53 protein-coding genes (2 of these 53 cut by a window edge) are annotated in these 57,671 nt (G+C 47.2%); 14 read left to right on the top strand and 39 right to left on the bottom strand.

What is annotated here, in order from left to right; genetic code table 11:
- The 4 genes from NE619_RS11605 to NE619_RS11590 all read left to right on the top strand — a co-directional run.
- On the top strand, positions 1-567 hold the 3' portion of the coding sequence (locus tag NE619_RS11605; RefSeq protein ID WP_256132585.1) for a hypothetical protein. It extends 825 nt beyond the left edge of the window; only the last 567 of its 1,392 coding nucleotides appear in the window; its start codon lies beyond the left edge, outside the window; it ends in the stop codon at positions 565-567.
- Positions 568-846: 279 nt separating this feature from the next.
- The gene (locus NE619_RS11600; RefSeq protein WP_256132584.1) at positions 847-1,575 is read left to right on the top strand and encodes a LytR/AlgR family response regulator transcription factor; all 729 of its coding nucleotides are present in this window, start codon (positions 847-849) and stop codon (positions 1,573-1,575) included.
- A 43-nt stretch (positions 1,576-1,618) separates the two neighbouring features.
- Positions 1,619-2,947, top strand: a complete 1,329-nt coding sequence (locus NE619_RS19025) for a GHKL domain-containing protein (protein WP_256132583.1) — start codon at positions 1,619-1,621, stop codon at positions 2,945-2,947.
- Positions 2,944-3,825, top strand: coding sequence for a hypothetical protein (locus NE619_RS11590; RefSeq protein WP_256132582.1), 882 nt, complete (start codon positions 2,944-2,946; stop codon positions 3,823-3,825). Before NE619_RS19025 ends, NE619_RS11590 begins: the two co-directional genes overlap by 4 nt.
- A gap of 1 nt (position 3,826) precedes the next feature.
- Here the strand turns inward: NE619_RS11590 and NE619_RS11585 are convergent, their stop codons facing one another.
- On the bottom strand, positions 3,827-5,248 hold the full coding sequence (locus NE619_RS11585; protein ID WP_256132581.1) for an MATE family efflux transporter: 1,422 nt from the start codon (positions 5,246-5,248) through the stop codon (positions 3,827-3,829).
- 183 nt (positions 5,249-5,431) lie between these two features.
- On the opposite strand from NE619_RS11585, the gene NE619_RS11580 reads away from it, so the two are divergent.
- On the top strand, positions 5,432-5,977 hold the full coding sequence (locus NE619_RS11580; protein WP_256132580.1) for a flavodoxin family protein: 546 nt from the start codon (positions 5,432-5,434) through the stop codon (positions 5,975-5,977).
- A 76-nt stretch (positions 5,978-6,053) separates the two neighbouring features.
- On the opposite strand, the gene NE619_RS11575 is transcribed toward NE619_RS11580, so the two are convergent.
- The 11 genes from NE619_RS11575 to NE619_RS11525 all read right to left on the bottom strand — a co-directional run bounded on the left by NE619_RS11575 (position 6,054) and on the right by NE619_RS11525 (position 17,549).
- On the bottom strand, positions 6,054-6,953 hold the full coding sequence (locus tag NE619_RS11575) for a DUF4340 domain-containing protein (RefSeq protein WP_256132579.1): 900 nt from the start codon (positions 6,951-6,953) through the stop codon (positions 6,054-6,056).
- A 13-nt stretch (positions 6,954-6,966) separates the two neighbouring features.
- Positions 6,967-8,427, bottom strand: coding sequence for a GldG family protein (locus tag NE619_RS11570; protein ID WP_256132578.1), 1,461 nt, complete (start codon positions 8,425-8,427; stop codon positions 6,967-6,969).
- An 11-nt stretch (positions 8,428-8,438) separates the two neighbouring features.
- Entirely contained in the window at positions 8,439-9,305 is an 867-nt protein-coding gene (locus NE619_RS11565; RefSeq protein ID WP_256132577.1) for an ABC transporter permease, read from the bottom strand.
- The gene (locus NE619_RS11560) at positions 9,277-10,245 is read right to left on the bottom strand and encodes an ABC transporter ATP-binding protein (protein WP_256132576.1); all 969 of its coding nucleotides are present in this window, start codon (positions 10,243-10,245) and stop codon (positions 9,277-9,279) included. Before NE619_RS11560 ends, NE619_RS11565 begins: the two co-directional genes overlap by 29 nt.
- 157 nt (positions 10,246-10,402) lie before the next feature.
- Positions 10,403-11,617, bottom strand: coding sequence for an MFS transporter (locus NE619_RS11555; RefSeq protein WP_256132575.1), 1,215 nt, complete (start codon positions 11,615-11,617; stop codon positions 10,403-10,405).
- Between the two features lie 315 nt (positions 11,618-11,932).
- Complete coding sequence (locus NE619_RS11550; RefSeq protein WP_256132574.1) at positions 11,933-12,925, bottom strand: DUF4003 family protein; 993 nt, start codon at positions 12,923-12,925, stop codon at positions 11,933-11,935.
- Between the two features lie 36 nt (positions 12,926-12,961).
- Positions 12,962-13,540, bottom strand: coding sequence for a methyltransferase family protein (locus tag NE619_RS11545; protein ID WP_256132573.1), 579 nt, complete (start codon positions 13,538-13,540; stop codon positions 12,962-12,964).
- Between the two features lie 31 nt (positions 13,541-13,571).
- Positions 13,572-14,486 carry a DMT family transporter gene (locus tag NE619_RS11540; protein ID WP_256132572.1) on the bottom strand — a complete coding sequence of 305 codons (915 nt, stop codon included), beginning with the start codon at positions 14,484-14,486 and terminating at the stop codon, positions 13,572-13,574.
- Positions 14,486-15,328 (bottom strand): AraC family ligand binding domain-containing protein, encoded by an 843-nt coding sequence (locus NE619_RS11535; RefSeq protein ID WP_256132571.1) that lies wholly within the window; start codon positions 15,326-15,328, stop codon positions 14,486-14,488. Before NE619_RS11535 ends, NE619_RS11540 begins: the two co-directional genes overlap by 1 nt.
- Before the next feature lie 740 nt (positions 15,329-16,068).
- Positions 16,069-16,965, bottom strand: a complete 897-nt coding sequence (locus NE619_RS11530; RefSeq protein ID WP_256132570.1) for a nucleotidyl transferase AbiEii/AbiGii toxin family protein — start codon at positions 16,963-16,965, stop codon at positions 16,069-16,071.
- Entirely contained in the window at positions 16,962-17,549 is a 588-nt protein-coding gene (locus NE619_RS11525) for a type IV toxin-antitoxin system AbiEi family antitoxin domain-containing protein (RefSeq protein WP_256132569.1), read from the bottom strand. Before NE619_RS11525 ends, NE619_RS11530 begins: the two co-directional genes overlap by 4 nt.
- A gap of 136 nt (positions 17,550-17,685) precedes the next feature.
- On the opposite strand from NE619_RS11525, the gene NE619_RS19020 reads away from it, so the two are divergent.
- Positions 17,686-18,012 (top strand): flavodoxin family protein, encoded by a 327-nt coding sequence (locus NE619_RS19020; RefSeq protein ID WP_330640728.1) that lies wholly within the window; start codon positions 17,686-17,688, stop codon positions 18,010-18,012.
- 9 nt (positions 18,013-18,021) lie between these two features.
- Positions 18,022-18,312: a flavodoxin family protein gene (locus NE619_RS11515; protein ID WP_256132568.1), complete on the top strand. Its 291-nt coding sequence runs from the start codon at positions 18,022-18,024 to the stop codon at positions 18,310-18,312.
- Positions 18,313-18,403: 91 nt separating this feature from the next.
- Here the strand turns inward: NE619_RS11515 and NE619_RS11510 are convergent, their stop codons facing one another.
- From NE619_RS11510 to tgt, 9 genes are all read right to left on the bottom strand, one after another.
- Positions 18,404-18,880, bottom strand: coding sequence for a GNAT family N-acetyltransferase (locus NE619_RS11510; RefSeq protein ID WP_256132567.1), 477 nt, complete (start codon positions 18,878-18,880; stop codon positions 18,404-18,406).
- A gap of 92 nt (positions 18,881-18,972) precedes the next feature.
- The gene (locus NE619_RS11505) at positions 18,973-19,290 is read right to left on the bottom strand and encodes a type II toxin-antitoxin system RelE/ParE family toxin (protein WP_256132566.1); all 318 of its coding nucleotides are present in this window, start codon (positions 19,288-19,290) and stop codon (positions 18,973-18,975) included.
- Positions 19,291-19,293: 3 nt separating this feature from the next.
- A complete protein-coding gene (locus tag NE619_RS11500; RefSeq protein ID WP_256132565.1) occupies positions 19,294-19,560 on the bottom strand; it encodes a type II toxin-antitoxin system Phd/YefM family antitoxin in 267 nt (88 codons plus the stop codon).
- A gap of 226 nt (positions 19,561-19,786) precedes the next feature.
- Complete coding sequence (gene mutM, locus NE619_RS11495; RefSeq protein ID WP_256132564.1) at positions 19,787-20,641, bottom strand: bifunctional DNA-formamidopyrimidine glycosylase/DNA-(apurinic or apyrimidinic site) lyase; 855 nt, start codon at positions 20,639-20,641, stop codon at positions 19,787-19,789.
- A gap of 98 nt (positions 20,642-20,739) precedes the next feature.
- Complete coding sequence (locus tag NE619_RS11490) at positions 20,740-21,687, bottom strand: DUF1848 domain-containing protein (RefSeq protein ID WP_256132563.1); 948 nt, start codon at positions 21,685-21,687, stop codon at positions 20,740-20,742.
- A 99-nt stretch (positions 21,688-21,786) separates the two neighbouring features.
- Complete coding sequence (locus tag NE619_RS11485) at positions 21,787-22,902, bottom strand: hypothetical protein (protein ID WP_256132562.1); 1,116 nt, start codon at positions 22,900-22,902, stop codon at positions 21,787-21,789.
- Positions 22,902-24,365, bottom strand: a complete 1,464-nt coding sequence (locus NE619_RS11480; protein WP_256132561.1) for a hypothetical protein — start codon at positions 24,363-24,365, stop codon at positions 22,902-22,904. The genes NE619_RS11485 and NE619_RS11480 overlap by 1 nt, the downstream gene beginning before the upstream one ends.
- Positions 24,366-24,976: 611 nt before the next feature.
- Positions 24,977-26,134, bottom strand: a complete 1,158-nt coding sequence (rlmD, locus tag NE619_RS11475; protein WP_256132560.1) for a 23S rRNA (uracil(1939)-C(5))-methyltransferase RlmD — start codon at positions 26,132-26,134, stop codon at positions 24,977-24,979.
- A gap of 17 nt (positions 26,135-26,151) precedes the next feature.
- Positions 26,152-27,270, bottom strand: coding sequence for a tRNA guanosine(34) transglycosylase Tgt (gene tgt, locus NE619_RS11470; protein WP_256132559.1), 1,119 nt, complete (start codon positions 27,268-27,270; stop codon positions 26,152-26,154).
- Between the two features lie 137 nt (positions 27,271-27,407).
- Here tgt and NE619_RS11465 point away from each other — a divergent pair, with 137 nt between their 5' ends.
- Positions 27,408-28,235 (top strand): alpha/beta fold hydrolase, encoded by an 828-nt coding sequence (locus NE619_RS11465; protein WP_256132558.1) that lies wholly within the window; start codon positions 27,408-27,410, stop codon positions 28,233-28,235.
- Positions 28,236-28,380: 145 nt separating this feature from the next.
- Here NE619_RS11465 and NE619_RS11460 read toward each other — a convergent pair whose 3' ends face one another.
- The 7 genes from NE619_RS11460 to ruvC all read right to left on the bottom strand — a co-directional run bounded on the left by NE619_RS11460 (position 28,381) and on the right by ruvC (position 37,366).
- Entirely contained in the window at positions 28,381-29,349 is a 969-nt protein-coding gene (locus NE619_RS11460; protein ID WP_256132557.1) for a YARHG domain-containing protein, read from the bottom strand.
- Between the two features lie 139 nt (positions 29,350-29,488).
- Positions 29,489-32,812 carry a response regulator gene (locus tag NE619_RS11455; protein ID WP_256132556.1) on the bottom strand — a complete coding sequence of 1,108 codons (3,324 nt, stop codon included), beginning with the start codon at positions 32,810-32,812 and terminating at the stop codon, positions 29,489-29,491.
- Positions 32,809-34,074, bottom strand: a complete 1,266-nt coding sequence (locus tag NE619_RS11450; protein WP_256132555.1) for an ABC transporter substrate-binding protein — start codon at positions 34,072-34,074, stop codon at positions 32,809-32,811. The genes NE619_RS11455 and NE619_RS11450 overlap by 4 nt, the downstream gene beginning before the upstream one ends.
- An 80-nt stretch (positions 34,075-34,154) precedes the next feature.
- Positions 34,155-35,192 carry a tRNA preQ1(34) S-adenosylmethionine ribosyltransferase-isomerase QueA gene (gene queA, locus NE619_RS11445; protein WP_256132554.1) on the bottom strand — a complete coding sequence of 346 codons (1,038 nt, stop codon included), beginning with the start codon at positions 35,190-35,192 and terminating at the stop codon, positions 34,155-34,157.
- Positions 35,189-36,229 carry a Holliday junction branch migration DNA helicase RuvB gene (gene ruvB, locus NE619_RS11440; RefSeq protein ID WP_256132553.1) on the bottom strand — a complete coding sequence of 347 codons (1,041 nt, stop codon included), beginning with the start codon at positions 36,227-36,229 and terminating at the stop codon, positions 35,189-35,191. Before ruvB ends, queA begins: the two co-directional genes overlap by 4 nt.
- A 14-nt stretch (positions 36,230-36,243) precedes the next feature.
- The gene (gene ruvA, locus NE619_RS11435) at positions 36,244-36,849 is read right to left on the bottom strand and encodes a Holliday junction branch migration protein RuvA (protein ID WP_256132552.1); all 606 of its coding nucleotides are present in this window, start codon (positions 36,847-36,849) and stop codon (positions 36,244-36,246) included.
- A gap of 19 nt (positions 36,850-36,868) precedes the next feature.
- Positions 36,869-37,366 carry a crossover junction endodeoxyribonuclease RuvC gene (gene ruvC, locus NE619_RS11430; protein WP_256132551.1) on the bottom strand — a complete coding sequence of 166 codons (498 nt, stop codon included), beginning with the start codon at positions 37,364-37,366 and terminating at the stop codon, positions 36,869-36,871.
- Between the two features lie 174 nt (positions 37,367-37,540).
- On the opposite strand from ruvC, the gene NE619_RS11425 reads away from it, so the two are divergent.
- Together NE619_RS11425 and recN are read left to right on the top strand one after the other, a co-directional pair.
- Positions 37,541-37,990 carry an arginine repressor gene (locus tag NE619_RS11425; RefSeq protein ID WP_256132550.1) on the top strand — a complete coding sequence of 150 codons (450 nt, stop codon included), beginning with the start codon at positions 37,541-37,543 and terminating at the stop codon, positions 37,988-37,990.
- Between the two features lie 11 nt (positions 37,991-38,001).
- Positions 38,002-39,621: a DNA repair protein RecN gene (recN, locus tag NE619_RS11420; RefSeq protein WP_256132549.1), complete on the top strand. Its 1,620-nt coding sequence runs from the start codon at positions 38,002-38,004 to the stop codon at positions 39,619-39,621.
- Positions 39,622-39,691: 70 nt separating this feature from the next.
- On the opposite strand, the gene NE619_RS11415 is transcribed toward recN, so the two are convergent.
- From NE619_RS11415 to NE619_RS11380, 8 genes are all read right to left on the bottom strand, one after another.
- Positions 39,692-40,183 (bottom strand): shikimate kinase, encoded by a 492-nt coding sequence (locus NE619_RS11415; RefSeq protein ID WP_256132548.1) that lies wholly within the window; start codon positions 40,181-40,183, stop codon positions 39,692-39,694.
- A gap of 82 nt (positions 40,184-40,265) precedes the next feature.
- Positions 40,266-42,272: a bifunctional 4-hydroxy-3-methylbut-2-enyl diphosphate reductase/30S ribosomal protein S1 gene (locus NE619_RS11410; RefSeq protein WP_256132547.1), complete on the bottom strand. Its 2,007-nt coding sequence runs from the start codon at positions 42,270-42,272 to the stop codon at positions 40,266-40,268.
- Entirely contained in the window at positions 42,250-43,542 is a 1,293-nt protein-coding gene (locus NE619_RS11405; RefSeq protein ID WP_256132546.1) for a replication-associated recombination protein A, read from the bottom strand. Before NE619_RS11405 ends, NE619_RS11410 begins: the two co-directional genes overlap by 23 nt.
- Before the next feature lie 29 nt (positions 43,543-43,571).
- Entirely contained in the window at positions 43,572-44,123 is a 552-nt protein-coding gene (locus NE619_RS11400; protein WP_256132545.1) for an SPOR domain-containing protein, read from the bottom strand.
- A gap of 153 nt (positions 44,124-44,276) precedes the next feature.
- The gene (locus tag NE619_RS11395; protein WP_256132544.1) at positions 44,277-44,807 is read right to left on the bottom strand and encodes a DUF308 domain-containing protein; all 531 of its coding nucleotides are present in this window, start codon (positions 44,805-44,807) and stop codon (positions 44,277-44,279) included.
- A gap of 549 nt (positions 44,808-45,356) precedes the next feature.
- Positions 45,357-47,066 (bottom strand): APC family permease, encoded by a 1,710-nt coding sequence (locus NE619_RS11390; RefSeq protein WP_256132543.1) that lies wholly within the window; start codon positions 47,064-47,066, stop codon positions 45,357-45,359.
- 180 nt (positions 47,067-47,246) lie between these two features.
- A complete protein-coding gene (locus tag NE619_RS11385; protein WP_256132542.1) occupies positions 47,247-49,049 on the bottom strand; it encodes an ABC-F family ATP-binding cassette domain-containing protein in 1,803 nt (600 codons plus the stop codon).
- Positions 49,050-49,057: 8 nt separating this feature from the next.
- The gene (locus NE619_RS11380; protein ID WP_256132541.1) at positions 49,058-50,701 is read right to left on the bottom strand and encodes an AMP-binding protein; all 1,644 of its coding nucleotides are present in this window, start codon (positions 50,699-50,701) and stop codon (positions 49,058-49,060) included.
- Between the two features lie 107 nt (positions 50,702-50,808).
- Here NE619_RS11380 and NE619_RS11375 point away from each other — a divergent pair, with 107 nt between their 5' ends.
- Positions 50,809-51,756, top strand: a complete 948-nt coding sequence (locus NE619_RS11375) for a S66 peptidase family protein (RefSeq protein WP_256132540.1) — start codon at positions 50,809-50,811, stop codon at positions 51,754-51,756.
- Between the two features lie 68 nt (positions 51,757-51,824).
- On the opposite strand, the gene NE619_RS11370 is transcribed toward NE619_RS11375, so the two are convergent.
- The gene (locus tag NE619_RS11370) at positions 51,825-53,534 is read right to left on the bottom strand and encodes an AMP-dependent synthetase/ligase (protein ID WP_256132539.1); all 1,710 of its coding nucleotides are present in this window, start codon (positions 53,532-53,534) and stop codon (positions 51,825-51,827) included.
- Positions 53,535-53,768: 234 nt separating this feature from the next.
- Between NE619_RS11370 and brnQ the strand changes: the two genes are divergently transcribed.
- Entirely contained in the window at positions 53,769-55,049 is a 1,281-nt protein-coding gene (gene brnQ / locus NE619_RS11365; RefSeq protein ID WP_256132538.1) for a branched-chain amino acid transport system II carrier protein, read from the top strand.
- Positions 55,050-55,126: 77 nt separating this feature from the next.
- Here brnQ and NE619_RS11360 read toward each other — a convergent pair whose 3' ends face one another.
- On the bottom strand, positions 55,127-55,288 hold the full coding sequence (locus tag NE619_RS11360) for a hypothetical protein (protein WP_256132537.1): 162 nt from the start codon (positions 55,286-55,288) through the stop codon (positions 55,127-55,129).
- A gap of 621 nt (positions 55,289-55,909) precedes the next feature.
- Between NE619_RS11360 and deoD the strand changes: the two genes are divergently transcribed.
- The gene (deoD, locus tag NE619_RS11355) at positions 55,910-56,614 is read left to right on the top strand and encodes a purine-nucleoside phosphorylase (RefSeq protein WP_256132536.1); all 705 of its coding nucleotides are present in this window, start codon (positions 55,910-55,912) and stop codon (positions 56,612-56,614) included.
- A 71-nt stretch (positions 56,615-56,685) separates the two neighbouring features.
- The gene (locus NE619_RS11350) at positions 56,686-57,054 is read left to right on the top strand and encodes a metal-dependent transcriptional regulator (RefSeq protein WP_256132535.1); all 369 of its coding nucleotides are present in this window, start codon (positions 56,686-56,688) and stop codon (positions 57,052-57,054) included.
- A 96-nt stretch (positions 57,055-57,150) separates the two neighbouring features.
- On the opposite strand, the gene NE619_RS11345 is transcribed toward NE619_RS11350, so the two are convergent.
- Positions 57,151-57,671: the 3' portion of a DUF4367 domain-containing protein gene (locus tag NE619_RS11345; protein ID WP_256132534.1), read on the bottom strand. 226 nt of this gene lie beyond the right edge of the window; the window shows 521 of its 747 coding nt (coding positions 227-747); the start codon falls outside the window, past its right edge; its stop codon occupies positions 57,151-57,153.

The following is a 57,671-nucleotide window of genomic DNA, read 5'->3' as shown; positions in this document are numbered from 1 at the left end:
TTTGAAAGCTCCTTTGAAAAGATTGAAGAATACTACGAGGATCTGGAAGAGCCCTTCACCTATACGATGACGGAAACAAAAATACCCGACAAGGTGCTCTCTACCCAGGACACGGACAATATTGTCAGTCTCATGTATACCATCACAGACGGCACTTATCTCAAGTCCGATGATGGCGACGTGATCGCAGCCTCCAATATCGGCCGCGTCACCACGAAAAAAGGCCAGTTCAAGCTGCAGATCAATGCCAGAAGCCTGGAAAACAACGTTCTGGATGATATGCGCACCATATTCAAAACGACCTGCGGTCTTTGCGATATCAAGTATAAAGAGGCCAGCTCCACTGAACTGTGGTACGCCTCCGACAAATCGCCCCTTATCAGCGCCCTCGCCAAAGCTCCGAAGGTAACGCCGGCCGGTACGCTGGAGAATGCCGACGGTTCCGCGTTCCTGGCAAAAAAATCCGATCTGAACATGGTGCTTTGGTCCATGAATGACAAAAGCGCTGAAAAACAGCTGCAAACATTGATTGAATACATGGAGACCTTCGGTACTCCGGAAAAATAAAACAAAAAGGGCCTGTTGCATCAGTAAAAAACGGATGCGGCAAGCCTCTTTTTATGATAGTTGGCTGCCATCAGGCCGGTTTCCAATATAAATCGCGAAATTTTTTAATTTTCTTTGTTTTTCCCCTTAATACGACAGCCCATTTTTGTTTCTCATTTTTCAGATTTTACTATTTCAATTCTCTTTTTACCATAATTGGCAAACTCAGTTTCTTTGCACCTACCTGCTTGTATGATAAAATAGATATAACATATTTTGCTTTTGACAGGAGGTTATTTTTTGAATATTGCTATTGTAGATGATTTAGAATCAGAAGCTCAGAAGCTGTCAGGTTTTATCACAAAATATTGCGATGAACATTTTCTTCGCGCCGATATCCGCGCCTATGAAAGCGGCAGCAAGTTGCTGGATGACCTACAGCCTCCGTTTTTCGACGTGCTATTTTTGGATATTTTCATGAAGGATATGAATGGCCTGGATCTGGCCCGCAGCCTGCGAGACCGCGGCTATGACAACCTGATTGTATTCTCCACCATCAGCACCGATTACGCAGTCAACGGCTATTCGGTTCAGGCTTTTGATTATCTGGTAAAGCCTTATGATTACGACCGTTTTCATGAGACAATGGATCGCTGTATGGAAGAGCTATCCAATAAAAGCCGTTATATTGTAGTCAAGGAAAGCCGTACTTATGTGAAGATTCGTCTGGATAATATTATTTATACGGATTATCACAATCATTACATACAAATCCATACGCCTGTGCGCGTGGTAAAAAGCTACATGAGCTTTTCCGATTTTTCCAAACTGCTGGAACCATATCCCCAGTTTCTCAATTGCTACCGCAACTGTATCGTCAACATGGACCATGTGGCCGCGCTCAAGGGTTATGAGTTTATCCTCAAGAACGGCGACATCATGCCCATCACCCGCAATCGTAAAACGGATATCCGGCAGAAATACGCGGATTATGAATTTTATCGTCTGGAAAAAGAGTCAAAGCCCTGAAAGTAGGGAATATTGTTTTTAAATTGGAAAAGGAGAGCTGCGCGTGTCCCTACTATCAATCATAATTCATATAATGGAAGAGGATGTGCCCTGGCTTCTTCTTTTTTTATTGACCTTCAACAGCCAGCTGTGCTTTTCCATCTTCAAAACCATATGCATCTGCGCCGGATATCTGGTAATGCTGTCGCTTTTGATCTTTGTGGGCATCAATTTCATACATTATCCGGAATTTCAGCTGCTTTATTCCCATTTCCGTTTCCTGTTCTCAATTCTCCATCTGGCCATAACTGCCTGTGTCTGCCTGCTGCTCTCCAAAAGCCGCAGGAGCGTATGCGTTTTTTTCATTCTGGTCATAAAAAATTACCTGGATACGATCCAGCTCAGTTCACAGCTGCTCGGTGCTGCCAGCGGTCTTTCCTGCGATCTTTTAGAAACCGCCCACCTCATATTGACTGCGCCGCTGATCTATCTTTTCCTCAACCGTCTGCTGCGGCCCATTGCCCAGCAGACCTTTTCCATGGATTTTTGGAAAAACCTGTGGCTTGTGCCCCTCTCCTTCTATTTTATTTTTCGTCTGGGCATCATGCCGGGCTATTCGGAACAGCTGATTCCGTCTGCTGCAGCGACCGCGGTGCCTCCTTATATCTGGTTTTTCATAACCTTCGTCACCTATTATCTGATTCTGTACATGCTCAGCGAAACGTTAAAATATACCAGTCTCAAAGAAGAAATGCGCATCACGCAGATACAGTCGGATATTCGCAGCGCCCTTTATCTCCAGGATATTGATCGGGCGGAAGAAATCAGAAAGGAAATCCTCACGCCGCTGACCCATCTACAGCAGCTGGCCGAAGCCGGAGACGCAGAGGAAATCCGCTCCTGCATTGAAGGGTACCTGGAGCAGATGACACAGACGACGGGGACGCCGGTCTGCGATAACTATACGGTGGACACCATCCTCCGTCACTATCTGAGCCAGTACAAGGAACAGCAGCTGGGCACAGTGCTTCAGGCCAATGTCACCGAAGATATTTTTATGTCCGACATCGAAATAACCATCCTGCTTGGGAATTTGCTGGAAAACGCCCTGCAGGCCTGCCTGCGCCGGACCGAAGGCGATGCCTTCATAGAAATCCGTTTGGAACTGTCAGAGCTAAAGCTGCTGCTGTCCGTTAAAAACAGTTTCAGCGGAACAATATTGGAAAATGAGGATGGTTTCCTCTCTTCCCGCCACAGCGGAAATGGGCTGGGAACCGTTTCCGTGCGAAACATTGTTGAAAAACATGATGGCTTTGTGCGTTTTTCCTATGATAAGCAGATTTTTACCGCGGAAGTTATGATTTATGATATGAAACGGGAGGAAAAGCAATGAGTTTTATTTATATTGTGTTGTGCGATCTTCAGGAAATGCTGCCGATTCTGATTCTTTTTCTTCTGCCTTTAAGAGACAGGCTCCGTTTCTCCAATCGCATCAATATACCCTGTACGCTGTTCTATTTTGCCATTGTTTTTTTTACCAGCAGTCCTTTCCTGTCCAAAGGAGTTTTGAAGGCTTCGCTGTCCATCTCCATTGTTCCTTACATGGGGCTGGCTGCGCTCATCTGCTGTTTTTTCTGTAAAAAAAGAAAAATCGTAAACTTATTCATCCTGTTCATCCTCAAAAGCTATACGGACATCATACATCTGGTGGTAAAATCTACGAATTTGTTTACTTTTCTGAAAGACACGCATACTTCCCTTGAAGCCACAATATTGGGGAAATGCTGTCTGACTCTGGTCACCTTCCCGCTCATCTGCCTCTTTGTAGTCCGCCTGCTAAAGCCACTTATCGATAAGACGGAAGAGTTTGATTTCTGGAAATATCTGTGGTTTATTCCCGGCCTGTTCTTTCTCTGCTTTCATTTGATGCTTACCTTCGTGTACGGAGGGTTCTCCGATTCGGTTCGCGTTTCCGCACCTATGTTCCCCTTTATTTGGATCTTTGCCACCTTTCTGACCTACTACCTGATTCTGCGAATGCTAAGCGAGACCGTCGATATGGCAGAAATAAAGGAAAAGCTCCGTATGGCGGAAATCCAGACGGAGCATCAGAAAAAACAATATGAAGATCTTTTGCAGCAGATCGAAAAGGGCCGTACCGCCCGCCACGATCTGCGTCACATTCTGCTGGTTTTGGACAGCTATGCGGAAAAAGACGATCTGCCCGCCTTCCGCTCTTACCTCTCCCAGGTTCTGAAGGACAAGAAATAGGCTATTCTTTTTCCTCTTCCGGATCTTGTTTCGTAAGCTTTTTAAAGTAGCGGTAAAACATGGTCCCTGTGGTGCAGACCGCACAGAAATCAGCGATGGGCTCTGCCAGAAATACGGCCATCACCCGATCGTCCAAAAACTGCGGCAATATGAAGATCAACGGGATCAGCAGAATGATCTTTCGCAGCACAGCCAGAAAAATGGACGTCTTGGCGTTCCCCAGGGCAATGAACGTCTGCTGGCAGGCGATCTGTATGCCGAACAGCAGCGCCGAAGCCATATAGATGCGTATGGCCCAGATACTAATGGCCACCAGATGAGCATCATTGGTAAACATATGTATGAACAACTGCGGCAGGAACATGCATACGGCCCACAGCACAGTGGAGTAAGTAAGGCAGGAAATGAGCAACAGCCGGAAAGCCCGTCTCACGCGCTTGTAGTCCAGGGCTCCATAATTGTAGCTGATAATGGGCTGGGCGCCCTGAGTCAGCCCCTGCATGGGCAGCATGGCGAACTGCATGACCGTTATGAGGATGGTCATGGCGCCTACGGCCAGATCCCCGCCGTATTTCAGCAGCGACGTATTGAAACATACGGCAATGACACTCTCCGTAAACTGCATGATAAAAGGCGATAGGCCTAATGCCAGACAGGGCAGAACCACTCTGGCGCTCACCTTCATGTAGCGAAGCCGCAGCCTGAGATAAGGCTTTTTTGAGGTCAGAAAGTGGAGTACCCAGATCGCTGAGACTGCCTGGGAAATGATCGTAGCCAGCGCCGCCCCTTTTACGCCCATGTCCAGGGCAAAGATGAAGATCGGGTCCAGAATCAAATTGAGAAAGGCTCCGATCAGTACGGTAAACATGCTGGTGGTCGCATATCCCTGAGTTGTAATAAAAGCATTGAGCCCCAGAGCCAGCTGTACGAAGATGGTCCCAATGGCGTAGATATTCAGATATTCCATGGCATATCCGATGGTATTCTCGCTGGCCCCGAACAGCAGCAGGATGTCTCTGCCGAAAAGAAGAATCACTGCCGTCAAAATCACTGCGATTCCGATCAGCATAACGAAGCAGTTTCCCAGAATCGTTTCTGCCTCCTCTTTCTTTTTTCTCCCCATCATGATCGACGCTCTCGGAGCGCCTCCCATGCTCACCAGCGCTGCGAAAGCCGAAACAGCCATAATTACCGGCATGGTGACGCCCACTCCGGTCAGGGCCTTTGCCCCCACTTCTGCGATATGGCCGATAAACATCCGGTCCACCATATTGTACAGCACATTGATGATCTGAGCCGTGATGGCCGGAAGCGCCAGTTTAAAAAGCAGCCGTCCTACCGGCTGCGTTCCCAGGGCTGTTTCTTCCGTTACCTTTATATCCTGTGTGAGTTCCTCATTTTTGTCCGTATCTTTTCGTTTCATGTCTGTCACTCCTTATATTCTTTAACGATATAGTCTATCATAAAAAGCGGGTCGGAGCAACCATATTGGCCGGTCTCAATATGCGGTTTTTAAAAAACAGCTTCGCGAAAATCCGCCGCAGCCCCTTCCTGCTTTAGCGCCGATGTTGTATAATAACAGAAAAGCATTATGGAGGTAAACGTTATGAGCAAGAATATATTGGTACTTACCGGAAGTCCCCGCCAGGGCGGAAACAGTGACCTGATGGCGGACGCATTTATCCGCGGAGCCGAAAGCGCGGGCCACAAAGTCACAAAGGTAGCCGCAGCGCAGCTGAAGGTCGGCGGCTGCACAGCCTGCGAGGCCTGCTACAGCAATGGACAGGCCTGTGTGCAGGAGGATGATTTTAATCAGGTGGCCAAACTGATGGAAAAAGCCGATGCCATCGTTTTTTCCACGCCCATTTACTGGTTTACCTTCCCTACCTATCTAAAGGCGATTATTGACAAGTTCTATTCCTTTCTCATAGGAGAAAAACAGCTGCCGATCCGGGAATCCATGCTGCTGGTCTGCGGCGAAATGGAAGAAAGCTCAATCTTCGATGGTATCATCAACTCCTATTCCCAATCCGTTTCTTATATGGACTGGGACGACCGCGGATGTTTTTATGTTACCGGGGTCTGCGGAAAAGGCGATATCCTTTCTACCGGGAGTCTTCCGCAGATTGAAGAGATCGGCCGGAATTTCTAAACCATAAAGGAGTGGGGTCATTAAAAGATCGCCCACTCCTTTTCTATGTGCCCGTACATCTGCGCCTCGAGTCTTCTTAATTCAAAATTTTTTCCACATCGGATACAAATACCTTGTATACCATTTCAGAACCCTCCAGCTGCATGTACGCATAGTCGGTATCTTCTTCCGTAAAGACGGTTCCCATATAGAAGGTTTGCGTCTTTTCTTTGTCCGAGTCCTCATATACGGCTGTCATTTCTTTGCGCGTCTTTTGATCGAGCCCGTATTGCTCCAGTTCCTGGGAACCCGCCTTATAATTGACGCAGGTGTCCAGAGAAATCCCGGACAGCTCGCTTCCGTAAGAGGAAAGATCCTCATCGTCGCCGGAGCAGCTGACTAAAGTCTTCCCATTCTGTTTTACAGTAAAGGAGTTCAGGGTTGGGCTATCGATATCCGGGAAGGTTTCGTTCTGTATCATCGAATCCGTATCAAAGATCAGAGAATCCAGTATGGTGCTGCTGACTGTATATATCGTAGCTCCTCCATCGGCGGTAAGATAATAATCGCTGCCTGTACTGTTTCCGATATCCACCTCTGTCTCCTTCCCCTTTGCATCCGTCAGCACAACCGTATAGCTCGGTTCCGAAAGCCCGTAATCGTCCGCCGAATCCCCATGGGAAAGCTTTCGGCTCCCGGTTACGCCGCAAAAGCTGCTGACCGCTTCTTCGGCACAGCTTTGCTTAAGCGGCAGCGCTTCATCCGCCGTATAGTACCAGACCCCGTTTTTCTTTTCAAAGGCCACGGTGTCGCTTCCGTCCGTATAGCGGATCGTTCGGATGTTATCCGTATTCAAATCCGTAACGGTCAAGTTTTCGGATGTTTTCTCCGCCTCCTTTTTATAGCTCCAGTCGTTATAAGCCTTCAGCCCCAGATAGGCCGCCAGCAGCACGGCCAGCACCAGAAGGAGCAGCGTTATCTGCTTTTTCTTTGTCATAATGCCTCCTTCCTTACGCTTTCCGGCGCCTCATCCAGCATACGAAACCGACAATCAATACGATGATGGGGATAATAAAGATCAGAACAACGCTGATATAGCCCCCGTACTGCACGGTATTGTATTGAACCTGCATGCTTTTTGCGTCTATGGACAAATTGTCCATATCTCCGATGGCTGAAACCACCGAATTCATGAAGAGGTTTTTATTGTCCAGACTGGCGAAGGCTTCAGTTATGCTTTCGTCAATGATGGAATTGGAGCCGTAGACCGTCAGACTGCCGTTTACCACCTGGCCGTCGTTTTCCGCCTGTGCCGTATAGACCGCTTTAGCCGCGATTCCGTAGGTTCCCTGCTTTTCGCTGTCCGTTGACACGGCGTATCCGTTTTCTGATGTTTCCAGGAAAGAGGAAAGGGCGATTTCTTCACTGTCCTCACCCAGCGTAAAGCCTCTGCTGTTAGCCGCAAGCACCATTCCTGAGCTGAGATTCTGCGCCATATCGCCGCTGGCAGCCACGTTGGGGAAGATATAATAGTAATTTCCCTGATAGCACCTCTGCATGTCCGCAATGTAGCCTTTTTCCATAGTGATCTTATAACTCTCCAGCAGGTTGATCAGATTTCCCGTCTCCGGTCCCTGCTCGGACATGAGAAGCATCACACTTCCGCCCTTCTTTATATACTGATCCAGCTGCGTGCTTTCTGCTTCGCTCAGGTCCGATGTCGGCCCGTTTATCAGCAGCATATCGCAATCCTCCGGAATGGAACCACTCATCAGTAGATTGAGAGCTTCCACGGTGATCCCGGATTTCTTCATCATATTGGTGATGGAGGAAGACAGCTCTGCTTCGCCGTGACCCTCAGACGCATAAAGCTTTTTGGTCTCCCGTCCGGTAACCTGATTGATGGCCCCGGTCAGCTGTCCGTCGCCGTCAAAGGACGCGAGGGAACTGCTGCTTTCGGTATAATAATACGAGGTATCCGCTACCAAAATGTCGGAAAAGCTGATGACGGAAGAAAGACCGGTGTCCTCACACTCCACAACAATCGTCTCTGCCTGCGTATCATAATCCGTCAAAATCGAAGGATGCAGCACCGGATCGACCGTAGTCATCTTAATGCGATCTGAAAGGGAAGCATATTTTTCCAGGAACGTTTTCAGCCTGTCATCAATGGAAGCGTCTTCTGCGATAACCGTTATTTTTACATCGTGATCGAGCTTTTTGAGAAACGCCCTGCTGGTATCGGAAATCTCGTAAACCTTGTTGCTGCTGATATCCAGATTGCGAATATTCGAAGGCAGCTGCCCTGCGAGAAGATTGACTACGACTGCGATAACCAGCACCAGAACAATTGCTGCTATGCTGTAGGCTCCATGCCTGGATGTTCTCGCCGCAAAGGCGGCCCTGACCGTTTGCCCGCTCAAATCCGGTTTGTGAAGCTTATGTTCTTTTATTTTCTCTATGATCTTCATTTCCGCACCCCCTAACTCCAGCGTCTTTTTTCAATGCTCTGCACGGTCAGAAACTCAAATACGGCGATGACCGTCAGCTGCAGGATTACGGCAGATACATCGAAAACATTGTTAAAAGCAGCATTGTTAAAGCCCTTTGCCAGATCCAGGCTGCCCAGTACATTTTTCAAGAGTCCTTCGAATAGAGAGGATTTAACAATACAGACTGTAACAGCGGAAGCGGCAGTAATGAATTCAAAGGCGGCACAGAGAAAACGATTTTTCGTTACGTGAAAGATCAGAGCCGCCAAAATCGTACATATAACCAGCACAATGAGCAGGTTGGCCACCGCTCCATCGGGCAGGTAGTCAGTCAGGTATTCCCATATATAGAGAATCAGCGTCGCCGCGAAGGTACTCACAGCGGCAATGATCGGGCTTTCCGTCAGGCTGGAGAAGAACATGCCAATGGAAATAAAGGCGCAGCCCATCAGGAAAAACTGAAAAATCGAACTGTAATCGCTCAGGAAATACGCGCTTCCCTGAGATTTAATGACCAGCGGAAACAGACAGAATATCAAATTGGGAATCAGATATACGGTACACATTGCCAGATATTTTCCTGCTACCACCTGACGGATCTTAACCGGCGAGGTGAACAGCAGCTGGTCCGTTCTGCTCCTCCGCTCTTCCGCAAAAGACCGCATCGTCAGTACCGGGACCAGTACCAGCAGCACCAGCATGACTGCGGACAGGGTGTAGGAAAAAAACGGATATCCCTGATTGAGATTATAGATCATAAAGTAGACTCCGGTAAAAGTGATCAGAAAGGCGATCAGCGCATATCCGGTCATGGAACGGAAAAAGGAACTAAGCTCTTTTTTGTAAATGGCTTTCAAGTGCTCCGCCCCCTTCCTGTGTCAGCTTGAGATAAACATCCTCCAGGGTTCCCTTCTCTTCGTATAGGGAAAGAAGCGGCAGCTGTGCTCCGGCAAAAGCCAGGAACAAAGCCTCCCTGATATCGGCCCCTTTTCCCGGCGTGACGGTGACGAGAAACAGCTGCTCCTCTTTTTTAGACAAGCGGTAATCTTTCATTTTTTTCATCCGCAAAAGGACTTCTTTGATCTGTTCCGCTGCTCCCCGGACTTCCAGTTTTATGGTTCCCGTGTCGCACAGCAGGCGCTCCAGATGCTCCGGCGTATCCTGCGCCACCAGTTTTCCCTTGGATATGATGAGGATATAATCGCACAGTTCCCTGACCTCCGCGAGGATGTGGGAGCTGAGAATAACCGTATGGTTTTTTGCCAGACTGCGGATCAGCTGCCGGATCTCAATGATCTGCTGCGGGTCCAGGCCTACCATGGGTTCATCTAAGATAATCGTTTCCGGGAATCCCAGTATGGCCTGGGCCAGCCCCACCCGCTGCCGGTAGCCTTTGGACAGATTGCCGATCAGCCGATCCGCTACCTGCGTCAGCTTGATCCTGCCCATAATCACTTCGATCTGCACCTTGCGTTCGCCCTTGGGTATGCCTTTCAATTCGGCGGCAAAAGCCAGGTATTCTCTTACGGTCATGTCCGTATATACCGGCGGCATTTCCGGCAGGTAGCCGACGGACTTTTTAAACTTCTCCGGTTCTTTGAGTATGTCGAACCCGTTTACCGTCACCTCCCCTTCCGTTGCGGCCAGATAGCCGGTGATGATGTTCATAGTGGTGCTTTTGCCTGCTCCATTGGGACCTAAAAAGCCGTAGATCCTTCCCTTATCAATCGAAAAGTTCAGGTTATCTACGGCAGTGTGGCTTCCATACTTTTTTACCAGGTTCTTCACTTCTATCACTTGATTATATCCTCCTTTGATAAATTTCTCATGTCTGAGGATACCGCTTCCGTGTAAAAACCCTATAAAGGGAAACCGATTATTTATTGTTATTTGTATGTGGATTCAGTCCGCTTGTTTGTCAATTTTGTGAAAGCATCCGAACTGGCGAGCCTTCTCAGCCGGCCTTTTTATCGTACAGGGCCATGCCCGCGGTCACCAGAACCATCGCAATACCCGACGCCAGAAACCAAAAGGCGACGCCCAGTTTTTCGGCACAGGGACCGGCAATCAAAAGTCCCAGGGGCATAGCCAGGGACATGACACTGCCTAAAAGGGAAAAAGCCCTGCCCAGGGATTCCGGAGCCACGGTTTCCTGCATGTACGTCATCACCGGCAGCCCGTAAACATTGCCGCAGGCTCCCATCAGCAGACAAAGTCCGGCAAAGATCCAAAAGAACACATAATCCGCCGGCAGAATCCCACAGGCCAGTATGATGATGCCCAGCAGCAGAAGTCCCATTCTGGCCAGACGCAGCCTGTTGGTTTTCTGGAAAAGCTGACCGATCACCAGCGCCGAGACCATCATTCCGGCCGCATAGAGGAATTCGACGATGCCTGCGTGAAACGCATTGACCTTAAAGTAGCTGCTGCTCATCAGCGGGTACAGTGAGGCCAGCGGCAGGAAGAACACCATGCAGACGGCTGCGTTAATCAAAAGGTGCAGCAGCCTGGGATCTGCCCGAAAGACAGCAATCCCCTCTTTGAATTCCCGTCGAAAATTGGGATATTCCGTGCCGCTTTTTTCCGGCTCGCGGATTTTAATCACTGCCACAGTTATGCATGCTGCCATGGCCCCCAAAAGGTCGGTCAGCAGTATGACCGGCATGGAAAAGGCTCCGAAGAGAAACGCTCCAAATACCGGCCCCAGCATAAAGGCTCCCGACTGCATGAATTGGCTCCATCCATTGGCCTTCATCAATTCCTGTGAAGGCACCAGCATGGGGATCAACGCCTGAATGGCAGGCGTATGGAAAACGCCGCCAATGGCCCGGATGCCAAGGACCAGACAAACAGACCATACCGGCGGCCTGCCAATCACAAAGGCAATGGCAAAGGCTGCGGCCACCAGGCCGACAAACATGTCCGCCGCTATGACAACAGTCTTTCTTTTTCGCCGATCGATCCAGACGCCAGCAAAGGGTCCCAATATCAGCTGCGGCAGAAAAGCCACCAGCCCGGCCAGCGACATCATGATCGGCGAATCCGTCTCAATAGCCATCCACCAGATCATCGCGAACTGTACGGCAGAACTGCCGATCAGTGAAACGGTCTGTCCTATGGCGATTGTAAAAAATTTTTTCTTCCATTTTAAATGATTTGTTTCGTTCATATACGCTCCTGTCTGTTTTCTCTTGCTTGCTAACGAATCGCTGCAATAAAAAATGCAGACAGTTCCCACCGGGGTCTTTGTCTGCACATGAAAAAACGATATGTTCCCACAGCAAAAGCATGCAGGAAAAAAGAACCGCATTGATATCGTTCCATCCGAAAATAAGTACAGCAAAAGATCTCACCGGCGTGAGTCTCATTTTTTATTGCAGTCTTATTTGATACGAATGGAATAAAACATCAATACACCTCCCTTTCTTTTTCTATGGAACACTTTAATATAGTCATGCTTCCTTGTCAAGCAAAATTTCAGGAATCAGTCAGCGCTGGACGCCGCCGCTGCTGCCGAAGCGGAAACAATACAGCACATGCACATGGTCTGCAGCGCCATCAGGTAATCCACTACCATGGATTGAATGGCGGTCTGGCTGATACGGCCTTCATCCTCTCCTGCCAGCTCTTTTGTGATATACAGGCCAGATGCCATCATAGCCCTCTGACATTTGTCCAGAGACAGGGAGCCGAATCCCTTCTTGGTTTTCAGATAGTCAGCAGCTTCGATAATCTCATCTGCCAGTACGGCCGCAGGCTGTTTGGATATGGACAGAAGCGCCAGCAGCTCCGTCATATCGTGAGACTTAAAATTATACCCCCGGGAGCGGAATTCCTGATGCAGGTTGATCGCTCTCTCACACAATGCGATGTCATCCGCGTTGAAAAGTAAAATCGTATGGGAAATAGACTGCAGCCGATTGCCTCCTGAGATCCAGTTGCGCAGCAGCTCTTCGATCCTGCTGATCCTCTGCTGGAATTCAGGTACGGAAATTTTTCCGGCTGCCAGCATGGCCGCGGCCACATAGTCGTCCTGTCCGGTAATAAAGGGATGGATCTTTTTCATCGCCTGGTACAGCCGCTTCATCTTTGCGGCGGCCGCCTGAAAGTCCTCCGCTGTCCGCGCCAGATACAAAGCCGCGACCACCAGATGATCGCAGGCGGGAAACCCTTCCTCCCGCAGGCTTCGATAACATTCCTGCATATTCATGAAGAAGGCTTCCGGATCCTCTTCCGCTGCCATCTGCCATGCCACCGCCGGCAGCATTTCTCCTTTGATGGCGGAAAGGAATCCAGAATGAGCCTTGATGTAGGTCCGGCATTCCTTATAGTTTTCCGCGTCTGCCTCTTTCCCGCTGCATACGCACTGGAGCGCGCACAGCTTGTCCATCAGATGGCTGTCCCATTTTGTAACAGCTTTATAGATCTGGCTGTATTCCGCGAACTGGTCGATCGCTGTTTTTAGTTCATTTCTCATATTTTTCTCCTCAATTATATTTATGATTTCGCTTCCTTACCGTCTTCCCAGGTAACGAAACACAGTCTGTTTATACTGTATGTATTCAGCGCCAAAGCGTTTCTCAAGAAAGGCTTCCTCCTGCAGGATCTGTAAATGCAACATCACCATTGCAAAGAGGGTAAATACCAGCGTCAGCGGATTGAAAAACATTATCAGAACCCCGATATACATAAAGTCAAACCCTAAAAAAGCCGGATTTCTGCTGTATCTGTAGATTCCATCCGATACCAGATGCGTCTGATCCCTTTCGGGAATCCCCGCCCGCCAGCTGTCTTTCATAGTCCACACGGATATGGCAAAAGTTATATCTCCCAGAATTGCTACACAGAATCCGCTGAACCTGGCGTTGGGAGGCATCCAGTTGTAGTCGAATACAATTGATACCAGCTGTGCGATCAAAACGCTGTATGTAGCTGCTCCCATGATCCGTTCTGTTCGGTATACGGATTTTTGCTTTTCCCCTTTTGCGATCTGGTTTGTTTTAATGCCCTGCTTTTTCTGCGCAAACAGCTTACCCAGATAAACTCCGTAAAATAACAGCATTGCCAGTATTGCCAGTAATCGATAAATCATATGAGATTCCCCTATTCATTACAGAAGTATATCACTGCTGCTTTTTCCGTTGTTCCTTTTTTCTGCCGATCCGCCCTTCCGATAGTAAAAGCCCTGCCAGGGTCAGAACGATCCCCAACAGCATCAGGCCAGTTATCTTTTCATGAAGCACGATCACAGAAGTAATGACCGTAACTACCGGACAGATATAAATATAAACGCTGGTCTTTACAGCCCCCAAAACCTTCACGGCAAAATTCCAGGTCACAAAGCAGATTGCCGAAGCCCCCAGCCCCAGGAAGAGAATATTAAATACATATACCGGATCCGCGAATCTTGAAAGCTTCACCTGGAAATCAAAGATGAACAGGGCCGGAATCATGAACACCAGTCCGTAAATGAAGATCCTTCTCGTGGTCTGAATGGTCGAGTATCCATAGCTGCCGATCTTCTTTGTCAGCAGTGAATAAAACGCCCACACCAGCGCCGCGATGACGGCCAGAAGATCACCCATCGGATTGAGCTTGAGGCTGCTTCCATTAAAACTTATCAGGCAAATCCCTGCCAGGGCCACCGCAAATCCAATAAAAAAGTTGGCTTTCAGTTTTTCCTCACCCTTCATAAAAATATGGGTAAGGATCCCCGTAAAAAACGGTGCTATTGATAATATGACCCCTACATTGGATGCCATCGTATAGGTGAGTGCAATATTCTCCAAAAGGTAATACAGGCACACGCCGCAAAGTCCTGCAAAAATAAAAGTAATCTCCTGTTTGCGTTCTTTCAACTTCAATCTGTGGGGATATGCCAGGGTCAGGGCCGCCAGTCCCAGTAAAAAGCGAAAGAACAGAATTTCAATGGGAGTAAAATCTTTCAAAAGGATTTTTGTCGATATAAAGGTAGTTCCCCAGAAGAGAATCGTAAACAGGGCCGCCGCATGGCCCTGAACATTTCGGTCGCCTGCCATTACTGCCCTCCCGTTCTGTCGTCTTTGCTGAATATATTCTGATATTGTTTCGGTGTCAAGCCGATAAAGCCTTTAAAGGAATTGGTAAAATGGCTTTGATCGGAAAAGCCCGCCTGCCCCGCCGCTTCGATGGGTGAAGCTCCCTGCTCCAGCATCTTTTTCGCCTTCTGAATTCGAACTGACTGCAGATACCGATGGGGCGATACGCCTACCTGCCGGGTAAAGGACCTCACCAGATAGGATTTGCTCAAATCGGAGAGATCCGCCAATTCATCCAGCGTAATCGCCTGGCTGTAATTGTCCTCTATGTATTGGCACAGCGTTCGTATGACCTCACTGGGGCCTGCCGGCACCCTGTCCTCCCGGTACTGGGCAAACTCCGCCAGAAGCTGTTCGATCAAAAGATAAAACAGTTCCTCCTTCTCCATTTTCGGCCATTCCTCTACGATTGCCCGATAGAGGGTCCCGATCTGTGCGGTAATATCACACCTGGGTACGGTGTTCTCCCCAAAGTGCGGCACGAAATCACGGCCGGTAATATCCGCTGCCGCCTGCCGCATTCTTTTCTCCGTAATATTGAGTGCGCGGTATTCCAGAGTTTCCCCGTTTACCGGGGCGCACTGATGGCTGTCTTTTGGGTTGAAAAGCACAAGATCGCCGCCGGACAGTTGGTATTCCTTTCCCCTGCACCGCAAATGCCGGCGCCCTCCCTCAATAAACCCAACCACATAATAGTCATGGAAATGGTTGGGAAATTTCTGGACGATGCCGCTGAGCCTGTATGCTTCTATATCCAAATCTTTGTCGTAATACGCATATCGCTGTTCCTGCTGGTATAACATGTTGTTGCCTCCTTCTTGTCTGCTAGCATATTGTAACATGGGGACAGGAAGGATTCTTGTAAAAAATGAGCCTGTGTCCATTATATCTGCCTGACGGTATGCCCTCAATAAAACAAGATAATTTATTATACTATGCTTTCCCAGAAAGTCCATTGCTTTCCCCAAAATACGTAAATTTCATTTTCCCCCAACAGGAATTGTTCGATTCCAAGGTAATGAATCGCTTGTGAGCTGGGTCGAGTAAGTTATACGTTTCAAGCCTGCGGTAACTTTTCGAAAAAATAATGCAAAGTTACGCAAAGTTGTGGGTTTGCGGCAGTTTGAAATCGGTGGAAATGAAAATTTGTGCTGCCGGCCGTTCTGGAGACCGCAGAATCCTTGAAAAATGCGTAACTTTTCGAAAAAATCAGGGTTGGTTACCGGAACCGCTTCTTTGTGAATGAAACGTGTTTCACTTGAAGAATTGCCTAAAAGACAGATTGCTATTTTCATCAACACCCGGCGAAAAATCAAGCTCTTGTTGACCTTTTTTCAAGGATGCAGAGCATATGGGCGTAAAAACTCGATCAATATGCAGCTTTGAACAGGGACAGGGACAGCAAGCCTTGGAAATGTATCAACAACAAAGGCGAAATGAATCCGGTGTTGAAGAAATATCTCTATTGTTTAAAAAGAGAGGCTTCAATATGGCTCGTGCTTTGCTCCTATAATTCTCACAGGCGTTCTCCGGTATATATACTTTAATCCCAGCTTTTAGAGTCTTTACTCCACTTCATATCAAATGGCGAATTACTTTGAATGGCCTCGGCCACTGGCATTAGTAATGTTTTAATAAGTGCCATTGTTTCTTTAAAATCCACTTGCACAAGAGCACTCTTCTTTTTGGTGAACGCTTTCCACCTGCTTTGTCTTGTGACATCTTCGGTGAAATCAGTTTCAAAAGCTACGATATCATCAAAACCAGTTCCTCTATGACAGAAGGTCTCGACAATCGCATTTTTCAATTCTGACCCATCGAGATCATATCTATCTGCCAAAACATAAATATCATAAAAATCTTTATATCTACTATTAGCAAGGCCAAGAGAAACAAAGGCCTCGAACTTCTCTGCAATTACCGAATAGATAGAATACGCATACACCTCCGGCGCTTCCATATCTAATAAGACAGGAAATTCCATCTTCATTCTCTCGGGATAGATCACATCTCCAAACCCTATATCTATGGATACCGGCACCTTTGTCCTGTCCAAATATCCCATGACAGAAACCTTTACACCATGATATTCCTTAAATTCTGTAATATTAATTACCTCCAACGTATCCAAGTCAAACCTAATAGCATCATCACACTGGATCGAAAATATGTCTTTGAAAATCTTTTTTATTTCGTCTACATTATTTGGAATATGATGAGCAAGCAGATCTATATCCACCGTCGCACGCGCATACTTTCCATCAAATAATGTATATAGAAAAATACCACCTTTAAGTGTGAAGCGTTTTGCATATGATGAAACCGATATCCTATAGACTGTTCTCTCCAATCCAAAGGTCACCAGCTTATCCTGCATAGTTTTTCCATCCTTTACAGCCTGCTTCTTTAATCGGTCTTTTACTGAGGTCGCACTTGTCATACAAGTATCTCCAGATATAGTTTCATAACATCTCCGCATTTCAGCATCTGGGCATATTGAACAAGACGATTTAGATTGCGGTCACTTCTATGCAGGTACGTGGTGAGTACTTCCTTTGTTTCTTCAATTCCAATCCTTTCACGGTAATAAACAATATCCACAACGGTTTTTTCAATATCATAGATTCTGAATTGATTATTTCCATCTTTTACCGTTTTGATTCCTACTCCAAAACGATCATCTGTAAAGTAGCATACATTCAACTCCGGCCAGTCTGGAAGTGTAGAAACCTTTGATTTTCTTGGAATTGCAACATCTATAGCATCCGGCCTGTAGGTTGACAGATTATAATACACAGCGGCGCTAAGCAGACATACTACACCATTTGGGACAAAGGCATATGCATAATAGAAGTCCGATTCTTCGCCTTGGAAATTCGTGTTTTCATAGAATCTTTTATTCAGTTTTATCAGTATGCCCTGATCTACCATCTGATTTATCTTATAATAAGAAAGTCCCTTCTCCTTCAATTCTTGTATCGAAAAAAGCATCTGATCATCAGGAATTATAGCTACCTTCTGCATATCTTTCGACTCCTTTCCCGCATATCCAAAATCGCAATATTTATTGATTGTTTTCGGCGCATTTATATTTTGCCGATTTTTATTTAAATTGTAGCCATTATACAGCAACTTGTCAATGGAATTTCATCACTAAAATTTGACAAATCGGCATATAATCAATTTCGAGCCTTTTTCTGCCGCTTCTAATTTGAAAACAATCGAAGTCTACAATCCTTTCTGCATCCGCATCTGCTCCGGCATTACCTTCATTGGATTGCAGGCAGTATCCGGCTGTATTGCTTGTAGTAAATGCCAGGAGACGGGATATTGCTGTATGGATGACAAGGTAAACGAACTGCTGAAAAAATTGCCTTCCATTGATGGCGTTGTGATCGGCTCTCCCGTTTACTACGGCTCTGCAGCCGGACAGTTGACCGCATTCCTCGACCGGGCTTTTCAGGCTGGATTCTGGAAGAGCAGATAGGCGAATATTTTGGGTGCCGCTGTTGTTTCCTGCCGCCGGGGCGGTGCGTCTGCGGCCTTCGACCAGATTAACAAATATTTTATGATGAATAATATGCCTGTGGTATCCTCCCAATATTGGAATCAGGTGCACGGAATGACGCCTGAGGAGGTGATGCAGGATTTAGAGGGATTACAGACCATGCGCATTCTGGCAAACAATATGGCCTGGCTGCTGAAAAGCGTGGAAGCGGGCCGAAACACAAACGTCCCGATGCCGCAGACCGAGGATCGGATGTTCACAAATTTCATTCATGAATAAATGAGGACACTGTTATATTTATAGGAAATCCGGGAGCCAGACACTGCAGCGTCCATTCTGGCTTCCGGGTTTCAGTTTGCATCGCAGAAGGTTATGCCTGCTGCTCCGAAAGTTCTTCCAGTTTATTGCCGGAGATTCGATAAACTGTCCAATCCTCCATTGGTTCCGCGCCCATAGAAAGGTAAAAATTTATACTGGGTTTATTCCAATCCAAGCACCACCATTCTAAGCGGCCGCATTTTCTTTCTACTGCTATTTTGGCAAGTTGGGTGAGTAAAGCTTTTCCATAACCTTTTCCCCTATGCTCCGGTCTTACATACAAATCCTCAAGATAAATACCCGCACGTCCGAGGAATGTGGAAAAATTATGGAAAAACAGCGCAAAACCGACCTCATTATCATCTTCCAGCAAAAACAGCACTTCTGCTTTCTTTTTATCAAAGATCCATTCTTCCAGCAATTCGGGAGTTGCGACAACCTCTTCCAACATATGTTCATAGTCGGCAAGCTCTTTAATAAACTGTAAAATTAACGCGACGTCCTTGCGTTCTGCATATCTGAACTTCATATTAACACCTCTGTTTTCTAACGATATTTCCCATTAAACAAGAAATCGCCATCGGTTATAAATTGGCGGTTTCTGTTTGAGTTATTTTGTTGTTAACGAATGAGCCAACTGTAATTCTTACGACAATCGAGGATATAATCTACATATACCGCATCATCTCGGATTTGATAAAGGACAAGATACCACTTTTCAATAAACATCTTATGATATTTGTTCGGTGCGATATACATTTCCTCAAAAAACGGAAAACGCTGCGGCATCTGAGATAACGAACACATGGCGGTCATGATTTCTTTCTTTTTTGCCGTCGCTGCTTCTTTGTTGACCTGTGCCATAAAGCGGAGATGTGCTCCCAGCATTCTTTTCGCCCTGTCGGAAACAACTACTTCATACTTTTTATCCTCTTCCATATGCTATACCCCTTCAATCACATCGTCAAGGTATGCATCCAGTTCGTCAAGGGTACAGCCGCTCCTGCCTGCAATTCTATCTTCCTCAACAGCAAGCAGTTCTTCCCGTAATTTCAGCATTTTTTCCCGCCTGTTGTAGGTTTCAATATCCATAACTACCAAATCTCCCTCACCATTCTTAGTAAGGAAAATCGGCTCTGCGGTTTTTCTGCACATGTCGGCAATTTCGTTGTAATTCTGCCTAATTGCTGCAGATGGACGGATATTCATAGCCACACCCCCTTTGAATTTCAGTAGTAATATTCTGATCATATTATACCCATTTCATGCAACGAGGTCAATAAGTCCACGAAATTATTGTTGTTAACTTGTACACGGATGGTCATCCACTGTTTCATCAGCAAAGACATTACCAAGCAGCAGGCCGCTTACTTCTTAGGTCTTTCTATCCGTCAGATATCGCATTTAAAGAAAGAAGTCCTCGCCTCTACAATCATCACTTAATTAAATCGCTATATATCGATTTTTTCATCTGGCATGACGGACAATAACAGCTGCTTCTTCCGCCAATGGTTATTTTTTCTATCTCACTTTGACATACTGCGCAGAGCTGTCCTGAGCGGCCATATACCCGTAGGTGCGGAGTATTGCGGTATTCCTTGCCTTTGCCCGCAAGATATTCTTCTGCTGTCATTTCGTTTGTGTCGATGCCCCATGCTATGATCTCCTTTATCGCTTTGGCAATACGGCTCCAGTCATCACAATCCAGATCCAGGCATTTTTCTTTTGGGTAAACGCCTGAGGCAAACAGGATTTCATCGGAATAAATATTTCCGATGCCCGCAACGATCGACTGGTCATGGAGCATCTCCTTAATTGTTTTCTTCCGCTTTCCCAGATTCCCCTGCAAATAAGCAGCCGTCAAATTTTCATCCAGTGGCTCCAGGCCCAACTTATCCTGACCAGTGAAAGCATCCGTCTCATCTGCTCGCAGGTACCAGAATCGTCCAAAACGGCGAACATCAATGTATCGCAGCTCGCTTCCAGCTGACAGTTCGGCAATGAAATGAGTATGCTTTTCAATGGGATAATCCATTGGTGCAATTAATAACTGCCCCGTCATCCGCAGATGAATGACAACTCGATCACCACTCGCAAAATGGATTGTGAGAAATTTTCCTCTGCGGCTCATGCTCTGAACCGTTTGTCCTGTAAGCAATTCCACAAATAAATGTTCACCGGGATAAGCGATCACTTGTGGATGATTGATTGTCACCGATAATATTTTTTGACCGACAATCTGTGGCTCAATGATTCTTTTGACTGTTTCAACTTCTGGCAGTTCTGGCATTATCTTTTCCCGCCTTTCTTTGCAGATTTCTTGATTTCCTTGCGATAGAAAAAATTCACAATGACAGGCAGCGCACCGATAACCATATCTTCTCAGGTTTATAGATTTAATTTCAGTTGCCCCTGAAAGGAATCTGCCGCAAGAAAGCTCTTTTGTGCCCCCTGCTGCACAATATCCGTTTCGTTTAAATGGCCCAATAACAGAGGGGAATCGGGATCATGGTATTGATAGTTTTCGAAGGCTTTTTCAGGGCGCTTGTTGGCATAACAGTATTTGCATCCATTCATGCAGGTATCATATGCCCCGATGTCCCGACTTTCAATACAGTGACAGCCCTGTCTCATGCCTTTGTGCTTTAAATCTCTGAAAACAATTTTATTGGCGTTTCCCATGATCTCCAGCGTCATACAACCCGATGGATGTATGCCATATTTCGTATAATCACCATTCGTTCCACAGGTCTGGATATGCAGCCTGTACTTGGCCGCTATCTCCCCCAGCGCCTTGGCCAGTGTGTCTTTCTCCCGATTTGTAAAGGGAATGATTTCCGGCATATTTGTTTCCAGTTTTTTATATAGTTCCACAAAACTGAAAATGCAGCGGTCAACATAGGGAGTCAGTTTTTTTACCATGCTTTCAAACGTGTCCATATGGGTCTGTATTGTGTATTTTTCCGTCAGCAGGACCGGGTCATATCGCCATGCTAAACGCTGTTTTCCTACGATAGCAGACAGCCGTTTTAATGTTTCCGTACTTTTTTCAATAGAGGGAACACCCGGCTCGATATCTTTTCCGTATGCGGTAATGGTGTAGTGAAAGTAAGTATGAAAACGCTCGGTAATTTTCGGCAGTTCCGTCAAAATCGGTTCATAGTTCTTTGAGCAAAACTGCACGCCATCCACTTTGTCCGGCGTTAGTTCATACCGTGTAACCTTATTGGGAAAAAGAGGATTACGCGCATAAACGTAACCTTCCTCAAATCGCTTTAACAGCCATTTTGTATAATACTGAACCGTATCTGTTCTTCCGCCTGTATTGATAATCATGCCTCATCCTCGTTTCCATTGACCAGTTCTATAAGATTTTTTGTGAATTTTCTTGAAAGACGGATAAGCTGTTCCTGCTCGTCCGGAGTTGACCGAGTTTTATTTTTGTGTCCTTTCATACTTGTAATTTAACGCCTCAAATACAGCATCTATAACGTTAATTCCAAACTCCTTTTTAGAAACATTCATAGATTTAAGCATATTCTTGTTTTTTCTCAGAGACTTCCACACCAGTTTCTTATCCCTGTCATTAAGATCTATCTTATAAAGGAAATTTGCTAAAGAGGTAATCAATGTTTTATGATTTTCACACAAGTCCAACTCTGCCTTTTTATTTTCCCAAGAGATATAATTTTTAAAATCTTTCTCTGAGTATTTTGGCTGTAATCCTTTTATTGGATTTACCAATAATTGAGTGGATGATAACATCAAATTTACATAGGCACCCAATTCATATTGCTGTGCCTCTGTCATTTTATCGTAATCAAGCCCAAAGGTTTGTATATTCTCAATTGCTCTATTCAGTTTCTCACTCTCATCAGTGATTCGTGTGATACGTTCATTCAATTCTACTATCGCCAAATGATAGGATTTTACATCTCTCTTGCTAATAAGCGTAAACACATCTTCTATATGATTCTTATCACTCTTTGTTTTCCAAAAGAATATACCACTAGTTATAAGCGCAACTCCGGCAATTGCCCATCCAACAGGCCCTGCCAATGTAAGAAAAGCTTCTCCGGCAGCCATTCCGCCACCACCAGCCGCAAGCGCACCACCTCCAAGCCAAGCTAATGCTGCGTTTGTGGCTGCAGCACCACTTAATGTAGAGATAGCGGTTCCAGTTGATGCGGCTCCAAACGTTGTAGCAACACCCATAGCAACAGTAGGTCCCATAGTCACAACAGCTACCCCCACGCCGGCTCCTGCAACTCCAGCACCAGCATTCTTCACTGCAGCTTCCTTATAATCTTTTTCTATTTTATCCGCTTGCTGTTTCCAATTTAAACGGATTTTCTTCAGCTCTTCATACTGCAGCTTTTTCTCATTTGGCACATTTCTTATCTTGTCAAAGAGCTCCTGAATATCATTTAATTCTGAGTACAAACTACTTGTATGATCGCCAAGCGCCTCTATTTTTTCATTTGTTTTATTTATCGCTGCCTGTGCTTCATCCTGCGCTATCTGAAGCTTTGTTTTTTTCTTACTTTTCATTAAGTATTTACTCCCATAAAGTAGGCATCGACATCAGCTTTACTTTTTAAGATTTCATCCCCAGGAACATTTCTCTTTTCAGCCAAGATTATCGTCTTTTCAAAGGCCTGCTTATACATATCACTGCATTTTAGATCCTCAACAAACGTTAGCAAATCCCCATCATCATAAATATCTGATAGGTCCTTCAATCCTTCGATGTAATCATTGATGATGATTCTTTCACGTTTCAAAAAGTATACTTCTTTCTGCGTCGCAGCCCTCTTTGAACCTCGTTTAACCTCACCATACAGCGATATTGTAAATCTTCCGACTCCAACAATATTAAATCTCATAAAAAACTCAGCAACATTAAAACCACCACCGGATGCAAATCCGTGCGCAGCCGCGTCGCCGGCATCCATGAGACAAAATGTACCATGCGCTACCGTCAGCATCCGTTTTACCGTAGCGTTTGAAAATGGTTCACATGATTTCCAAAGGCCTACAAAGGAATGCTCCTCTTTTTTCGTATTTATAAAAAATCCTATCAATCGCCTTATTGAATACATCATGCGCACCAGCATTTCATTTATAAATACAGGAATAGCCTGTGCTGATTGAAATCTAACATCATAGCCTTCCTTGTATATCTGAATCGCAAGTTCATTTAGTGATTGATCAAATTCCAATACGGAAATATTTAACTTTTTCTTTATCGCAATAATATCGTTCGTCCAGCTCCATAATGGCGATGGTATCCCCATTCCACGACCCTTGCTACTGGAAGATCCGGACATATCTGAAATCAAATGCCCAAACCAATTTACAAATGCGCAAAACAACTTGCCAGGAATATTATTTCCTCTCAATTCAAATTTTCCATCTGCCTGTTGAAGCGAAATCAGCTCGCCTCCAGAAAGAAAATGTGATGTATTGCCGAACTGATCCAATACAGAAAAAAATAAGCCCAGCAATGTCGGATTATGGGCAAACGACTTAAAGTGATGATTTTTCGGATTCAAATCAAAGATCACACTTGCAGCGTCTCCGGCTCCACGTTGGTCATATGGTATTTTAAACTTTCGCTCAAGATACTTAATGGCTGATGATAACGAGTCATTGTCTTTTTCATTCCATCCACAGAACTTTGCAAAGTCTTTTGTTCGATCCTCAAACCATTTATCCGTAACATCACCTATTGGTGATTCTCCCGGCTTACCAACCAAAAAAATATCAATAATACCGCAAATTGCTCCACTGGTAGCCGCTAAAATATAATCCGTTTTATCACACTCTGGAGTCAACTTTTTTACTGTATCAATATTTTCTACAAGTCTTTCCGCTATATCTTGCAGTTCTATATTGGCGCTTGATACCGCAGTTGGAATGTTAGATGCAAACTGGAACCCATCTTCATTTGTTTCAAGTTCGAGTACAATAAAACCGTCTTTTATACATTCTTTTTCATAAGACGCCTTCATTCGTAATCATCCTCCATTTCATTTATACGCTATGATCTTCGTCACGCCATCTAAATAATCTTTTCGCTATCGATTACTTCATTTACTATAATTTCTAACACAGAAATACTTTTCTTGTGTAAACACATTCGATAAGCTTAATGGTATTATAAATCATTAATGAAATTAACAAACATTTGATCACTATAAGACCAATCCGTACCATTGATTTTGTTACTATTTGTCCATCTGGATAGTTTCCATTTCAATATGCTCCATATCCCGGCAAATAAAAATTTGTATTATTTCCACTTAGGTGATGATAATAATTCAAACTATCCACAATGCTTTTTCCAACCTCTAAATCAGGACGTGTAATCAATATGCCAATAGTATCCTCTGAAACTTGGTTACTTTTAATATATTCTGATAAGTAATTGCTTCTAACATTTTACCTCCTCATCCTTATCCAGGACACCTATCTATCTCGCCTATCGAAAAAACACAACTCCATTTCACCCAAATAATCCCACAAGCCCCATAGAATCAAAGTTCCCACACAATAAGGCACACCGTTTTCACGTGAATCAATTCCGACAAACGCCAATTTCATCAGCATTTCCAGCGCTTTTCTACTTAATTTTACTCAGCCGACAAACACTCTCAACATGCTTCGTCCCCGAAAAATTATCAAACGGCTTCAAGCACTCCACCCGATACCCATAATACTGCAAATAATACAGATTCTCCACCAACGTCTTAGGATTACAAGAAATATAGACAATCTGCTCCACCCCGTAGCTGATAATCTTATCCAGCGCCTTCGGTGCAATGCCCATCCTGGGCGGATCGACAACGATCACATCGGGTTTGTCCGCCACCTGTTCCAGCACTTCAAACACATCCCCGGCAATGAACTCGCAGTTATCCAGCCCATTGAGCGCAGCGTTGGCTTTGGCTGCGTCCACAGCTTCCTCCACCAGTTCCACACCCACGGCCTTCTTGGCCTTTTTCGCCAGAGTCTGGGTGATGGTTCCCGTTCCGCAGAACAGGTCGAAAGCCACTTTGCCGCTGAAATCATCGATCAGGCCGAGGGCATAGGAATACAGGTGTTCCACAGCTTCCACATTGGTCTGGAAAAAGGAAAAGGCGCTCACTTTAAAGTCCAGGCCCATGATCTTTTCCATATAATAGTCCCTGCCCCAAAGGGTTTTCAGCTCATCGCATTTGACCGCGTCCGCAAGACTGTCATTGAAAGTCCGCAGGACTCCCACCAGGGTGTTTTCCAGCTCCAGCTCCAGCAGCATACGCACATAGCCTTCCTCGTCAAAGCCGGGCTCCGTAGATGTAATCAAATTCACCAAAAGCTCATTGGTATGCACGCCTCGCCTTACAACCAAATGGCGCAGCAGGCCCTTGTGTGATTTTTTATGATAAAATGTATAGCCTTCTTGCTGGCAGAAATCCAGTGTGGCTCGCAGAATCTTATTGAAATCTTCGTGCACCAGCTGACATTCGTCCACCGTAACAATGGACATGAAATGCTTTTTCCGGTGCATGCCCAGAGTCATTTCCCCGCCCTTTTCCATATCGCCAAAGGTATATTCCATTTTGTTGCGATAGCGGTACTGGCTGGGACTGGGCTCGATGGGCAGAATTTCGCCGCATGTGATTTCTTTTGTTTTTAGAAGGCGCAGGACTTCCTGCTCTTTGATTTTCAACTGTTCTTCATAGGGGACTCCCTGATAGACGCACCCGCCGCACAGCTGATCGTGTTTACATATTTCCATCCAAATATCTCCTTTTGTTAAAATGCTCCGTAGTTGTCATAAACCTGTTTTTTGTATTCAAGAAAACGGTCTTCCTCAATGGCTTTGCGGATATTCTTCATCAGGTTGACCAAGAAATACAGATTATGATTGGAAAGCAGCATTGCCGACAGCATCTCGTTGCATTTGAAGAGATGGCGCAGATAGGCCCGCGAATAATTCCTGCATGTATAGCAATCGCATTCATGGTCCAGCGGGCTGAAATCCCGCTCGTACTGGGCATTTTTAATGTTTACCTTTCCAGCGGAGGTCATAGCCATTCCGTGACGGGCGATCCTGGTAGGGAGCACGCAGTCGAACATATCCACACCGCGCTCGACACCCTCGAAAAGATAGTCCGGTGTTCCCACGCCCATCAGGTAACGGGGTTTATTCGCAGGCAAATGATCGACACAATCGTCCAGAACCTCGCACATCAATTCCTTTGGCTCCCCCACGCTGAGCCCGCCGATGGCATAGCCGGGAAGATCCAGCTCCACGATCTCCTCCGCCGACTGTTTGCGCAGATCCTTGTACATACCGCCCTGCATGATGCCAAACAAGGATTGCTTTTCTGTGTTGGTATGGGCGGCCTTGCAGCGTTTGAGCCATCTGGTAGTCCGCTCCAGGGAATCCTTCACATAACGCCGATCAGCCGGATAAGGTGCGCATTCGTCGAAGGCCATCATAATATCTGACCCCAGAGAAGTCTGCACTTCAATGGATTTTTCCGGAGAAAGCATATGCTTGGAGCCGTCGATGTGGGAACGGAACTGGACCCCTTCTTCTGTAATTTTGCGCAGATCTCCCAGGCTGAACACCTGAAAGCCGCCGCTGTCTGTGAGAATGGGCCTGTCCCAGTTCATAAACTTGTGAAGCCCGCCCGCTTCCCGGACAATATCGTGGCCGGGCCGCAGGTACAGGTGGTAGGTGTTGGAAAGAATGATCTCCGCACCCAGCTCCTTCACTTCCTCCGGCCGCATAGCTTTTACGGTGGCCGCTGTGCCCACCGGCATGAATACCGGCGTTTCGATCACTCCGTGAGGGGTCGTCACCCTACCCCTTCTGGCTTTGGTTCTATCATCGGTTTTTATCAATTCATAGGTTACTGCTGACATTGGTTCTCCTTTATATTCGTGGTTTCTCGCCGTTTTTTCGGCCTTATTATCATACCACAGACAATTTACTTTTTAAACCATCGGGCGTATAATATTTGTAAAGTTAAAGCCGCCTTACCAGAAAAGGAGTGATGTGTATGGCATATTTTACAACCAAGGATAATTGCAAGATCTATTATGAAGAACATGGCAGCGGAGAGCCTCTGATTTTCATCCACGGCTGGTCCTGCAACCACAAGTTTTTTAAATATCAAACTGAGGAATTTGCCAAGGATTATCGGGTCATTCTTTATGACTTTCGGGGCCATGGTCAGTCGGATCGCTCAGAAGTGACAGAACGGGGCATGAATCTCAATCGCTTCGCCGCGGATCTCCACGAGCTGATCGAACATCTGGAGCTGGATCAGGTAAATGTGGTGGGATGGTCCATGGGAACCAGCACGCTGCTGGCCTACGCCAGAGAATTCAAATGCCAGTATATCAAAAAGATGTGTTTCATCGACATGACGCCAAAGCTTCTCAACGACGGAGAATGGAAGCTGGGGCAGAGCTGTACCTTTGACATCGTGCAGAATCTGCAGTTTATGGCCGCCATCGCAGTCAGCTGGGAATTCGCCGCCAAGCTGTTTGTGCCCAACATCTTTGCCAAGGGCTACGACCAGAAATCGGACGAGTTCCAGTGGGCGTTCCGGGAAGCGCTGGACAACACGCCCCACTGCATGATGAACATGTGGATCGCCATGGCCATCGAGGATTTCCGCAAGGTGCTGCCGACCATCAAAGTACCGGTGTTGCTGGCCTACAGCGGCGACGGACTGATCTACGGACCGGCCCACGGTGAATACATGAAGGAACACCTGGGAGGAGAAAGCAAGCTGGCCATTTTCCCAGGCTGCGGCCACGGATTGTTCCTGGAAGATCCAGGAAATTTCAATCAGGAGCTCAGAGATTTCCTGAAGGCATAATCTCCGGGCCGGCTCCAAGACTGCATGCGGCAAAGGGGCTGCGGGCCTGAAAAGCGAAAATCACAAAGGGTTTCTAAACTTCAAAAGCGGAAAAGGAAGAACAAATCCTCCTGTTTCCGCTTTTTTCTATTCCGCTATTTTCATTCTACTCTTTACTTTTTATCAAGTCCACATTCTTCAGTTCGATGTCGCTGAGATAGCCGCCGCTGTCGAAGGTTTCCGGATCAATGGTCCCCTTGTACCAGTCCTTGCTCTCAAAGTACGCAGCCAGTTCCGGATCGTTGAAGGTCCGCCCATGCCTTGCCATAATCTCGTTTCTGGCGATTCGCAGCTCTTCGGCTGTCAGTCCCTGCAGATCCTCATCTGTCAGAGCCTCTGTGGAACTATTGGGAAGTATGTAGTCGCCGTCGGCTGCCTTTTCCGTGCTTTCTTCCGTTGCCTCGGTAGGTGCTTCTGTTGCCAGCGTTTCCTCGTCAGTGATGTCGTTCTTCACTTTGACTACCTCGTAATGGCGGGACTCTTCTTTGTTGATAATGCTCTTCCACTCAATATCCCTGCCCTTGAAGGTAAGAACTCCGTTTCCGCTGTTGCCGTTTCCGTCATTGGAAAAGGTGTAATATGCCTCGCCGTCTTTCAGGGTCGCTCCGATATCCTTGACGACAATACTGCTATAGGACGTCCCTCCGTCGTAAAAGCTCAGTGAAATCTTCATTGTGCCGCCATCGACATCGGTAATCTCCAAACGGACGCCGCCCGAGCTCTCCACATCATCGGTTCCCCGCTCCTGCCAGACGCCAATATAGTCGCTGTAGCTGATGGAGCCGGGATTCTGGAATACCGAGCTTTTCAGCAGAACTACCACCACTGCGATGACAAGCACGACCGCAAAGCCGATCTTGATATATTTCGGCGGGATGGGAAATTCTTTTTCCCGTTCCGACCTCAGCTTAAAGTCGTATTCCTTTTTCTGAGGCGCAGGAGGAGGCCCCTGAACAGGAGGTTCCTCGTTCGGTTTATCTTCTTTTATTTTTTTTCTCTGTTTGACCGGAGCGCCGCAATATTTACAGAAGTTGCTGCGATTACTGATCTTCTTAAAACAATTTTTACAAAACATGACTTACCCCTGGTTTATATAAAGACTGCACCGCTGCTTTCGCTGCGATGCATGGAAAATTCTACTGTACGATTATACCCTAAGCGGGCGAGGAAGTCAATTTGTCTCAAAAGATTATCACAAAATCGACACCCTCCCGCTATAGGAGCCATTTTTTCAAAGTATCATTTAGTATCCGGATATCCACCGGTTTTGATATGTGATCGTTCATTCCCGACCGCAGCGCTTCCTGTGCGTCTTCTGCAAAAGCGTTGGCAGTCATGGCGACGATCGGTACCCTTTTCGCATCCGGCCGCTCCAGCTCTATGGAACGAATATGCTCGGTAGCCTCATAGCCGTCCATTATCGGCATTTGTATGTCCATGAGGATGAGATCATAATAGCCTGCGGATGAAGCCCGGAATTTATCTACGGCTTCCTGTCCGTTAAGCGCTTCCTCAATCCGCAAGCCGGCTTCCTTAATCAGTTCTCTGGCGATCTCCATATTCAAAGGATTATCTTCCACCAGCAAGACCCGTTTGCCGCTAAATTTTTCGGTTTTGTAGATAAACGTATCCTCGCCGTCCTCCCTCTCATCCAACTCATTGAGCAGGTAACAGAGATTGGAGCGGTAAAACGGTTTTGACAGGAACCCGGTGACGCCTCTAGCCTTTACTTCCTGTTCAATCTCAGACCAGTCATAGGCAGTCAGGAAAATGATCGGGACTTCCGGTCCGACGATTGCACGAATCTTCTCCGATGTCTCCGCTCCGTCCATGTCCGGCATTTTCCAGTCCACCAGCACCAGCTGATAGGGCTCTTTTGACTGCTGGGCGGCAGCGATCTTTTCCAGCGCATCTCTGCCGTTATCCACATATTCGGCCAGGATTCCCATATCCGTCAGGATCTCCACCGCCGCTTCGCAGGCCTGCTGATCGTCATCAATGATGAGCGTCCTTGCTCCAAGCCAAATCTTCGGTACCTTTTCCTGTTGCGCTTCTTCCAGTTTCAGGGGAAGCGTTACGGTAAACAGGGAACCCTTTCCGGACTCACTTTTGACATCAATATGACCGTTCATCAGATCTACAATATTTTTGGTGATCGCCATACCAAGCCCGGTCCCTGAAATTCTGCTGACAGTCGAACCCTGCATCCTCTCAAATGGTGTAAACAGCTTCTTCTGAAACTCTTCCGTCATACCGATACCGGTATCCTCACATCTGAGCAGATAGGTCCCATATCCCTTACGCTTGCTGGAAACCTGCTCCATCTCAATGGTGATTTTCCCACCTGCCGGAGTATATTTGACCGCATTGCTGAAGATGTTGAGACAGACCTGCCGGATGCGCAGTAAATCGCCCACAACTCTCTCGTTTTTCATAGGCGTTAGCTTAACGTTGATCTCAAGATCATTGGAGTTTGCCTGTGGGAGCACTAGTCCCACGGTATCCACGATCATCTCCGCAAGATTGAAAGGTTCTTCTCGCAGCACCAGCTTACCGCTCTCTATTTTTGACATATCCAGTACATCATTAATCAGGTTCAGCAGATGGGTGCTGGAAAGATCAATCTTTTTCAGACAGTCCTTTATCCTTGCCCTGTCATCCAGATGCGCTTTGGCAATGGCCGTCATTCCCACGATGGCATTCATCGGCGTACGTATATCATGGCTCATATTGGAGAGGAACTGACTCTTGGCTTCATTGGCCGCCTTAGCGTTCTCCAGCGCGCTTCGCAGCACTCTGCGGCTTTGTTCTTCTTCATATTTCTGCTCATCCACGCGCCTGGAAAGGAGGATCGCCATCTGATCTCCCGAATACGGATTTTCAACATGTATAATCTGCACTGAGATCCAGTGGAGCTGTCCGTCCATCAACATTGCCCGCGCTTCCAGAAATACTTCATTTTTCTTCTTACCCAGCGTCTCTTTCAGTGCTTTCAGAGAAAAACGCTTTTCATATTCTTCTCTGGCCTCCGGTTCAATAATAGGCATAAAAACTTCATATAGGTCAGTGTAGGATTTCGGTTCTCCCAGATTAACCTTCAAACCATGCTCAAAATACAGAATGTCTATTTTATCCTGTGAGATATTTACACTGATGATGATCGGATAGGCACTGGCTACGGCGCTGAGAAGGGTCCTGCGTTCCAGCAGCTGTTCCCTTTCCTCCTCTTCTTCCGCCAGTTTTTCCATGGTCACATCGTGGAAGGTTGCCACCAGAACCGGTTCTCCATTTTCATCCATGGTGTTCTCTACGATGCCGGACGACCAGAAATAAGAACCGTCGTCCCTAAGTACCCGATTTTCAAAGGTTTGCTTTAATTGACCGTTTGCTGCCTCCCGGAATATTCGTTCTGTCTCTTCCAGATCATCGGCATGGATCACTTCTGAGAGAAGTCTTCCCTTAGCCGCTTCACCCTCAGCGTCCGGAGGGTAATTCAGCATCCGCAGACCTTCTCTGTTGAGCTGTATAAAGCGATGTGGAGCTTCCACAGTCACCACAGCGATCCCTTCCGGAATGGAATTATACAGATGGCTGATATAATTAGCCTGACTTTGCAGTTTGCGGTTGGTTTTTCGTCCCTGCCACAGATAGAAAAGCATCAATACCAGTATTCCCACGATGACCGCCGCCATTAACACCATCGTCTGCATGAGAATATTGTCGCTCTGCTCGCTGATGACCGCTTCAGGAATAATTGAAATCAGATACCAATCCGTTGTATGTCCCAGAGGTACATAGCAAAACACGGTTGGTTCCTGATTATACTGAAACAAAGCCCAGCCGTTTTCCGTCTGCTGCAGGGCCTTTTGAAACTGCGCCACCGCCGTCGGATCGTTTTCGTCCTTTGGCAGCATATCAAACAGGTTTTTCACCGTCTTATTGCTGTTGGGATGCGGAGAACGAATCAGCACTTCTCCATTCCGGTCCACAATATAGGAAAACCCGCTATTGTTATAAAAGGAAAGCGAGAACCGGTCGGCTATGCTCTCCACTTCGTATTCCTTAACCAGATATCCGCTCTTTCCATCGGAAAAAGTTACTTTTTTATACATGTCCAGCACATTGACACCGGAAACACTGCTGATATGCGGGTCCAGCACACCGTCCGCAGGCTCCAATTGTTTCACTGCATCCACCACGGTTGTATCGGAGGCTTCCTCTGGGATACATATGCCAGACGGCAAATACAGGCTGATGCTTTCTCCTGCCTGCGAAGATAAAATACGCTCCAGTCTTTTGGAATCATCGGAAGCCGTTTTGCCCAAATAGCTCCCCACTGCGTCCAAAGACTCAAAATCCTTGCTTAAAAGCAGTTCAAGCGCATTGCTGCCCTGCTGCGTACTTTCCGTGATTGTATCGATCGATTCCTGCCACAGCTGCCCCTTTACCTCTTTGACATATACGGCCGTAACAAAGCATAATAGCCCCGCGATCAGTATTGCTGCCAGTGCTTTTCGTGTCCATAAACCACTGCTCATTTAACTGACCCCTGCTGGTTATCCAGCCATTCCATAATAGCATCTACGGATTCTCCTGAAAGGAGTTTTTCTGTCGCTTCCGCAGTCAGTTCCCAAATAGGCAGTTCCAAAAGACTGTCGGAGCCGATCACGTTCCATCCCGATTGGTAAGCATCCACCAGCGGCTGTATTTCCTCTGTGGAGGATGGGCTCCCCCCTTTCAGAGGACTAAAGGAAGATTGGTTATCCGCAAATTTCTGGATGGAGTCTTTTTGAGTAAAGTATTCCACAAATTTCAAAGCTTCATCTTTATTGGGGCTGTCTTCATTGACGCTCAGCCGCGTATCGGCATTGATTACCAGAACAGTTCCATCGCTGCGTACCGGATAAGAAACCACTTCAAACGCAAACTTCGGCTCCATTGCCTTCACTCGTCCGGCCGCCCAGCCTCCGGTCAGCATAAAAGGATACTTCCCTGTCACGAACTCTTCCAGATCATCGGAAGTTTTTTCTGTGGTCAACGCCTTTTGCGCGTCAATATAGCCCTGGTCAATAAACCTTTTAGCCAGAGAAAATCCCGAGCGCAGATATTTACTGATTGCTTCCTCGCCGTTGTTAATCTTTGCAAAGACCTCTCTCTGCCGGCCCTCATGGTATAATGAACCAAAACCTTCGCCGATTGCTAAAGTTTTGATAGAAATATCATTATTAGCGACAATTGGCGTAATTCCTTTATCTTTAAAATACTGGCATACGCTTTCCCATTCTTTTAGATTGTCCGGAATCTTCTGTCCATGCTCTTTCAGCAGATCTTCATTGCAGTAAAGGCCAAAGGCGGAAACCGTAGTCGGCACCCAGTAGATCTTACCGTTCTCCTCCATCTGACTCAGCATGCTGTCCGTAAAGGAATCTATGGAGTTCAGCTGCGAAAGATCGGCCAGCTGCCCCTTCTGCGATAAAGCCAGAGCAGTATCGTGATTAACCATAATGACATCATCGCCCTTCCCCGCTGCCATGCGCTTTTCCAGCGCAGTAAAATACTCGGCTCCCTTGAGGCTCTCATAGGACAGGCGCACATCCGGGTTTTCTTTCATAAAGTCTGTAATGATCTCTTCAATAACAGTTACATTTTCCGGCTCGTTCTTATTTCCGAAAAAGGTCATATTAACCTTTGCTTCATCCTGATTCTGATTGCTCACCACTACATTTTCACTGCCGCATCCTGTCAGCAGGACTGCTGCGAAAACAAGACAAAAAAACGCAGATGCTACTTTTCTTCTCATAGATAATCCTCCACTCGTCAAGCTCTGACCATATATATACCAGATATTATAACATGCGCTGTATCAGACATCAAGATTGGTTACAGAATCAGCATGGCATCGCCATAACTGAAAAAACGATATTTCTCTTTTACTGCCGTTTCATAGGCGCTGAGAATCTTCTCCCTGTCATAAAGGGCGGATATCAGCATCAGCAGGGTGGATTTGGGCAAATGGAAATTGGTAATCAATCCGTCCACCATTTTAAATTCATATCCCGGATAAATAAAGATACCCGTATTCCCCGATCCCGCTTTGAGAACATAGCCGTCGTTTTCCAAAACGGCCGCGCTTTCCAGCGTTCTGGTGGATGTGGTTCCCACAGACAGGATTCGTCCCCCGGCAGCCTTCGTTTCGTTAATCAGACGGGCGCTTTCCTGGGATATTTCATATTCTTCGAAATGCATCTGATGCTCTTCGATATTTTCGCATTTAACCGGCCGGAAGGTACCGATACCTACATGAAGGGTCACATAGGCGATCTTGACGCCCTTTTCTTCTGCCTCTTTCAGGAGTTCTTCCGTAAAATGCAGCCCTGCTGTAGGCGCTGCCACCGAGCCTTCTTCCTTGCAGTAAACCGTCTGATAACGGTCTTTGTCCTCCTGATCGCTGTCCCTTTCGATATAGGGAGGAAGGGGCATTTTCCCCAGTTCTTCCAGCCGTTCCATGAAGATTCCCTCATAGATGAACTCTGCGATTCTGGTGCCTCCCGTTCCGTAATCCGTGATCCGGGCCTTAAAATCAGGGGAAAAAGCGACCGTATCTCCCGGTTTCAGCCGTTTTCCCGGTTTTACCATAGTCTCCCAGCAATCGTTTTCCAACCGCTTCGTAAGAAGGAATTCCACCTTGGCTCCGGTCTCTTCTTTGGTTCCGAAGAGGCGGGCTGGAAGCACTTTGGAGTTGTTCAGCACCAGGCAGTCCCCCGGCATAAGATAGTCCAGAACATCATAAAAATGCCGGTGTTCAATGGTATCATCCTCTCTGTGAAGGACCATGAGACGCGAACAGTCTCTCTTATCCGCAGGCTTCTGCGCGATCAGTTCCTGCGGCAGGTGATAATCAAATTCTTTTATATTCATCTTTCTTCTTCCTTTATTTTCATTTCTACCTGTTCATCGTCGCAGGCAATTCCCAGATGCTTATAGGCCTGCTCCGATACGACCCTGCCCTTTTGGGTCCTGTGAAGGAATCCTGCCTGAATCAGATAGGGCTCGTAGACATCCTCAATGGTAACCCGCTCCTCTCCAATGGATGCCGCGATGGTATCAATGCCCACCGGTCCGCCCTTAAAGCGTTCAATAATCATCCGCAGGATCTCCCTGTCAAGGCTCTCAAGGCCCATGGGGTCCACTCCCAGCGCCTGCATCGCTTCCTGAGTGATGGAAATGTCAATCTTTCCGTTTCCCTTTACCTGAGAAAAATCACGGACCCGCTTCAAAATGCGGTTAGCCACTCGCGGAGTGCCTCTGGAACGTTTCGCCATCTCCGTGAGGGATTCTTCATCCACCTCTACATTCAGAAGGCCGGCGGTACGGCGGATGATCTTTTTCAGCTCGTCCGTCGTATACATTTCAAACTTACTGCTGACGCCGAACCGGTCCCGCAGCGGCGCCGAAAGACTCCCGGCTCTGGTGGTGGCGCCGATTAATGTGAATTTGGCGATGTCCAGACGAATGGACCTGGCTGACGGACCCTTGCCAATGATAATGTCCAGCGCAAAATCCTCCATAGCCGAATAGAGCACTTCTTCAACCGAGCGGTTGAGCCGGTGTATCTCGTCGATGAAGAGAACGTCGTTTTCATTGAGATTGGTCAGAATCGCCGCCAGATCCCCCGCCCGCTCGATGGCCGGGCCGGAGGTGATGCGGATATCCACACCCAGTTCATTGGCAATGATTCCTGCCAGGGTCGTCTTGCCCAGGCCCGGGGGACCATAAAACAGTACGTGATCCAAAGGCTCTCCCCGAAGTTTTGCTGCCTCAATGAAGATTTTCAGATTGTCCGTGGCCTTCTTCTGTCCGATATAGTCATCCAGCGTCTGGGGTCTCAGCGTAAACTCAGACGCCTCTTCGTTTTCACCTGCGCTTGCCGCAGTAATTCTTTCTTCATATTCCATAACTCATCCCTTATCTAAAACAGCCTTTTCAAAGCCTGTTTGATATATTCCTCCACTGTCAGATCCTTTTCTTTTACAGTCGCCAGCGCGTTTGCGGCCTCGCCCCTGGTATAGCCCAGCGCGATCAGAGCATCTATCGCCTCCGTTCTGCTGTCTCCAGGAACCCCCGCGGCGGCAGCGCCGCTGCCCGAACTCTCCGGCAACGCGGCCTCTTCCAGTGTTCCGAATTTATCTTTTAACTCCAGCACAATTCTTTCAGCCGTCTTTTTCCCAATTCCGTTGGCTCTGGTGAGGGATTTGGCATCCTCTAAAATGATCGCCTGATGCACCTCCGAAAGCGGCATGGCCGATAAAATGGCAATGGCCGCCTTAGCGCCGACACCGCTGACTGTAATCAGTTTGCGGAAAGTATCCAGCGCAGCCTTCTCTCCAAATCCGAAGAGACTGATATCGTCCTCTCTTACGATCATTGCCGTAAAGACGGTAATCTCATCCCCTTCCTTTGCCAGATAAACGCCAGAGTTGGCCGGCACCGTCAGTTCGTACCCCAGGCCGCCGGCTTCCACTACGATGCCGCTTTCCGTTTTCATTGCCAGTGTTCCCTTTATGTAATGAAGCATTCTCTGTCCTCCCGTTGATTTATTTCAACCCTTTAAGCCGGTTCCTGCTGCCTGCGGAATGTCCGTGGCACACGGCCGCTGCCAGAGCGTCGGCCGTATCATCGGGCTTGGGTATCTCTTTCAGATTCAAAATGGTCTTGACCATTGTCTGGACCTGTTTTTTCTCCGCCCGTCCGTAGCCCACCAATGCCTGTTTGATCTGCAGAGGTGTATATTCGGCGATCTCAAGTCCCGAATTGGCGCAGGCCAGCACTGCCACGCCCCGGGCCTGGCCCACCAGAATCGCGGTTTTAGCGTTGGTATTAAAAAATAATTCCTCGACAGATGCCACTTCCGGTTCATGGCGCATAATGATCTCCATCAAAGAATTATACAGGATCTTCAGTCGGTCCGGCATCTCCATACCGGCCTCCGTGGTTACAGCGCCGTAATCGATCACTTTGAAGCGATTGCCTGTCATCTCCACGACACCGTAGCCCAGGATCGCATATCCCGGGTCAATTCCAAGTATTCGCATAGCCCCTCCTTGCAGCGGCGCGGATTGATCGTCCGCACATTCAATTCAGTATAGCACACAAACATACGTTCCGCAATTCTGAATTAAGGTTTTTTTATGTAGCATTTTCTCAGAAGTATGGTATAATTATAAATGTATAAAATCAATTTATAATGTATATTGAAGGAGAATACCATGCGTTATTCAAGACAAAATAAAATTTTAGAGCTGATCGAGGAATATGAGGTGGAGACCCAGGATAAGCTGGCTTCGCTCTTGAAAGAATACGGTTATGACGTTACCCAGGCCACAATATCCAGGGATATCAAGGAACTCCACCTAATCAAGACGCTCTCCTCTACCGGAAAATATAAATATGCAGCCGCCATGAATATGGAAGGGCCGGTTTCCGACCGTTTTGTAAATATATTCAGAGAAACCATTAAATCTGTCGATTCTTCCGGCAACATCGTTGTTGTAAAAACTTTATCGGGCTGCGCCAACGCTGCCGGTGAGGCTATCGACTCCCTGGGATTTCCCCATGTGATCGGTTCTGTGGCCGGAGATAACACACTGATGATCGTCATCGACGATCCGAACAATACACCAAAATTTTTGAAAGAATTCAACGAAATGCTTGGATAAAGAGGTAGTATATGATTTCTCATATCAGTATCAGAGATTTTGCAATTATTGAAAATGTGGAAATCGACTTCCACGAAGGACTCAATATCATAACCGGCGAGACGGGCGCCGGAAAATCAATCGTCATCGAAGCAGTAAGTCTGGCTCTCGGCAGTCGGGCGGATACTGCTTTTGTGCGCTCGGGAAAAGAAAAGGCCATCGTCCAGCTGGCCGGAACCCACAAAGGCGAAGAATACGTCATTACCAGAGAGGTCTCGGCTGCCGGGAAAAACCTCTGTAAGATTAACGGCGAGATCGTTACTTTAGGCCATCTCAATCTGCTGTGCAAAAAACTGGCGGATATTCACGGACAGTACGATCACCAGTCCCTGCTCAACCCGGATTACCATATCAAACTGGTGGACATGTACAAAAAAGACACCATCGGTCCTGCCAAACAGAAAGTAGCGGCTATTTTTTCCCAATACCGGGAGGTCTCGGGAAAGCTGAAACAACTGATCGCGGATGCCGCGGAAAACCAGAGAAAACGCGACTTCATGGTCTTTGAATTGGAAGAAATCCGCAAGGCTGAATTGACTGCCGGCGAGGATGACGCACTGGAGGAGGAAATCAATGTCCTGCAGAACAGTGAAAAAATCTATGAAAATTTAGCGGGAGCTTACGAGCTGGCCAATGGGGAAGAGTTTCCCGCTCTGGGCGGCATGAAAAAAGCCATGGACATGATCGGACAGATTGGCGAATATTCCAAAGAGCTTTCCGATATCCATCAGCAGATGTCCGAAGCTTACTATACCTTTGAAGAACTGTGCAGCCAGATTCGGGACTGCCGGGATCGAACAGTCTTTTCTCCCGAGGATCTGGACCGGTCCATTGCCCGCATGGAAACCCTTACCGCCCTCAAAAGAAAGCACAATGCCTCTTTGGAGGAAATCATCGCCTACGGCGACACTCTGGAAGAAAAGCTGGCTCAGGTGGAAAACATTGACAGCCTCAAGGCGGAATTGACAGCTCTCAGAGAAAAATGCGAGGCGGATTTAAAAGATGCCTGTCAGGAACTGTCCAAGCTGCGCCGCGAAGCTGCCTCGGAGCTGGAAGAAAAGATTCTCTATGAGCTGGCGGAACTGAATTTTAAAGACGCTCAGCTTTCCATTGAATTTAAGGAAAGCGCGGAATACACAGACAGCGGTACCGATATTGTCGAATTTCTCATCAGTACCAATAAGGGCGAAAAGCTCAAACCCCTCTCCAAGATCGCTTCCGGAGGAGAAATGTCCCGCATCATGCTGGCTTTTAAGAAGATCGTCGGAGATTACGATGAAATACCGACCATGATCTTTGATGAGATTGATGCCGGCATCAGCGGAATCACTGCCAGCATTGTTGGCAGGAAACTGCGGCAGATCGCAGAAAATCATCAGATCATCTGCATTACCCACCTGCCCCAGATTGCGGCATTCGGTTCGCATAACTACAAGATCTATAAGGAATCGGATGAAAGCAATACTTATACTACTGTAATCCAGCTGCATCCTGACGAAAAGATTCAGGAGATCGCAAGACTGCTGGGCGGCATCAACATTACGGATACTACGCTGGAATCTGCCAAAGAGCTGGTGGAAGCGTCCGAATAAAAAGGAAAACGGCGGCTTGAAATAATAATTTCAGGCCGCCGTAGCTTATCCCTGTTTTTTGATCCAACATTCAAACCGATTCCATAATCTTCTCCACAGTCTCTTCCACAGGCAGATCATCGGCCTCTATAGTGATGTCCGCATATTTTTCGTATAAAGGCACACGCCGTTTGTAGAGATCTTCTATCGTGTCTCCCTTTTTCATGGCCACCCCGCGGGTTTTAATATTATTCAGCCTCTGTTCAACCGTTTTAAGTGAAACCTTCAGATAGACGATCCGGCCCTTTTTCTTTAAATGTTCAATAGCCCTCGGGTAATAAATAGCGCTTCCCCCTGTGGAAATGACAGTATTGTCCGCATCCAGCTGAAGAAGAACGGCTTCCTCTGCCTGCTTAAAGTAGGAAATTCCGTCTGTGTCGATGATCTCCTGAAGCGGACGCTGTTCCCGTTCCTGAATCAGCAGGTCAGTATCCACAAAATTTTTACGCATGGTCTTGGCAAGAACGACCCCTGTTATGCTCTTGCCGCAGGCGGGCATACCTACCAATATAAGATTTTCCATTCCAAACTCCTTTTTCCGTTCATGAAAAGAGCGAGGTTTTTTCAGCGCCTCGCCCTTGTAATTTCATTGGTACCCTTTATTCTTATTCTTCTGTTTCAGCAGTCTCTGCCTCAACGTCTTCCACAGCCTCGGCAACCGGTTCTTCACCTTCGCCATCCAGCGGCTGGTCCTCGGAATCCAGAGTTTCCTTGATGCTCAGGCTGATTCTTCTTCTGTCCTGATCGATCTCCAGGATCTTAGCGGAAACGTCCTGTCCGACAGTCAGTTCATCTGCGATGTTTCCGACTCTCTTGTGCGCCACCTCAGAAATGTGTACCAGTCCGTCCAGTCCTGGTTCCAGTTCTACGAAAGCACCGTATTCTTTGATCTGAACAACCTTACCCTTAACAACCTGTCCAATTTCATATTTGTCGTTAATCACGCTCCAAGGTTCAGGCTGATTCTGTTTCAGACCCAAAGAAATCTTGCCTTTTTCGGCATTCATGGAAAGAACTTTTACCCGAATCTTGTCACCAATATTCAGAACTTCCTGCGGATGTTTCAGCTTACCCCAGGAGATCTCTGAGATATGTAACAGACCGTCGATACCGCCGATATCTACGAATGCGCCGTAATCGGTGAAACGCATTACCGTTCCTTCTACTACATCGTCTACATTGAGGCCTTCCCAGATCTCTGCGATTCTGGCGTTCTTTTCGTCGTTGAGGTGCATTTTGTGGGAGAATACGGCTTTGCCTCTTCTCTGATCCACTCTGGAGACTCTTACAGGGAGAGTCTGTCCTACAAATTCTTCTGCGTTTTCCACATATCTGTCGGAAAGCTGTGACAGTGGAATAAATCCGGAGACTTCTTTGTATGTCGCGATCACTCCGCCATTAACGGGTCTAACAACTTTAACTTCAATAATTGATTTATCTTCAAGCGCCTGGTTGATTTCGTCCCAGTGTTCGCCAACTTCCAGCTTTTTCTTAGACAGCAGAATACTGCCGTCGCCATCGTCTGTCTTTACAACTTTGGCCTGAATTTCATCGCCTTCTTGATATAAGTCAGTTAGCTTTTGATCTCCTTCCAGTGTAATTTCGTCTGATGGAATGATTCCATCCTTTTTGCAGCCGAGATTTACAATGATCTCTTTATCTGTAACCTGATGCACTTTTCCTGTTACGATCTCTCCGCCGCGTGGAAGCCTTAAGGATTTTTCGATTTCATCCATTAAGTCGTCCATTGAATTCATTTCGTTGTTGTTTTCAAGTGTGTTTTCACTCATGTTGGCAATAACCTCCTTAATTAAGCATTCAGGCGTCGAGGCGCCCGCTGCTACTCCTATTCTATTACATTTTTCAACTTCTTTCAATGGTAAATCTTTTATATTTTCAACAAAATGAGTATTTGTACAATATTTTTTAGAAATATCATACAATTTTTTGGTATTGGAACTCTGCGTATCTCCAAGAACAAGCATCAGTTCTGCCTTTTTGGCTGTTTCCATACAGCTTTTCTGTCTGTTGGCAGTGGCATTACAGATCGTATTGGTAACTGAGAAGGTTTTTCCCGATTTTTCGAGCGCCTCCAGGACTTCATCGAAAACAGAACTGCGAATTGTTGTCTGCGCCACTACGAAAAGATCATCCTCCTCAATTCGGGCCGCTTCCTCCGCCGAGTTGACAATAATGGCGGAGTCTCCGCACCATCCGTTGATCCCGCACACCTCGGGATGATTCTTATCGCCCACAATCAGGATGTTCTTCCCCTTCTCCCGGGCAGTCCGCACCAGGTCGTGGATTCTGGCCACAAAGGGACAGGTGGCATCCACCAGCTTGAGGCTTCGGTGCTCCGCAATGTCGTAAAACTGTTTGCCCTCGCCGTGAGAACGGACAATGACCGTAGATCCAATCTCCGCCTCATCGGGGCTTTTGATCACCTGGATTCCCTTTTTCTCCAGTTTTTCGGTGACCAGCTTGTTATGAATCAGCGAACCGCAGGAGTAAATGCTCCCCTGACACTGGTCCGCCGCTTTTTCCGCTTTGTCGATCGCCTGTCTCACTCCGAAACAAAACCCGGAATGATCAGCCCTTATGATTTCTTTCATCGATTCGTTTTAATTCCTCCAGATATTTTTTAAAGGAAGACTCGCTTCCGTTTTCCGTGGGCTCGTAGTACCGCACCCCTTCACGGTAGAGGTTGTCCGGCAAGTACTGCTGCGTCACATAGCCGCCGTAGGCATGGGGAAACTTGTAGCCGATGCCGTGTCCCCGTTTAGATGCTCCGCTGTAGTGGGAATCCTTCAGATGCGGAGGCACATCGTCGATCTTTTTGCTTCTCAGATCGGCCTGCGCCCTGGCCAGAGCCTCGTTGGAAGCATTGGATTTGGGGCAGGATGCCATGAGGACCACGGCCTGCGCCAGATTGATCTGGGCTTCGGGAAGTCCCACCATAAGAGCCGCCTGAACACAGGAGTTAACAATGGTAATGGCGCTGGGATAGGCCATTCCCACGTCCTCGCTGGCCATAACCAAAAGGCGCCTTCCGATCATCTGGATATCTCCGCCTCCTTCCAAAAGACGGGCCAGATAATGGACCGCGGCGTCGGGATCACTGCCGCGCACCGATTTCTGCAGGGCGGACAGCAAATTGTACTTGTCCTCGCTTCGATCATAAAAAGTCGTCTGCCGCTGCATCGCTTCCCCAACGATCCCTTCGTCCAGCTTCGCTCCTTCACTGAGGTTATCTACAATGAAGCCAAGTGTATCCAGCGCTACCCGCGCATCGCCGGAACTCATATCCGCAAGAGTTCTCAGCGCTTCCTCATCATAGGAAACATTCAGACCGCCGAAGCCTCTCACATTGTCTCCCAGCGTACGTTTTAAAAGCTCCAGGATTTCTTCCGTCGTCAGGCGGCGGAATTCGTAAATATTCCTTACTCTGCTGATGACTGCGTTGTTGACTGCGAAATAAGGGTTTTCCGTAGTGCTGCCAATGAAACGGATCACCCCCTCCTCCAGGGCCTTCAGCAGGGAATCCTGCTGAAGCTTGTTCCAGCGGTGAAACTCGTCCACATATACATATGTAGTTTCCTTTTGCAGTCCGAAGAAACGCGTCTTGGCATTTTCTATAATTTCTTTTAATTCCTTTGTGCCTGTGGTTGAGGCGTTGATTTCAATAAAATCAGCGTCCATCTCCTTAGCCACGATACGAGCCAGCGTGGTTTTTCCCGTTCCCGAAGGGCCGAAAAAAATTGCTGAGTCAAAGGTTTTGTTCTTTATGGCATTATACAAAAGCGAGCCCTTATACATAAAATGGGTCTGTCCCATAAATTCATCCAGATTGTCAGGTCTCATCTTCGTCGATAAAGGTATCATGATTTCTCCTCATATTATAATCGCTGCGGTTATTTTTCAATCGTCGTTACAAATGCTCCTACGGATTCATCCATCTTTTCCAGGGCGGCTTTTGCCTTCTCCTTTGTATCAAACAGGTCTCCTATTACCTTGTAAGCGCCGTCCTTTTCCACTACTTTCGCCTTGATTCCTGAGCTTTTCAGCTGTTTTACGCTCTTCTGCGCAGCTTCCTTCGTCGTATAGCTGCCGAATTGGAGCGCATAACCGGCGGTCTGTTTGACGTCCACCTGATCCTCCACCACCGCAGGAGGCGCGGTGGTCGTCTCCGCCGCTGTGGGAGCGGCCGTGGTTTCAGTCTGTGCGGCCGCGCTGGATTCCTCTGTTTTTTGCGTCTCGTCTTTTTTCTCTTCCCCATCCTTTTTCTGCAGGATGCTGAGACCTGCGGGCTCGTACCCGAGAATCGGATAAACAACATATTTTGCCGTCAAATATCCGGCGCAGACAGATAAACATATTATAACAATAATAGGAGCAAAATTCACCTGTATTTTTTTGCCCCCGTAGCCCCTTGGCCTTCTTTTGATTTTTCTCCTTCGGTTCATTGTCTCTCCTCTTTCCATCGATATCGCTTTGTACATCATATTAATTTTATGGACAAAATAGACCAAAGGAATGGACAAAATATAGCGGAGCCCCCGAAGCCTTCTCTGAAATGCGAAAAGAGACCGCATAGCAGTCTCCTTTCCAATGTTTTCTTATTTATAATCGAAAAAGTATCCGGTTGACAATACGACCATGATCCCCGCGGCCAGCAGATAAATGCCGGTCAGAACAACGATGAAGGACATCATCGCAAAAGAACAGTAGATCATCAGTATGCCGAAAAGAATATGCACCAAACCGAAAAGCACTGTATTCCCGCATTTAAAGCCCCTCCGCTTTCTTTCTCTTGCCACTGCGAAGCGATCGAAAGCAGAAGCAAAGGCAAAGATTCCGATTACGACACCCAGCATCATGATCGAGATATTGGTATTCACCAATATGAAGATTCCCAGAGCCAGCAGCACGATTCCCACTGAAACTCCCATAGGTTTGTTATTAACCTCGCTTTTGCTTGTAAGGGCCTGGATCGTTTTAAAGGCGCCGATGACAATGATGCAGATGCCTACGATCATAGCCAGTACCTCTACGATATCCCTGCGAAAAACGATAAATACAACACCCAGCAAAATCAAAAGGATTCCCAGAAAGATTCCCAGCGATTTGATCTTTTTTATTCCATCCATAACATTCTCCTTTTTGCGTTATGGCTTCATTATATTACGGACTGCGGGCATTCGCAATAAAAAGCGGTGTTACGGGTTCCTTTATTTAACAAACAAAAAACCGGTAAGCGCGCTTACCGGAAAAAATATTTATATATTTGTTTTAACAGATATACTATTTAAGAAGTCCTTTTTGAATGATGCATTCATCCATCAGCTCCGCACAGTTGATAAAACCTTCTTTTAAAGCGTTAACCTTCTTAACAATAGCGTTCTTGGTAGCAGTACTCATAATATCCCTCTTTTCTGTTTTGCTACACGATTTTCTTTACAATTTTAGTATAGCGCTTAGTTTGTTTACTGTCAAATATCTTTCAGTATCAATTTGCTTCATTAAAATATTAATTTGTTTTACATATGTATTTGTTTGCTCAAAACAAGCATTTCTCCATCTGTCAATTAGCTTTTCCTTTCCCTGTAACGCACGGACACCGAGGATCGCAAGCGTTCCTCGGTGCCCGTAAAGCATTCTTTCAATTTTTTATTCCCAGGACTATTTTGCTGCTGAGATCAGGATTCAGCCTTAAAATCTTTCTTCAGACTGACGCCCAGGCCTTCCGTAGGAATCGGCTGCTGCTTAATCGGCAACGTCGGGTCTTTCTTCCTTCCCACGAAGAAAATCACCAATCCTACTACTAGCAGGACAATTCCCCCGATTCTGCACCAATGGATCATTCCCCAGAAATCGCTGAAGAATCCGCTGCCGTATTCCTCGAGATAATATTCTTCGCCCCAGCTGCCTTCGTACCATTTCAGGAGTACAGAACCCAGGAGAGCGACAAAACCGGCCAGAGCCACATATGCTCCGATATAAACCGTATCTCCCTGCGCAAGCTTTGTCTTCGGGTTGAGAGGATGGCCGATCGGGTCTTCCTTGGCCATTCCGCCATAGACCCATTTGCAGATCAGATAGCCTACCAGGCTGATGGCCAGCATCAGGAACCCGGAAATGAAATAATCGGTTCCGTTAACATACAGCGCGATGGCCGCAATGATGAACGGGCAGATGGTCATGGCATACAGACCCACTTTGCCAAATGGTATGGAGTAAAGCCCCAGCTTTTTTCTTTCCTCGATCGGGTAAACTTTTCTCAGTCTGTGGACTGCAACCGCAAGACACATATACAGATACAGCATCGGCGGCGTTGTTGCCATTGCCAGTGTTACAAAGTCGAATTTACAGAGGAAAATCGTAAATACGGCCATAATGATGATGCTTACTGCCGGTACGCCTCTGTTTTTAGAAACTCTGCAGAGGAATCTCGGGAACAGATGGTCGTCCGCCATAACAAAGAAACCTCTGGAACCGGATGCTATGTAAGCGTTAAAGATGGAACAGTTGGATAAAATAGCGATTACCAGGAATCCCATTCCGGCCGCCGGTCCTACGAATTGAATTAGGACGTCCATGTAGCCGACCGCATTTGCGCCTTCCGTATTCCACAGCTCCCAGTTGCCTACAGAAGCAAGGCCGGCCATGGTTGGAAGCAGATAGCTCAGGGCGATGATCGGCATAGCGATAATCAGCCCCTTGGGAATGGTTTGTGGATTTTCCAGTTCACCGGCCACATTGGACATACATTCATATCCGCTGTACATCCAGATGGCGATACAGATGCTTCCGCCCAGACTTCCCACAACGCCTTCATCCACGTTGTAGAACGGTTCGATCGGGTTCGTGTTCCAGTTGGCGAATCCGACGATCATAACGGCACCAAATCCAACGATAACCAGCAGTGAGAAAATCGTACTCAGGCTGGATACCTCTTTGATACCCATTAAGTTAACGGCGGAAAAAATAACGATCATTAAAACTTTTAAAATCGTAGCTGTCATGTCTGTCATATGCCAGAACTTTTCAACATACCCGACTACCAGGACAACATACATGGCCTGCTGAAGCCAGGTACTGATGGTCCCCCAGAAGCCGACCTGCCAGCCCCACATTTCTCCCATCGCATCCCTGGTCCATACGTAAGCTCCGCCCTCTGACGGGAGTACGGCGCCCAGTTCTGCCACCATTTCACTGATTGGAAGAGCCCAAAAAATAGGAAATAATACCAGCATTAATAAAGTGAGTCCCGGCCCGCTGATGGGAATCATTTCTTCGATACCAAAAGCACCGGCCGCAACCAGGCAATAAATCATGAAGACTACTCCCCAAACGCCGACATGCCGTCGTTTCAGAGCGCCAACACCTTCCAAATGTTTGTCCTTCATGGTGTCCTCCTTTCTGCCTTTCTAAAAATAAAAATCGGGTCAGGCGGGTCGCTGCCTGATCCGTACTAAGGTCATTTTTTATTTTATCACTTTTTTCAGAATTTTCAAGCTATTTTCCAATTTCTTTTCAGGCTCTCCACCGCCGATACGCTTCTGATCCGTTACAGCGATATTTCGGCTTTACTGGTTTCTGATCTTCTCCTCCAGCTCACTGAGATATTCCCAGCGTTCCATTTTTTCCAGAAGCTGTTCTTCCAGCTGCTGGTGCTCCGCTGTCAGTCGGGAAAGCTCACCGGAGTTGGTGGCATTCCTGGCCATCTCTTCTTCGGTCTGACGCATTTTTTCTTCCAGCCCCGAAATATCATCCTCAATGGTTTCGTATTCCCGCTGTTCTTTATAGGAAAATTTCAGTTTTTTCTTTTTCTCCGGCTGAGGTTTTGTCCTGGGCCTGTCCGCCCTGGGCTCGCTCTTCTGCTGCTGCGGTTTTTCCCGCAGCATATAGTCCGTATATCCGCCCGGATAATGGGCAATATGTCCCTCCCCTTCAAAAACAAAGGTCCTCACTGCCAGACGGTCCAGAAAGTACCGGTCATGGGAGACGATGAGAACCGCTCCCGGAAAACTATCGAGATAGTCTTCCAAAATCGTAAGGGTCTCGATATCCAGATCATTGGTCGGTTCGTCGAAAATCAGCACATTGGGGGCCTGCATGAGAATGCTCAGCAGATAGAGCCGCCGCTTTTCGCCGCCGGACAATGCTCCCACTTTAACGCTGTGCATATGAGGAGGAAAGAGAAAACGTTCCAGCATCTGAGAGGCGGAAAAAACGCCTTCTTCCGTGCGGACGCTGCCTGCGATCTCTCCGATGTATTGGATGATACGCTTATCTTCATCCAACGCTTCATTTTCCTGGGAAAAATAGCCGATCTTCACCGTATCGCCCTTTTCCGCACGGCCTTCATCCGGCGTCACCTGTCCCATAATCATTTTCAGCAAAGTCGATTTTCCGCAGCCATTGGGACCGATAATTCCGATACGGTCGTTGCGCAGCACGGTATAGGAAAACCCGCGGACCAGTGCCTTGTCCCCGTAACTCTTGGAAAGCTCCTCAAGCTCTATGATCTTTTTCCCCAGCCGGCTGCTGACCGTACTCAGCTCCAGCGAGGAATCATCCGTTACCAGCCTGGCGGCCTCCAGCTCTTCAAACCTCTGGATACGTCCCTTGGCTTTGGTGCTCCTGGCCTGTGCTCCTCTGCGAATCCAGGCCAGCTCTTTTTTATAGATTGCCGCCCTCTTCCGCTCTGAGGCCATAGCCATTTCCTGGCGTGCGGCCTTTGTTTCCAGATAGCGGTCGTAATTTCCGTCATAGCTGTAAAGTACGCCCTGGTCGATCTCCGCGATACGGTTGGTCACTCGATCCAGGAAATATCGGTCATGGGTAATCATAAAGATCGCACCCTTATATTTTTTTAAAAACCCTTCCATCCATTCGATGATATCGTTGTCCATATGGTTGGTCGGTTCATCCAGAATCAAAAGATTGCTTTCCTGTGCCAGTACGGCCGCCATGGCAACTCGTTTTCGCTGACCGCCGGACAGCGTATCCATCCTCAGATCAGTGTCCTGCATACCCAGCTTTCCCAGCATCGCCTTGATCTGATACTCTTCCGTCTTCGTCCGCCCCTGTCCGTTTTTTTCCTCGGCCCTGCGCACGTAAAGAACCGCCTGCTCCAGAATCGTCAGTCCTCCGTCATAATCGGGATTCTGCGGCAGATAGCCGATCTTCAGCTCTCTGGATCGTATCATGCTCCCGCCTTCCGGTTCCAAAACGCCGGAAACGATCTTCAAAAGCGTAGACTTTCCTGTGCCGTTTACGCCGACAAAACCAATTTTGTCCGTATCCTGAATGGTTAGGTTAATATCCGTAAGCAGGGGTTTTTCCGTATAGCTTTTTTTAATATGTTCACATGTAAGTAAAACCATGATTTCCTCTAAAGTTTATTATGCTGTATTTTTCCGCTGATGGTTTTCGGCAGCTCTTCCCAGAATTCGATGATCCTCGGATATTTGTAGCTGGCCATTTTCTTTCTGGCATAGCGCTGAATTTCTTTTTTCAGATCATCCGTGCCTTCCACACCGTCAATCAGCACGATGCAGGCTTTGATGACCTGTCCGCGGATCTTCGCGTGTACGGAAGTAACACCGCATTCCAGCACATAAGGCAGCTCCATCAGGACGCTTTCGATTTCAAAAGGTCCGATTCGATAGCCTGCGGACTTAATCACATCGTCGTCGCGCCCCACATACCAGAAATATCCGTCCTCATCTCTCCAGGCCGTGTCGCCTGTGTGATAAATCCCATCGTGCCAGGCCTGACGGGTCATTTCTTCGCTTCTGTAATAGCCGTCGAACAGTCCGACGGGCGCTCCGTTCTTGGTGCGGACCACGATCTCGCCTGTTTCTCCCGTCTTTGCGGGTTTTCCGTCCTCTCCCAAAAGATCAATATCGTACATCGGGGTCGGTTTTCCCATGGAACCGGCTTTTGGCTCAGTTCCTTTGAGCGTTCCGATGGCCAGAGTCATTTCCGTCTGCCCAAAGCCCTCGTGCAGCGACAGGCCGGTCACGCTTTTAAACTGGTTGAATACCTCCGCGTTAAGAGCTTCTCCGGCTGTGGTGGCGTGTTTTAAGGCGCTGAAATCGTATTTGGAAAAATCCTTTTTAATCATCATACGGTAAACGGTCGGAGGCGCGCAGAAAGTCGTAATCTTGTATCTGCCGATCATGTCCATGATTTCTCCGGCATCAAAGCTGTCCATGTCGTAGGTAAACACCGGGGCTTCACAAAGCCACTGGCCGTATAGCTTGCCCCAGAGGGCCTTGCCCCATCCCGTGTCGGAAATGGTAAAGTGAATTCCGTCCGGATCCACCTGATGCCAATACTTGGCGGTTATGAAATGTCCCAGGGGATATTTAAAAGTATGCGTGGCGATTTTCGGATAGCCGGTAGTGCCGGAAGTAAAGAACATGATGGAGGGATCGTCTCCCCCTGCGTACTCCTCCGGAACAAAAGGATCGTCGAACTGCTGGATTCCCCTGTCAAAGGAATCCCATCCGTCTCTCTTGCCTCTGACAATGATCTTGATTATGTCGCTGGAAGTATTTTCCAAAGCCAGCTCTACCTGGTAAGCCACATTGTCGTCTGCCGTGCAGACGATTGCTTTGACCCCTGCCGCTTCAAAGCGGTATTCAAAGTCGTGCTGCTTCATCAGATTGGTGGCCGGAATCGCTACGGCGCCCAGTTTGTGAAGTCCAAGGATCGCGAACCAGAACTGATAATGACGCTTGAGCACCAGCATGACCCGGTCCCCTTTTCTTATGCCCAGAGACTGGAAATATGCCGCCGCTTTGGAGGAATACTTGCTCATATCCTCAAAGGTAAGCTCACGTTTTCTCTTGTTTTTAGCAATATGCAGCATAGCCAGCTTGTCCGGCTGCTGCTGGGCCAGCTTATCCACAATATCAAAAGCAAAGTTGAATTTATCGTAATTTTTGAATTCGATAGACTGGAGCGCACCGTCTCCGTCTTCTGTCACATCAATATATTCTTCGTAAATAAATTTTCTGTCTTGTTCCATTCTATCACCTCATTTCAGTATATCTTGACTATTATACTACTCCCTTCTTCTATTTTCCACCACAAAAAAATATAATTAGAAATATTAAGAAAAAGGAGTATGAAACCATGCTGACCAGACCACATCCGTTAAAAAAAGGCGATCGGGTAGCCGTCACCGCCCCGTCCTCGCCGGCTTCTGAGGAGGCTGTCAGGCGAGCGGAGACCTCAATCCGTTTTCTGGGCCTGAAACCAGTAATCATGAACAGCTGCACCCTTTGCCGCGGTTATCTGTCCGGCCCCGATCAGGTGCGGGCCGATGATATTAACCGGGCTTTCTCCGATCCCTCCATCAGAGGAATTTTCTGCATCAGAGGCGGCTATGGCTCTGCCAGGCTGCTGCCCCTCCTGGATTTTTCGCTTATAAGAAAAAATCCCAAAATATTCGTAGGATTCAGCGATGTCACGGCCCTTCATCTGGCCTTTAATCAGATCTGCGGCCTTATTACATTCCACGGCCCCATGCCCGGAGCCGGCTACGACAGTCTGGATCCTTTTTCTATGGAAAACCTGAAAAAGCACTTGTTTTCGGGCAGCACCCGGGAGCTTGCAGTCAATCCTCCGGGACAGGATCTGCAGAGCTTATACCCCGGAAAAGCCAGCGGCATGATTGTCGGTGGCAACCTCTCTGTGATATTGGGAACGCTGGGGTCTCCCTACGAAGTGGATACCAGGGGGCGAATTCTTTTTATTGAAGATGTGGGCGAACGTCCTTACCGGCTGGACCGGGCCCTTACGGCTCTTTCTCTGGCAGGAAAATTCCGCGACTGCGCCGGGGTCCTGCTGGGCACTTTCACCCAATGCGAAGAGCCTCCGGTAAACGGGGGTTTTGATCGCGCCCGTACTGCCGAAAGCTCTTTAAGTCTTTCCGATATATTCAATGAAACTATATTGCCCTGGCGCAAGCCTGTCATCTCCAATTTCCGGGCAGGCCATATCGATCCTCAGATCACCGTACCCCTGGGAGCCCAAACTGTACTCGATGCCAGCGGCCTGAAAATCCTTTTTCAGATCTGAGCCTGCTGACAGATGCCTTGGCGGCCGGGGAATCTCCCGGCCCCGGAAGCAACCTCCGCCGATGTATGCTACAGGTTATCCTGTCTTTTGATTTTATGGGTCGTGGTTTTTATAAATTCCGTATCCCGAATCACGACGTGGCGGATTCGTTTATAATTGGGCAGTTTTTGATTCATCTCTGAAATGATGCCTTTAATCAGCTTATAGACATCCTCATCGTCCATTCCGCCGGGGAACGCTTCTTTGATCGCATCATAGTCCGGCCGCACCTGTACGGCTACCGTGGTTCCATCCCCGGTCTCAACGCCATCCAGACCGTAAACCATGCACTCCTGTACGTAACGGATCTCACCCACAAGCTGCTCCAGTTCTTCCGGGTAGATGTTCTTCCCTGTTTTGGTTACAATAACGTTTTTCTTCCTGCCGGTGATATACAGCCAGCCTTCCGGGTCCATGAAACCCAGATCTCCGGTATGAAACCATCCGTCTTCCATGACCTCGGCCGTTTCTTCAGGCATGCCGTAATATCCCAGCATAACATTGGGGCCCCGATAAACGATTTCGCCGATTCCTTCCTCATTGGCATCGATGATTTTCACCTCGCCCTGCGGGATCACTTTTCCCACGGAGCCGGTCTTTTTATATTTGCGCTCTCCGTCCGGCGTTCCCGCAATGATTGGGGCTGTTTCCGTCAGGCCGTAGCCCTGCGCCACTTCCAGGCCTAGATCGTGAAAACCTCTGAGGACCTTGGGATCGATTCCCGCGGCTCCGGTTATAATCATTCGCAGCCGGCCACCGAAATTGTCGTAGATATCCCGAAACAGTTTCTGTCTCTTGTCCACGCCCAGCTTCTGCAGCGAACGGTTGAGTTTGATCGCAGCCTTCAGCGCTTTGACACGTTTGGTTTTTTCCGCCTGTTTCCACAGCTTGGCGTAGATGGATTCGAAAATCAGCGGAACTCCCACCAATATGCTGGCGCGGGCTTCTATCATGTTTTTCGTCACATGCTTGAGCCCTTCAAAAAAGGCAATCGATCCGCCCTGATAAAGAACGGTCATGATGTCCACCGTAGATTCAAAAGTATGGTGGATCGGCAGAATGGAAAGCGTCCTGTCGTCGGGGCGAATCTGCACAATTCTGCTGACATTCATAATGTTGGATACAATATTATGGTGAGAAAGCATTACTGCTTTCGGCACTCCGGTGGTTCCTGAGGTAAAGAGCATGATGCGTGCTTCCTTGGGATTCACCTCTGCGTCCAGGTAGCGCCTGTCTCCCCTCGACAAAAGCTTTCTTCCTTCGAAGAGCAGGCTGGCCATGTCCATTTCGTCAAAGGGCACGTCTTCATTTCGGTACAGCTCAAATTTCAGCTTCACCGGAATATCCAGATCTTTTACATATTTTTCGTAAGATGAAGAAAAAAAGATAGCTTTGCAGCCGGCTACGCTGACCAGATTGGCGATCTCCTTTTGGCTCAGTTCTTTATCCAGCGGCACAGCGGTCCCCACGCCATTGACCACAGCAAAATAAGACAGTATCCATTCATAGGAATTTTCCCCGATAATCGCGATTCTCTCTCCGGAGAGGCCCAGGTCCACCAGCCGGCTGCCCAGGGCGTTCATATCTTTTTCCAGCTTTCTATGTGTGACCTCATGATACTTTCCGCCTTTCTGCGTCTTTATGAGAAAAGCCGGTGCTTCCTTATATAAATCTGCTCCCGTGCGAATCATGTCTTTCAAACTTTCGATCTCCCGCACCTGATACAATTCTTCTGTCATAATTTTTGTCTCCTCTCGTCTGCCTTTTTGAAAAACCCGGCACATAAGTCTAGTTTCGCCGAGTTCATACAAATATATCATTTTTCTTTTGGGAAAGCAAATAAATAGCGGCAGATTTTATGACATCGGCATTGATTTTCCCCGCCTTATATGTTACCGTAATTTAGTTAAAGACATGCAACAATGCACATACTAAGATTTTATATATCGTTTTCGGAAAGGATCTTCAATATTATGAAAAAACGGTTCAGCGACCAGCTGGTCGTAGGGTTTGCTCTTTTTTCCATGTTTTTCGGCGCGGGAAACATTATTTTTCCGCCTTATCTAGGCATGGGCGCGGGAAGCGATTGGTTTCTCGGCTTTATCTGCTATTATCTGGCGGATATCGGGCTGTCCGTGCTGGCTATATTTGCTCTCATCAAGAGCGGCGGTGAGGTGGAGGACGTTACCGGGCACATCGGCAAGATACCGGGAACCCTGATGTTTGCCGCCATGATTCTCTGCATCGGGCCTCTGATTGCCATTCCTCGTACCGGTGCCACAACCTATGAAATGTTTGTGACTCCTGTTTTTGGGGATATCGGTTCAAAACTGCCCATCGCGATCTTTTTCGCCGTCATCCTGCTGCTGACAATCCGGGAGTCTTCGGTAATTGATATCATCGGCAAGTTTCTCACCCCGGCTCTGTTCATCGGCCTCATCCTGCTGATTATTAAGGGGATTATCACGCCGATCGGTCCCATTGCCAGTGAGCCCCAGCTGGATAATGTGGTTGTCGAAGGGGTAAATTCCGGTTATCAGACCATGGACGTGCTGGCAGCTCTGGCCTTTGGGATTATCATTGTCAAAACGGTCATGGAAAAAGGCTATACCGATACCCAAATCAAATATAAGGTCGTCTGCAATTCCAGTCTGATCGCTGCCGCAGGGCTTCTTGTGATCTATTGCGGCCTGACCTTTCTGGGCGCCACCGCATCCACGCTTTACGGTCCGGATGTCAACCGTTCTCAGCTGATTGTAGATATCATCCACAGCCTGATGGGGCAGTTCGGCGTCGTTGTTCTGGGAATCGTCGTAACTCTGGCCTGCATCACTACGGCTGCCGCTTTAGTCAGCGCCAGCGCCGATTATTTTTCTCAGCTTTCAAATGGCAGACTGGGATACAAGGCTCTTACTGTGGTGATTTGCCTGTTCAGCGCTTTTGTCGCAAACTTCGGAATCGACCAGATCGTCGCCATCGCCCAGCCTGTTTTGAACTTGATTTATCCGGGAGCGCTCACCCTGATTGTGCTGTCCTTTTTCGCCAAACGGTTTTCCAACGATTACGTCATACGCGGCGCGGTGATCGGAGCCACACTGGGCAGTCTCTGCGAAATACTCTACGGATGGGGCGTGCCGCTGAGATTTGTCACCCACCTGCCCTTGTCGGACTTCGGTTTTGGTTGGATTTCCTTCGCCGCAATCTTCGCAGTAGGCACGGCACTGATTTTTGCAAGACGCAAAACCACAGTGTAAAAGCGTATAATGGAAAAGAGACACGGGGAACATAATCGTTTTGCCCTTGTCTCTTTTTTAATTTGCTGCTTTACTGTTCACAGTTCTTTGATTTCTTTAATGTCCAGACCAGTAATCTCTGCAATTTCCTTTAATGGTATCTTTTTCGCTTTCAATTTGACCGCTATCTTTTTCCGTTCTTCTTGGCGGGCTTCCTGCTGTTCCAACACCCTTTCTTCATATTCGTTCATATATTTCACCCCAATCTCTTCACTGGATCGGATTTTTTCGATTTTTCTTTGCATCCTCAGGATTTTACTGCTGACAGAATTTTCAGCAACTTCCTGCGATGTATCCTGTAAAATCTCCAGATCCTCCACTGTTTCTGCAAATAAAAATCAATCCAATAAATTCAAATTTTTAGTTTCTTTTTCTCAATTTCCTACCTCCGTTCAGTATACAATTCGGATCAGAGAATTGCAAGGGGGGTGTTATTGGGCTCCAACCCCAAAATATCAATAGGTAAAAAGGCAAATTGCTATTTTTATCAACACGCAGCGAAAAACTAAGTTGTTGTTGACCTTTTTTCAAGGATACAGAGCATGCGAGTATAAAATCTCGATCAATATGCAGATTTGAACAGGAGCAGAGACCGCAAACCTTGGAAATACCTCAACAATAAAGTCGAAATGCCCTCGTTGTTGAGCAAATATGCATATCGCAAAAAAAGGCCTCGATGGGGCTCGCTGGTTAGAGCAGTTTGTTCAATGAACGCAAGAGAATTGTTGCCAGAGTCAGGACAACGCCGAGAAAAGCTTGAAAGAACTCGCCTGTTTGATGTATGATAGAGATTATTAAGATATATGGAAAGGATAAATATTATGAGTACACATATTAACGCTGCCAACAAAGGCGATATTGCAGAAACGATTCTGCTTCCCGGTGATCCTCTGCGGGCAAAATTCATTGCGGAAAATTTTCTCGATAGCCCCAAGCTTTACAATGAGATTCGCGGAATGCTGGGATATACCGGCACCTACAAAGGCGTTCCTGTATCTGTTCAGGGAACGGGCATGGGCATGCCGTCCATGGGCATTTATTCCTGGGAGCTGATTACAGAGTACCATGTTCAGAATTTAATTCGCATCGGAACGGCCGGTTCCTTCCACGAGGATGTGAAAATTAAAGATCTGGTTATCGGAGTGGGAGCGTCTACGGATTCCAATTATATTCACGCATTCAACGTGCCCGGCAACTACGCCCCATGCGCCAGCTATGAGCTCTTGTCCAAGGCCCGTGACGCATCGGAGGCCCTGAACATTCCTTTTAAAGCCGGAAATATTGTTTCCTGTGATGTGTTCTATGAGTTCGGCGACTGGTGGAAGAAATGGGCGGAAATGGGAATTCTGGCTGTAGAAATGGAGGCCGCGGCCCTCTATATGAATGCCGCCTACAATCGTGTCAACGCTTTAGCCATGATGACCATCAGCGACCACTTTGTCACAGGGGAACGTTCTACCACCGAAGAACGGGAAAAATCCTTTACTGATATGATGCAGCTGGCTTTGGAAATGGCCGTAGAATAATCAGTTTTAATTATGCCGCCCTTGTGGTATACTTGTCTTATGAATTCGTACAGTCTAAGGAGGATAATCCATTGAAAATACAGGAATCAGCAGAGAATTATCTGGAAGCCATACTGATGATAAAAAAAGAAAAAGGACAAGTACGTTCCATTGATGTTGTCAATGAGCTGGGCTTTTCAAAACCCAGTGTCAGTGTCGCTATGAAACAATTAGAGGAAAACGGATATATTGAACGGGATTCCGCCGGATATATCTCACTGCTCCCTCCGGGGAAAAAGATCGCCGACTCCATCTATGAGCGGCACAATACGCTGATTAAGATCCTCACCCATCTGGGGGTCAGTGAGAGCACCGCCCGTACGGACGCCTGCAAGATCGAACACCACATCAGCGATGAAACCTTCGATGTATTGAAAAAGCACTGTAAAGAAATCTTATAAATTTGTCCGGATTGCTGCGAGGATGCCGTTTATAAAAGCATACTATCTTCACTTCAAGTTGTCGGCGAAGATTCTCCCTGAAAAACTCCCTGAAATTCAGGGAGTTTTTTTCAAATTTTTCGCCACTTTGAGGATTTCCTCACGTGAGAGTTTCCCATCAATCTGCGTCATACTGTCCTCCGTGTATACAGTAGCATAGAGGATTCCTTTTTCATCGCCCTCTTGAAGATAGATTGCGCGGTCTTTCAGCTTGATTAGTTCCCCATCTCCAGAACAGCTAACCTGTCCACCCACTGGGGAATACATTTCCGTGATGCCTAACGATTCTGCATCCTTATCGTTTGTAAATTTATACTTTGCGATAAAATCTCCCAGGCTATAAGATTCCATCGACAGCGAAACCAGCTTGTACCCACTTGGAATATATTCCGGAACGTATAAAACACCATCCGCAAAATTTATGGCCGCATCAATATCGTCCATGCTGCTTATTTGGAGTTCATCCAGCACTACGTTTTCTGTTAATTCATCTTGTTTATCTGTGCCAAGGCCCTGGATCGACTTGTAGAGCCTGTGCAGCAGTCCTTTGTCTCCATATGCCTCATCATTTGATGTTA

The organism is Anaerovorax odorimutans (assembly GCF_024459955.1).
Classification (GTDB): Bacteria; Bacillota; Clostridia; order Peptostreptococcales; family Anaerovoracaceae; genus Hominibacterium; species Hominibacterium odorimutans_A.
The sequence above is the reverse complement of the archived record's forward strand: the minus strand, read 5'-3'. Positions and strand labels throughout refer to the sequence as shown.

Coding starts and splice junctions, on each gene's coding strand:
- NE619_RS11590 (WP_256132582.1), top strand. CDS start 2,944: ATGAGTTTTATTTATATTGTGTTGTGCGATCTTCAGGAAATGCTGCCG.
- NE619_RS11585 (WP_256132581.1), bottom strand. CDS start 5,248: ATGAAACGAAAAGATACGGACAAAAATGAGGAACTCACACAGGATATA.
- NE619_RS11580 (WP_256132580.1), top strand. CDS start 5,432: ATGAGCAAGAATATATTGGTACTTACCGGAAGTCCCCGCCAGGGCGGA.
- NE619_RS11575 (WP_256132579.1), bottom strand. CDS start 6,953: ATGACAAAGAAAAAGCAGATAACGCTGCTCCTTCTGGTGCTGGCCGTG.
- NE619_RS11570 (WP_256132578.1), bottom strand. CDS start 8,427: ATGAAGATCATAGAGAAAATAAAAGAACATAAGCTTCACAAACCGGAT.
- NE619_RS11555 (WP_256132575.1), bottom strand. CDS start 11,617: ATGAACGAAACAAATCATTTAAAATGGAAGAAAAAATTTTTTACAATC.
- NE619_RS11550 (WP_256132574.1), bottom strand. CDS start 12,925: ATGAGAAATGAACTAAAAACAGCGATCGACCAGTTCGCGGAATACAGC.
- NE619_RS11545 (WP_256132573.1), bottom strand. CDS start 13,540: ATGATTTATCGATTACTGGCAATACTGGCAATGCTGTTATTTTACGGA.
- NE619_RS11540 (WP_256132572.1), bottom strand. CDS start 14,486: ATGGCAGGCGACCGAAATGTTCAGGGCCATGCGGCGGCCCTGTTTACG.
- NE619_RS11535 (WP_256132571.1), bottom strand. CDS start 15,328: ATGTTATACCAGCAGGAACAGCGATATGCGTATTACGACAAAGATTTG.
- NE619_RS11530 (WP_256132570.1), bottom strand. CDS start 16,965: ATGACAAGTGCGACCTCAGTAAAAGACCGATTAAAGAAGCAGGCTGTA.
- NE619_RS11525 (WP_256132569.1), bottom strand. CDS start 17,549: ATGCAGAAGGTAGCTATAATTCCTGATGATCAGATGCTTTTTTCGATA.
- NE619_RS11510 (WP_256132567.1), bottom strand. CDS start 18,880: ATGAAGTTCAGATATGCAGAACGCAAGGACGTCGCGTTAATTTTACAG.
- NE619_RS11505 (WP_256132566.1), bottom strand. CDS start 19,290: ATGGAAGAGGATAAAAAGTATGAAGTAGTTGTTTCCGACAGGGCGAAA.
- NE619_RS11500 (WP_256132565.1), bottom strand. CDS start 19,560: ATGAATATCCGTCCATCTGCAGCAATTAGGCAGAATTACAACGAAATT.
- mutM (WP_256132564.1), bottom strand. CDS start 20,641: ATGCCAGAACTGCCAGAAGTTGAAACAGTCAAAAGAATCATTGAGCCA.
- NE619_RS11490 (WP_256132563.1), bottom strand. CDS start 21,687: ATGATTATCAATACAGGCGGAAGAACAGATACGGTTCAGTATTATACA.
- NE619_RS11485 (WP_256132562.1), bottom strand. CDS start 22,902: ATGAAAAGTAAGAAAAAAACAAAGCTTCAGATAGCGCAGGATGAAGCA.
- NE619_RS11480 (WP_256132561.1), bottom strand. CDS start 24,365: ATGAAGGCGTCTTATGAAAAAGAATGTATAAAAGACGGTTTTATTGTA.
- rlmD (WP_256132560.1), bottom strand. CDS start 26,134: ATGGAAATATGTAAACACGATCAGCTGTGCGGCGGGTGCGTCTATCAG.
- tgt (WP_256132559.1), bottom strand. CDS start 27,270: ATGTCAGCAGTAACCTATGAATTGATAAAAACCGATGATAGAACCAAA.
- NE619_RS11465 (WP_256132558.1), top strand. CDS start 27,408: ATGGCATATTTTACAACCAAGGATAATTGCAAGATCTATTATGAAGAA.
- NE619_RS11460 (WP_256132557.1), bottom strand. CDS start 29,349: ATGTTTTGTAAAAATTGTTTTAAGAAGATCAGTAATCGCAGCAACTTC.
- NE619_RS11455 (WP_256132556.1), bottom strand. CDS start 32,812: ATGAGCAGTGGTTTATGGACACGAAAAGCACTGGCAGCAATACTGATC.
- NE619_RS11450 (WP_256132555.1), bottom strand. CDS start 34,074: ATGAGAAGAAAAGTAGCATCTGCGTTTTTTTGTCTTGTTTTCGCAGCA.
- queA (WP_256132554.1), bottom strand. CDS start 35,192: ATGAATATAAAAGAATTTGATTATCACCTGCCGCAGGAACTGATCGCG.
- ruvB (WP_256132553.1), bottom strand. CDS start 36,229: ATGGAATATGAAGAAAGAATTACTGCGGCAAGCGCAGGTGAAAACGAA.
- ruvA (WP_256132552.1), bottom strand. CDS start 36,849: ATGCTTCATTACATAAAGGGAACACTGGCAATGAAAACGGAAAGCGGC.
- ruvC (WP_256132551.1), bottom strand. CDS start 37,366: ATGCGAATACTTGGAATTGACCCGGGATATGCGATCCTGGGCTACGGT.
- NE619_RS11425 (WP_256132550.1), top strand. CDS start 37,541: ATGCGTTATTCAAGACAAAATAAAATTTTAGAGCTGATCGAGGAATAT.
- recN (WP_256132549.1), top strand. CDS start 38,002: ATGATTTCTCATATCAGTATCAGAGATTTTGCAATTATTGAAAATGTG.
- NE619_RS11415 (WP_256132548.1), bottom strand. CDS start 40,183: ATGGAAAATCTTATATTGGTAGGTATGCCCGCCTGCGGCAAGAGCATA.
- NE619_RS11410 (WP_256132547.1), bottom strand. CDS start 42,272: ATGAAAGAAATCATAAGGGCTGATCATTCCGGGTTTTGTTTCGGAGTG.
- NE619_RS11405 (WP_256132546.1), bottom strand. CDS start 43,542: ATGATACCTTTATCGACGAAGATGAGACCTGACAATCTGGATGAATTT.
- NE619_RS11400 (WP_256132545.1), bottom strand. CDS start 44,123: ATGAACCGAAGGAGAAAAATCAAAAGAAGGCCAAGGGGCTACGGGGGC.
- NE619_RS11395 (WP_256132544.1), bottom strand. CDS start 44,807: ATGGATGGAATAAAAAAGATCAAATCGCTGGGAATCTTTCTGGGAATC.
- NE619_RS11390 (WP_256132543.1), bottom strand. CDS start 47,066: ATGAAGGACAAACATTTGGAAGGTGTTGGCGCTCTGAAACGACGGCAT.
- NE619_RS11385 (WP_256132542.1), bottom strand. CDS start 49,049: ATGGTTTTACTTACATGTGAACATATTAAAAAAAGCTATACGGAAAAA.
- NE619_RS11380 (WP_256132541.1), bottom strand. CDS start 50,701: ATGGAACAAGACAGAAAATTTATTTACGAAGAATATATTGATGTGACA.
- NE619_RS11375 (WP_256132540.1), top strand. CDS start 50,809: ATGCTGACCAGACCACATCCGTTAAAAAAAGGCGATCGGGTAGCCGTC.
- NE619_RS11370 (WP_256132539.1), bottom strand. CDS start 53,534: ATGACAGAAGAATTGTATCAGGTGCGGGAGATCGAAAGTTTGAAAGAC.
- brnQ (WP_256132538.1), top strand. CDS start 53,769: ATGAAAAAACGGTTCAGCGACCAGCTGGTCGTAGGGTTTGCTCTTTTT.
- deoD (WP_256132536.1), top strand. CDS start 55,910: ATGAGTACACATATTAACGCTGCCAACAAAGGCGATATTGCAGAAACG.